The sequence below is a fragment of the Kitasatospora sp. NPDC023385 genome (genome assembly GCF_055664045.1).
This window is the reverse complement of record NZ_JBVOOL010000013.1, coordinates 167,850-223,029: the sequence shown is the minus strand read 5'-3', so window position 1 is coordinate 223,029 and position 55,180 is coordinate 167,850. Positions and strand designations below refer to the sequence as shown.

The following is a 55,180-nucleotide window of genomic DNA, read 5'->3' as shown; positions in this document are numbered from 1 at the left end:
AGGATCTCGGCCTTGCCGGCGGCGGACTCCACGAGCTCGGCGGTGCAGTGGAAGTGGACCGAGGCGTAGTAGCTGGTGGGGGTGCCCGGTGCGCCGCGCCAGTGGCCGGGGGCGAAGGCGTAGCCGTCGGTGACCGCGAGGGTGACCTGCGGGTCGGCCCGGACGGCGGCCAGCAGCGGGTTGGGCGCGGCGAGGTGGAGCAGGATCTCGCCGCGCTCGGCGTCCAGCAGGAAGTGCGTCGGGACGAGCACAGGGCCTTCGCCGGGGCCGCCGTTGGCGGCGAGCAGGCCGAAGTCGCGGCCTTCGGCCAGCCAGGCGCGCCACTCGTCCTCGCCGCCGCGGTCCCATGACCTGATCAGCATCGGTGGGCTCCTCGTCAGCGGGGGTAGCCGCGCAGGTGCGCGGGGAGCGGGACGGTGCTGCCGGGGTGCGGCAGGGGGGCGCCGTGCACGGTGGTGACCGGGATCAGGCCGGACCAGTGCGGCAGGTCGACGTCCTCCGGGTCGTCGTCGGCGCCGTCCGCGCGGGTCTTGGCCGAGACCTCGTCCAGCTCCAGCCGGATGACGGCGGTGGCCGCGAGCTCCTTGGCGTTGGCCGGGCGGACCTCGGCGGAGCGGCCGGGTATCGCGTGGTCGACCAGGGCCGCCAGCGCGACGTCCAGCTCCTCGGGGTCGGTGACCTGGTGGGCGGTGCCGTGGGCGACGACCGAGCGGAAGTTCACCGAGTGGTTGAACGCGGACTTGGTCAGCACCAGCGCGTCGACCTGGGTGACGGTGACGCAGACCGGCATGCCCTGTTCGCCGGAGGCGGCGCGCAGCGGGCGGCTGCCGGTGGAGCCGTGGACGTAGAGCCGGCTGCCGACCCGGGCGTAGATCGTCGGCAGGACCACGGGGGCGCCGTCGGCGACGAAGCCGAGGTGGCAGATGTAGGCGCTGTCGAGGATGGCGTGGATCGCCTCCTGCTCCCAGGTGGCCCGGTCCTTGTAGCGGGTGGGGGTGGTCCGGGGGGTGCGGGAGTAGCTGGGCGAGCCTTCCGGGTGGTCTGACATGACATCCTCTATGTACTAGTGCATAATTTGGTTTGTGCTAGGAGACTATCCGCTGACCGGGCGACGCGCCAGCGAAATCGCGGCGCACATCGAACAGGGCGTGAGCAGCGGAATGCTCGCCCCCGGAACCGCGCTGCCCCCGCTGCGCGACCTCGCCGCCGAACTCGGCGTCAACCCCAACACCGTCGCCGCCGCCTACCGGCTGCTGCGCGACCGCGGCGTCATCGAGACGGCCGGCCGCAAGGGCAGCCGGATCCTCCCCAGGCCCGCGCTCACCCCCCGCGACCAGATCCGCATCCCCGTCCCCCCGCACGCCCGGGACCTGTCGGCCGGCAATCCCGACCCCGCGCTGCTGCCCGACCTCGGCCCGGCCCTCGCGGCCGCCGCCGAGGCCGCCCGCACCGAGCCGGTGCTGTACGGGCACCCGGCCGTCGACCCCGGGCTGCTCGCGCTCGCCCGCGCCTCCTTCGAGGCCGACGGCCTGCCGGGCGGCCCGATCGCCGTCGCCTCCGGCTCGCTCGACACCATCGAGCGCATCCTCGACGCCCGGCTGCGCCCCGGTGACGCGGTGGCAGTCGAGGACCCCGGCTGGGGCAGCCTGCTCGACCTGCTGCCCGCGATGGGGCTGAAGCAGGTGCCCGTCCGGCTGGACGACGAGGGCCCGCTGCCGGACGCGCTCGCGACGGCGCTGGCCGAGGGCGTCCGGGCGGTGGTGGTCACCGGCCGGGCGCAGAACCCGACCGGTGCGGCGCTCACCGCCCGGCGGGCGGAGGCGCTGAAGGCCGTGCTGGCCGGGCACCCCGAGGTGCTGTTGATCGAGGACGACCACGGGCACGGCATGGTCGACCAGCCGTACCACTCGCTGGTCGGGGCCGGCTGCCGGCACTGGGCGGTGGTGCGTTCGGCGGCCAAGGCGTACGGGCCGGACCTGCGGCTCTCGGTGGCGGTCGGCGACGCGGAGACGATCGGCCGGGTGACCGGCCGGCTGCGGCTGGGCGCGGGCTGGGTCAGCCACCTGCTGCAGCGCACCGTCGCCGAGCTGTGGCGCAGCGACGCGGCGCCGGTCGCGCGGGTGGCGGCCGTCTACCGCACCCGGCGCGACGCGCTGCTGGGCGAACTGGCGGCGCGCGGCATCGAGGCGCACGGCGAGAGCGGGCTGAACGTCTGGGTGCCGGTACCGGACGAGACCTCGGCCCTGGCGGCGCTGGTGCAGCGCGGCTGGGTCGCGGCGCCCGGCGCGCGGTACCGGATCCAGTCGCCGCCCGGGCTGCGGTTCACCACGGCGCGGCTGGAGCCGGCGCAGGCGCGGGAGCTGGCGCAGGACCTGGCGGCGGTGCTGGGCGCGGGCAGGACCGGGTCGCGGCTGGTCTGAACCCGTCGGTAACAAAAGTGGAAACCTGCTGCAGATACCTAGCGGTAACAAGCGCGGCCATGTCATCTTCTTGGCGCCACCGGCCGGAGGCCCCACCCTCACTGACGTGTCTTCCCGTCCCCACACCACGGGAAGACCGAGCCGCAGGAGTTCCGCAGTGCCCGAAAACTGTTCGAGCATCACCAGCAGCACGCCTCGACTCGGCCGACGGCTGCTCACCGCAGCCGTCGCCCTCCCGCTCGCCGTCGCGGGCCTGGCCGTCACCGCACCGGCCCACGCCGCCCCGGCTGCACCGGCGGCCGTGCCCGCCGGGCCCACCGCCAGCGTCACCCTCGGCGACAGCTACATCTCCGGCGAGGCCGGCCGCTGGAAGGGCAACGCGGCCGGCACCAGCGGCAGCCGCAACGGCACCGACCGGGCCTGGACCGGCAGTTCGTACGACCCCTCGCGGGTCTACGGCGCCACCGCCGCGAGCGGCTGCGACCGCTCCGACGTCGCCGAGGTGCTCAGCGCCTCGACCGGCGCCCAGAACGAGATCAACCTGGCCTGCTCCGGCGCCGTCACCGCGAACGTCTTCCGCGCCGCCAACGGCGGCCAGGCATACAAGGGCGAGGCCCCGCAGGCCGACCAGCTCGCCACCGTGGCGCGGCAGAACGACGTCAAGCTGATCACCCTGTCGATCGGCGGCAACGACCTGGGCTTCTCGGACGTCATCTCCACCTGCGTGCAGGACTACCTGGTCTGGTACTCGTACTGCCACGACTCCGCGCAGTCCTCGATCGACTCGAAGATGCCCACGGCGATGGCCGGCGTCGGCAAGGCGATCGACGAGATCCGCGCGGTGATGGCCGACGCGGGCTACACGCAGTCGGACTACCGCCTGGTGCTGCAGTCCTACCCGTCGCCGATCCCGCGCAGCGCCGAGATGCGGTACCCGGAGAGCGGCTGGACCCGCTCCGACACCGGGGGCTGCCCGTTCTGGGACGGGGACGCCGACTGGGCCCGCGACTCGATGGTGCCGCAGATCTCCCGGGCGCTGGCGGGCGTCGCCGCGTCCAAGGGCGCGCAGTTCCTGGACCTGTCGGACATGCTGCAGGGCCGGGAGGTCTGCTCGACGGCCACCAGGCAGCCGACCGCGAGCTCCGGTCCGTCCGCGACCACCAGCGAGTGGGCGCGCTTCGTGGACGGCGGGCTCAACTCCACGCAGGGAGCGCTGCAGGAGTCGATGCACCCCGACTACTACGGCCAGCAGGCGGCCGGGCGCTGCCTGACGCTGGTGTGGGGCCGCCCGAGCGGTGACTACGCGTGCCACAACACGGCCGGGCAGGACGCGAGCGGAATGTACCTGACCGCACGGTGACCGCGTGCTTCGGCGCCCCCGCAGCCTTGGCCGCGGGGGCGCCGAAGTGTCGCAGTGGTCAGCCCTTGGCGAGTAGGGACTGGGCGTGCGCCCGGACCTGATCCTTCGTCAGATAGGCGTCGGTGTACTCGAAGTCGCGCAGCCGGGCGGGCTGGCGGGCGAGGAAGCCGGTGCGGACGAAGTCGTCCCCGGCGGTCGCGTTGAGCAGCCAGTTGGCGCCCACCCGGAACTTGGCGACGTTGGTGCGCATCGCCATCAGGTGGTAGCCGCGCGCCACCAGCTGGGCGGGCAGCCCGCGCATCTCCACGCCGACCGGCTTGGACACCGCGTCCTTGCCCCCGAGGTCGACCACCAGGCCCAAGTCCTTGTGGTAGTAGGGCTCCAGGGGCTGGTGGCGGAGCGAGGCGATCACGTTGTCCGCCACCGCGCGGCCCTGCCGGGCGGAGTGCTGGGCGGTCGGAGGGCAGACCGCGCCGTCACCCTTGGCGAGGTCGGGAACGGCGGCGGCGTCGCCGAGTGCGAACACCCCCTCGAACTGCGGCACCCGCATCTCCGCCGTCACCGCGAGCCGGCCGCGGACCGTCTCGGCGTCCAGGGTGCCGATCAGCGGGCTCGCGGCCACACCGGCGGTCCAGATCAGCGTGCGGCAGGGGAGCACCCGGCCGTCCGTGAACTTGACCGACTCGGCACCGACTTCGGCCACCGAGACGCCCAGCGACACCTCGATGCCGCGCTCCCGCAGCACCTCCAGGGCGGCCTCGCCGAGCGGGTCGCCGAGCTCCGGCATCAGCTTCGGGGCGATGTCAATCAGGTGCCACTTGATCTGCCGCGCGTCCAGGCGCGGGTAGCGGTGCGTGGCGGCGGTCGTCAGCCGCTGCAGGCAGGCGGCCGTCTCGGTGCCCGCGTAGCCGCCGCCGACCACCACGAACTGGAGCCGGGACTCGCGCTCCCGCTGGTCCAGGGTGGCCGAGGCGAGGTCGAGTTGGGCGATCACGTGGTCGCGGACGTAGGCCGCCTCGGCGAGCGTCTTCATGCCGCGGGCGTAGTCGGTGAGGCCCGGGATGTCGAAGGTGCGGGTGACGCTGCCGGGGGCGAGCACCAGGGCGTCGTACTTCAGCGCGACCACCTCGTCGGTGATCTTCCGGACGACGCACACCTTGGAGGCCGGATCCACGCCGATCGCGCCGCCGGGGACGATGTGGGTGCGGCGCAGCGAGCGGCGCAGCGAGACGGCCACGGACTGCGGGGTGAGGACGCCGGCGGCGACGTGGGGGAGGAGGGGCAGGTAGAGCTGGTAACTGAACGGCGTGACCAGCGAGATCTCGGCCTCCGAGGGCGAGAGCTTGCGTTCGAGGCGCCGGGCGCACTCCAGGCCGGCGAAGCCACCGCCCACGATCAGGATCCGAGGTCGTTCCATCGCTCATCCCTTTGCCGTGAAGGTCCCGATTACTGTCCGCCACACTCGCACGGAGCAGCGGGGGCTGCCACTGGGGCGGGGCGGATGGGGACGGTGGTGCCTGTGATGCCTGTGATGCCTGTGGTGCCTGAGGTGCCGAGGTGCCGGGGCCGTGCGGCGGTGGGGCAGTGGGGAGATGAGGGGTGACGGCACCGATAGGCTAGGGACCGTGCTACCCGAGGTGACGGCGATCCGGTACGTGACGCCACTGCGAGAAGGCGGCTCGATGCCGGGCCTGGTCGAGGCCGACGATCGGCGGCTCTACGCGCTGAAATGGGTCGGCGCGGCGCAGGGGCGCAAGGCGCTGGTGGCGGAGGTGCTGGCCGGGGAACTGGGCCGGCGGCTCGGGCTGCCGGTGCCGGAGCTGGTGACCGTCGACCTGGACCCGGTGCTCGCGCGCAGCGAGCCGGACCACCAGATCCAGGACCAGATGCGGGCCAGCGGCGGGACCAACCTCGGGATGGCCTTCGTCAGCGGGGCGCTCAACTTCGACCCGCTCTGCTTCGAGGTGGACCCCGAACTCGCGGGCCAGGTGCTCTGGTTCGACGCGCTGATCGGCAACGTCGACCGGTCCTGGCGCAACCCCAACCTGCTGGTGGCGACCGGCGGGCTGCGGCTGATCGACCACGGCGCGAGCCTGATCTTCCACCACAACTGGTCCGGCGCCACCGGCTGGATCCGCCGCCCGTACGACGCCTCCGACCATGCGCTGCTGGCCGCCCGGCCGGACCTGGCGGCGGCGGACAAGGCGCTCGCGCCGCTCGCCGAGGCGGCGATCGAGGACGCGGTGGCGCAGATCCCCGAGGTCTGGCTGCTGGACGAGTCCGGCTTCGACTCGCCCGACGAGGTGCGCGCCGCGTACTGTGCCCAGCTGACCGAGCGACTGGCCGGTCCGCGTGACTGGCTGCCGGAGGTGCCCGCATGACCGAGCCGTCGACGCCCGCGCTGCCGGCCATCGTCGAGTTGCACGACTACGAGTACGCCGTGATCCGCGCGGTGCCGAGGGTCGAGCGCGGCGAGTGCGTCAACGTCGGGGTGCTGCTGTACTGCCGGCAGAGTTCGCACCTGGCGGCGCGGACGCACCTGGACCAGGCGCGGCTGCTGGCGCTGGACCCGGTGGTGGACGTGCACGGGGTGCGGCGGGCGCTGCACGGGATCGAGGCGGTCTGCCAGGGCGGCCCGCAGGCCGGTCCGGCGGCGGGGGACAGCCCCGGGCAGCGGTTCCGCTGGCTGACCGCGCCGCGCAGCGCGGTCGTCCAGCCCGGGCCGGTGCACACCGGGCTGACCGCGGACCCGGAGGCGGAGCTGCGGCGGCTGTTCGACCAGCTGGTGCTCTAGCGCATCGGACTGTGAGGCGGCTCGCCGACGGTTGCCCCGGTCAAAGCTTGAGTTGCTGAAGCACCTGGTCGTACCCTGGCCCCATGGGTTCGACAGCGACGACGACCGTACCGACCAACGCCGAGCTGATGGAGGCGTTGGCCGCCGTCGGCGCCGCGTACTTCCAGGACTTCGCGGCGGCCGCGGCCCGACACGGGCTCTCCTCCTCGCAGGCCAAGGCGCTGGGCGCGGTGCAGGAGCCGGTGCCGATGCGCGCGCTGGCCGGCCGGCTGGGCTGCGACGCGTCGAACGTCACCGGGATCGTGGACCGGCTGGAGTCGCTGGGCCTGGCCAACCGCGCGGCGGCGGCCGGGGACCGCCGGGTGAAGATCGTGGTGATCACGGCCGAGGGCCGGGAGATCCTCAACCACATCCGCGGCGAGATGGCCCGCACCCACCAGGCCTTCGGGGCGATGACCGACGAGCAGCGGATCTCCCTGCACTCGATCTGCGGACAGGTCCTGCCGGTGCTGACCGGCCGACCGGGCGGCGCCCAGTAGCGGGCCCGCCCCATCCGCCGACGTCCGGCGTGACCTCGGCTGTTACTCTTGCGAAGCGTGAGCGCGAAGCCCCAGATCCCCAATGTCCTGGCCTCCCGGTACGCCTCGGCGACCCTGGCCCAGCTGTGGTCCCCCGAGCACAAGGTGGTCCTCGAGCGCCACCTGTGGCTCGCCGTCCTGAAGGCCCAGCAGGACCTCGGCGTCGAGGTGCCGGCGAACGCCGTCGCCGACTACGAGCGGGTGATCGACCAGGTCGACCTCGGCTCGATCGCCGCCCGCGAGCGGGTCACCCGCCATGACGTGAAGGCCCGGATCGAGGAGTTCAGCGAGCTCGCCGGCCACGAGCAGATCCACAAGGGGATGACTTCCCGGGACCTGACCGAGAACGTCGAGCAGCTGCAGATCCGCCAGTCGCTGGAGCACGTGCGGGACCGCACGGTCGCCGTGCTGGTGCGCCTGGCCACGCTGGCCGCCCAGCACTCCGAGCTGGTCATGGCCGGCCGCTCGCACAACGTCGCCGCGCAGGCCACCACCCTCGGCAAGCGCTTCGCGTCGATCGCCGACGAGCTGCTGGTCGCCTTCCGCCGCCTGGAGGAGCTGATCGCCCGCTACCCGCTGCGCGGGATCAAGGGCCCGGTCGGCACCGCCCAGGACATGCTGGACCTGCTCGGCGGCGACACCGCGAAGCTCGCCGAGCTGGAGCAGCGGGTCGCCGGGCACCTCGGCTTCGAGAACGTGCTGACCAGCGTCGGCCAGGTCTACCCGCGCTCGCTGGACTTCGAGGTGCTCACCGCCCTCGTCCAGCTGGCCGCCGCGCCGTCCAGCCTGGCCAAGACCATCCGCCTGATGGCCGGCCACGAGCTGGTCACGGAGGGCTTCAAGGAGGGCCAGGTCGGCTCCTCCGCGATGCCGCACAAGATGAACACCCGCTCCTGCGAGCGCGTCAACGGCCTGGCCGTCATCCTGCGCGGCTACGCCTCGATGACCGGCGAGCTGGCCGGCGACCAGTGGAACGAGGGCGACGTCTCCTGCTCGGTGGTGCGCCGGGTCGCGCTGCCGGACGCCTTCTTCGCCTTCGACGGCCTGCTGGAGACCTTCCTGACCGTCCTCGACGAGTTCGGCGCCTTCCCCGCCGTGGTCGAGGCCGAGCTGGACCGCTACCTGCCGTTCCTCGCCACCACCAAGGTGCTGATGGGCGCGGTGCGGGCCGGCGTCGGCCGGGAGACCGGGCACGAGGTGATCAAGGAGCACGCCGTCGCCTCCGCGCTGGCGATGCGCGCCGGCGCCCGGGAGAACGAGCTGCTGGACCGCCTGGCCGAGGACGAGCGGATCCCGCTGGACCGGGCCGCGCTCGACGCGCTGCTGGCCGACCGGCTCTCCTTCACCGGCGCGGCCGGCGCCCAGGTCGCCGAGGTGGTCCGCCGGGTGGAGGCCGTCGCGGCCGCCTACCCGGAGGCCGCCAAGTACGCGCCCGGCGACATTCTCTGACGTCGAGTCAGTTCCCGGGCGACTTCCCGGGCGAGGGCCCCGCTGCCGGACCGGTGGCGGGGCCCTCGTGCGCGTGGACGTGGCCGGGGTCGAGCGGCGGGGTGGTGCCGCAGTTCCACTCGCAGTCCGGCTCGGCGACCGGGTGGTCCGCCGGGGCGAGGACGTTGCCCCGGACGGTGGCGAAGGCGATCAGCCCGCCGCCCGCCAGCAGGCCCGCGCAGATCAGCATCGCGGTGTGGAAGGCGGAGTCGACGGCGGACGGCACCCGGTAGGCGTCGCCGCTCAGCCCGGCCAGCGCCGGGAGAGCCGCCACCGCGAGCAGGCCGGCCGCCCGGGCGGCGGCGTTGTTGACCCCGCTGGCGATGCCCGCGTGCCGGACCTCGACGGCGGCCAGCACGGTGGCTGTCAACGGCGCGACCAGCAGCGTCATGCCGAAGCCCATCACCGTGACGGCGGGCAGCACGTCCGCCCAGTACGAGGAGTGCGGGCCGGTGCGCAGCATCAGCAGTACCCCGGCGGCGCACAGCAGCGGGCCGACGGTGAGCGGGATGCGCGGGCCGATCCGCTTGCCGAGCCGACCCGCGCGGGCCGACAGCGCCAGCATCAGCACCGTGATCGGCACCAGTGCGAAACCCGAGACCAGCGGCGAGAAGCCGGCGACGATCTGCAACTGCACCACCAGCAGGAAGAAGACGCCGCTGAACGCCGCGTACACGCACAGCGTGACCAGGTTCACGGCGGTGAACAGCCGGGAGGAGAACAGGCCGAGCGGCAGCATCGGCTCGACCGCGCGCCGTTCGACGACCACGAAGGCGGCGCCGAGCAGGACACCCATCACCCCGCTGACCCACACCGTGGCGGAGACGCCCTCCCCGGCGGCGGTCAGTGCGTAGGTGATCGCGCCGAGGGCGAGCGCGGCGAGCACCGCGCCGGGCGCGTCGAAGCGGCCGGACGCGCTCTCGTCCCGGCTCTCCGGCACGGACCGGGTGGTGACCGCGATCACGGCGGCGGCGAGCGGCAGGTTCAGCAGGAAGATCCAGCGCCAGCCGGGGCCGTCGACCAGCCAGCCGCCGAGGAAGGGGCCGATCGCGGCCGACACCCCGCCGAGGCCGGACCACAGGCCCACCGCGGCCGAGCGGTCGTCAGGGTGGAAGACGGCCTGGAGCATGGCGAGCGAGCCCGGGGTGAGCAGCGCCCCGCCGATGCCCTGCACGGCGCGGGCGGCGATCAGGACCTGGATGTTCGGTGCGGCGGCGCAGGTCGCGGAGGCGACGGCGAACCAGACCACGCCGATCAGGAAGACCCGGCGCCGGCCGTACCGGTCGCCGAGCGCGCCGCCGAGCAGGATCAGGCCCGCCAGCGTGAGCAGATAGGCGTTCAGGGTCCATTGCAGGGACGCCAGGGAGGCACCGAGGTCGGTGCCGATTCGGGGCAGGGCGACGTTCACCACGGTGCCGTCGAGCATCGCCATGCTGGAGCCGAGCACGGTCGCCATTAGTACCCAGCGACCCTGCGCGGTGCCCAGGCGCAGGGTGCCGGCCTCGGAGGTGGACACGGCCCGATCCTGCGCCCCGTGGGGCGTACGTGACAAGGGTCACCGGCGGGTGTGTCGGTCGGATGCGCTGCGTGATGGGCTGGCTGCGCAGTGTTGGGGATGTGGGCGGAGGGTCGTGGATCAGTGGCGCGCGGTGAATGGATTGTGTACGCATCGTGCAGGGGGGCATCCGGAGGGTCACCGCGGGGCGGTAGGTGGTTGTCGATTCAAGAGATCGACATTGCTTCACCCGAACGGATGGGTTTTAGTTCAGCGACCGCCCGGCCAGTCCGGACGGATCCGCCGGGCGGAACGCCGAATCCTGCCGCTGCCCGGTGGTTCGAACTGAACTCTGTACGGCAGGAGCGGGGGACCCACAGGTAAGTCGCCGGACCGGAGTTCGCGCCTCAGGGCGCGGACGACCAGGGCCGGCTAGGGGTGAAGCCGCGCATGCGGCCGGGCAACTCCAGCCCGAACCCGACAGCTCACCTCGCAGGCGTCGGAGAGGAAAGTTCCATGCCTGCACAGGCCCGTCGTATCGTCCTGCCCCGCGCCGCCCGTATCGGCATCGCCACCGCCGTCACCGGCGTCTCGTTCGTCCTTCCGCTCGTGACCGCGGTGAGCGCCCAGGCGCACACCTCCCCGGTTGCCCCGGCCGCCCCGGTTGTGCAGTCCGCCGCCGGCGCCGAGGCCCAGCCGGCCGCCCAGACCGCCGCGCCTGCCGCGCCCACCGCGCCCACCGCGCACGAGAGCTACCGCGTCGTCAGCGGCGACACCCTGTCCAAGATCGCCGACGTCAAGCACGTCGACGGTGGCTGGCAGGCGCTGTTCGAGCAGAACCGCTCGGTCGTCGGCGCCAACCCGAACCTGATCTTCCCGGGCCAGCAGCTCGCGATCGCCGGCCACCCCGCCGCGCCGTCCGCGGACGCCGCCCCGGCGAAGCCGGCCGCTCCCGCCAAGCCGACTGCGCCGGTCACCCAGGCCGCCGCGGCCGCAAAGCCGCAGGCCCAGGTCCAGGTCCAGGTCAAGACCGAAGCCGCCAAGCCGGCCGCCCAGGTGCAGACCCAGGTCCAGACCGCCGCCCCGGCCCAGGCCGTGACGGCCGCTCCGGTCGCCGCCACCTCCGGCTACGTCGCCCCGCTGGCCAACCCGGTGCTGGGTGAGGCCTACGGCGTGGCCGGCTCGATGTGGGCCTCCGGCCACCACACCGGCCAGGACTTCGTCGCCTCCACCGGCACCCCGCTGCGCGCCGTCGCCAACGGTGTCGTGGTCAAGGCCGGCAACGGCGGCGCCTACGGCAACGAGGTCGAGATCAAGCTCGCCGACGGCAAGTACGCGCAGTACGCGCACCTCTCGTCGATCGGTGTGAAGATCGGTCAGACCGTCACCGTCGGCCAGCAGCTCGGCCTCTCCGGCGCCACCGGCAACGTGACCGGCCCGCACCTGCACTTCGAGATCCGCACCGGTCCGGAGTACGGCTCGGACATCGACCCGGTCGCCTACCTGCGCGCGCACGGCGTCGCGCTCTGACCCTTCCGGGGCTTCAGGAACCACCGCTGCTGCGGAGCGAATCGATCCTCCGGGATGGTCATGTCGGGTGACCGCTCGACCGGGTGATCGCCGTACGGCGGACATGGGCGCGGGACACGCCCAGGCCGGCCCGGCTCGTGGGACCAACCTCCCTCACGAGCCGGGCCGGCCACTGCCTTTTCCGGGGTCGGCCAGGGGTGGCTGGGGGTGGTCGGGGGCGGCTGGGGTCGTTCGAGAGCGCGCTCACAGCTGGGGGCGGTCTCGCCGGCGGTGCCGGCGCTCGCGGTGCGCCGGTGGCGGCCGGTGCGGTACGCGCGGATGGGGCGGATCGTGCTGGAGGGCGCCGTCGAGCGGTGAGCCCGTCTCAGCTGCGGTGGACGGGCTGGCCGGAGCGGGCGGCGGACAGCAGGTCGTGCATCCGGTGGCCGAAGTCCTCGGTGTCGCGGGCCGGTTCGGGGAAGACCAGGCGGACGTCGCGGTGGCCCTCCGGGTGGTCCAGGCGCAGCACCAGGCCGTGGCGGTCCAGGGCGAGCGGGCGGACGTCCGGGGTGCGGGCGAGGAGCGCCGGGTCGAGCAGGCGGGTGAGGACGTCGAGCGCGTCGGCGTGGTCGTCGGCGAGGTGGGTGAGCAGCGCCGCCTCGTGGCGGGCCAGCGGGTCGGGGGCGGCGAGGGCGAGGTCGTCGGCGGTGATCGCGCCGGTGCCGTACGGGGTGGCGAGGACGGCGTGGGCGACGTCCACGCGCAGGTGGACGCTGAGGCCGTCGTCGGCGAGGTGGGCCAGGTGCAGCCGCCCGGCCAGGGTGAGGCGGGCGCGGACCCGGTCGCGGACGGCGACCGGGGAGACGTCGGTGACGTCGAGGACGACGGCGAGGCCGTCGGTGGCGTGGGCGGCGGCCGCGGTGAGCGGGGCGTCCAGTGGGGCGCGCAGCCGCAGGCGGGAGCCGTGGACGGAGACCGGGGTGTCCAGGGCGTGGGGTTCGCCCAGGGCGCGGACGGTGAGCGAGGAGGTCGCGCCGAGCAGGCTGTGGATCCGTTCGGCGGTGGTGGGCTCGGGGACCTCGGTGTCGCCGGTGGGCAGGCTCATGGACGGACCTCCAGTAAGTTAGGTGAGCCTAACCTAATGTCCGTGCCGGGGTGTGGCAAGCAGGCGTCCGTGCACGGTGGGGGCCCGGACGCGGGGAGGTGTCCGGGCCCCCGGTGGGCGGGTCGGAGGGGGCGTCAGGCCACGACGGCCTGGGCGTCGATCTCGACCAGCATCGGCTCCTGCGGGAGCTCGACGAAGACGGTGGTGCGGCAGGGCTTCACCCCGCCGGGCTTGATGTTCTCGCCGATGAACTCGGCGTAGACCTCGTTCATCAACGGGAAATCGGCGCGCTTGGTGAGGTAGACGCGGAACATCACCACGTCCTCGATGGTGGCGCCGCCGGCCTCCACGATGGCCTTGACGTTCTCCAGGGTGCGCCGGGTCTGCGCCTTCACATCGCCGCGGTGCAGGTACTCGCCGGTCGCCGGGTCCTGCGGGCCCTGGCCGGACACCTGCAGGATCGGGCCCTTGCGGACGCCCTGGGAGAACGTCCAGGCCGGGGCGGGGGCGCCGTCGGTGCGGATCTCGGTCTTGTCGGAGGACATGGGGTGCGGGATTCCTTACGGTCGGTGGCAGGGCGTCAGTTGTGGTCGGGGCGGCCGCAGTCGGCCGAGACGGCGCGGGCGGCGGCGAGCAGCTGGGGGAGGAGGTCCAGCACCTGCTCGTACGGGAGGACGACGTCCGGGACGGAGATCGAGGCGGCGGCGACCACCCGGCCGCTGGCGTCCCGGATCGGCGCGGCCACGCAGTTGATGAAGGCCTCGTGCTCGGCGTGGTCCTGCGCCCAGCCCTGGGCCGCGACCTTCTCCAACTCCCCGAGCAGCGCCTCCGGCGTGGTGAGGGTGCGCTCGGTGTGCGGGGTGAAGTCGATCCCGGCCACCACCCGGCGCCGCTCCGGCAGCGGGAGGTCGGCCAGCAGCACCTTGGCGACGGCGGCGCTGTGCAGGGCGGCGCGCAGGCCGATCCGGGAGTACATCCGCACCGGGTGGCGGGAGTCGAACTTGTCGATGTACACCACCTCGCCACCCTCGTACGCGGCCAGGTGCACGGTCTGGCCGGTGGCGGCGTTCAGCTCGGCCAGGTGCGGGGCGGCGATCCGGCGGATGCCGCGCTGTTCCAGGGCCAGGCCGGACAGGGCGAAGAGGCCGGCGCCCAGGTGGTAGCGGTAGGCCGCGTCGCGGTAGACGAACCGTTCCTCTTCGAGGCTCTGGAGGAGACGGAGCACGGTCGTCTTGTGAACACCGAGCACCTCGGCGAGCTGGTCGAGGGAGCGCTCGCCCTCGCCGAGCTCGGCGAGGATGCGCAGGGCGCGGGTGACGGTCTGGCTCATCGTGCTCCGCTTCCAGGGCTGGGATTTCCGCTCATTGTGCCCGGGCCCCGGTGGGCGGTCGTCCGGGCGGTAGGGCGCTGGAGCTCGGTGGCCAGGGCCGGCCCGGCGATGCCGTCCGCGGTGACCCTGGTGGCCGCCCAGTGCGCGGGGGAGGCGTCGAGCAGCGCGGTCACCACGGCGGCGGGCGGCAGTTCGGCCTGGTCGCCGTGGGCGGTCAGCGCGCAGGCGGCGCTCAGGTGGCCGAGCCGCAGCCGACGGCGCTGGTCCAGGCCCCGGACAGTGCCGGCCAGGTAGCCGGCCGCGAAGGCGTCGCCCGCCCCGGTGGCCTCCACCACCTCGACGGCGAGGGCCGGCTCGGTGACCGCCGTACCGTCCCGCTCCAGGGCGGTGACGTGCCGGGCGGCGTCCTTGACCACCAGGGTGGCGGGCGAGGGGAAGCGCCGGCGCAGGGCGGCCGGGTCGTCGGTGCCGAAGGCGGCCTGCGCCTCGTCGGCGCCGAGCAGCAGCAGATCGGCGGCGTCCAGCAGCGGCGGCAGCACGGCCGGGTCGCGGTCGCGCCAGAGCGAGGGGCGCCAGTTGAGGTCGAAGCTGACCAGCCGGCCCGGACGGCGGTCGGCGAGCAGGGCGCGCAGCAGCGCCAGGCAGTCGTCGGAGAGCGCGGCGGTGATGCCTGACAGGTGCAGCAGCCGGGCGCCGGACAGCAACGCGGCGGCCGCCGGATCGGCGAGCACGGTGGGGGAGAGTGCGGCGGCCGCGGAGCCGCGCCGGTGGTAGTGCAGCCGGCTGCGGCCGGGGCCGAGGTCGTGGTGGTGGCCGGTGGTGCCGCCGACCTCCTTGAGGTAGAGGCCGGTCGGGCGGTGCGGGTCGACCGCGACGGCCGAGACGTCCACGCCGCGGGCGGCGACCTCGGCGAGCAGTCGGCGGCCGAAGCCGTCGTCGCCGACCCGGCTGATCCAGGCGGTGGGCACGCCGAGTGCGGCCAGGGCGCCGGCCACGTTGGACTCGGCGCCGCCGACCGAGAGCCGGAAGCTCTCGACCGACTCCAGCGGGCCGGGGCGGTCCGGTAGCAGGACGGCCATCGACTCGCCCACGCACACGGCCGTCGGGGGAAGGCCGGGGCGGGTCGGGCCCTGGGGGTCCTGTCGCGGCATGTGCTGGGCTCCTGTCTGCGGCCGTTCCGTCGAGAGCGGGCCGACGGCGCCGACCGGCACGTCGATTCCGACCGGCGCGTCGATTCCGACCGTGCGTCGACTCCGTCGTGCGCCGACTCCGCCGGGAGACGGGCGGCGCCCGTCGAGCGCGAGCCGGAGCAGGAGCCGCAGTCGTGGAGTGCGGCCGGTTTCCGTTGACCGTGATCCGGCGCCGATGCTAGAACCGTGCTGGCAACATGTGCAACCCTCGTTGCGCATGTTGCAACATATCGGATGGAGGAAGACCGTGGAGCAGACCTTCGCAACCAGCGGTACCGGCCCGGGCATCGACGCCGGCGCGGTGGCGGCCCTGGCCGACGAACCGCTGGACTGGCGGTTCAAGGCCGCGCCCTCGCCAACTCCCCGCGCCGGGCGGCCGGACGCCGCGCCCCGGGGCCGCACCGTGCGGGAATGGCTGGCCACCGGCCCGACCCTCTCCTCGCTCGGCACCCCGCTGCTCACCCTCGACGGCGCCGCGCTCGACCACAACATCCGCACCATGGCCGACTGGTGCGCCAAAGCGGGCGTGGCGCTCACCCCGCACGGCAAGACCACCATGGCACCGGCGCTCTGGCAGGCGCAGCTCGACGCCGGAAGCCACGGCATCACCCTCGCCAACCTGCCCCAGGTACGGGTCGCCCGGGCCTTCGGGGTGCAGCGGATCCTGCTCGCCAACACCCTGCTCGACCCGGCCGGACTGGCCTGGCTCGCCGACGAACTGGCCGCCGACCCGGGCTTCGCCTTCGTCTCCTGGGTCGACTCCGCCGAGAGCGCGCGACTGATGGACGAGGCACTGCGCGCCGCCGGGGCCGAGCGGCCGGTCGAGGTGCTGATCGAACTCGGCGGCCCCGGCGGCCGGACCGGCGCCCGCGGGCTCGACGCCGCCGTCGAGGTCGCCGCCGCCGTACTGCGCGCCCCCACCCTGCGCCTCGCGGGCGTCGGCGGGTACGAGGGCGCGCTCGCCCACGACGCCTCGACCGAGGGCCTTGCCACCGTGCGCCGCTACCTGCGGGACCTCGGCCGGCTCCACGGTCGGCTCGCGAACGCCTACCCGGACGACGCGCCACCGGTGGTCACGGCCGGCGGCAGTGCCTACTTCGACCTGGTGGTCGAGGAGTTGACGGAGCTGCCGGACGCCCTGGTGGTGCTGCGCTCGGGCGCGTACATCGCCCACGACGACGGCTTCTACCGGGGCATCTCGCCGCTCGCCCGCAACAGCGGCGAAGCGCCGTTCCGCGGTGCGCTGCACGGCTGGGCCCGGGTGATCTCCCGGCCCGAGCCACACCTCGCGCTGCTGGACGCCGGCAAGCGCGACCTGCCCTTCGACGAGGGCCTGCCCGAGCCGCAAGAGGTGCGCGGCGGCGCCCGGTTGACCGGCACGGCGGCCCGGATCACCGCGCTCAACGACCAGCACGCCTTCCTGCGCGACGCGGGCGACCTCGCGCCGATCGGCGCGGTGCTGCGCCTGGGGGTGTCGCACCCGTGCACGGCCTTCGACAAGTGGACGGCGATCCCGGTGCTGGATTCCGCGGACGCGGCCGAGCCGAAGATCACCGGGCTGGTCAGGACGTTCTTCTGATGGCCGGGACGGGCGCGGGCACGGGCGGGGCGAGCGCGGGTGAGACGGGCGCGGGCGGGACGGGAGGTGGCGCGGCCGGGCCGGGGGCGACGGTCTTCCGGGGCGCCACCGTCGTGGACGGCACCGGCGCGGACCGCTACCGGGCCGACGTCCGGATCGCCGACGGCCTGATCACCGACATCGGCGACCGCCTCCACGCCCCCGAGGTGGTGGATGCCGACGGCCTCGTCCTCGCCCCCGGCTTCATCGACATGCACGCCCACTCCGACCTCGCCCTGCTGCTCGAACCCGACCACCCGGCCAAGGTCACCCAGGGCGTCACCTGTGAGGCACTCGGCCAGGACGGCCTGTCCTACGCCCCGGTCGACGACACCACGCTGCCCGGGCTGCGGCGCCAACTCGCGGGCTGGAACGGCGATCCGGCGGACTTCGACTGGGACTGGCGCGACGTCGCCGGCTACCTGGACCGGATCGACCGCACCGGCGTCGCCGTCAACTCCTGCTACCTGGTGCCGCACGGCACGCTGCGGACGCTGGTCATGGGCTGGGCCCACCGTCCGCCCACCCGGGCCGAACTCGACCGAATGCGGCAGGTGTTGGCGAAGAGCCTGCTGGACGGCGCGGTCGGCATGTCCAGCGGCCTCAGCTACACGCCCGGGAGTTACGCCGACACCGCCGAGCTGGTCGAGCTGTGCACCATCGTCGCGGCCTACGGCGGCTTCCACGCTCCGCACCAACGATCGTACGGTGAGGGCGCGTTGGAGGGCTACGCGGAGATGGTGGAGATCTCCCGGCGGAGCGGCTGCGCGCTGCACCTGACCCACGCCACGATGAACTTCGGCGTCAACCGGGGCCGGGCCGGCGAGCTGCTGGAGCTGGTCGACCGGGCGCTCGCCGATGGCGTCGACCTCACCCTGGACAGCTACCCCTACCTGCCCGGTTCCACCACGCTGGCCGCCTTGCTGCCGAGTTGGGCCACCGAGGGCGGCCCGGCGGCGACGCTGGCGAGGCTCGCCGACCCGGCGCAGTGCGCCCGGATCCGCTACGACGTGGAGGAGAAGGGCAGCGACGGCTGCCACGGCGTGGTCGCCGACTGGGCCACGATCCAGATCTCCGGCGTCCGGTCGGCCGCGCTCGCCGGGACGGTCGGCCGGACGGTCGCCCAACTCGCCGACGAGGAACGGCGGACGGGCACGGAGGTGTTCCTCGACCTGCTGCGCCGGGACGAGCTGGCCACCACGATCCTCCAGCACGTCGGGCACGAGGAGAACGTCCGGGCGATCATGCGTCACCGCGTGCACACCGTGGGCAGCGACGGGCTGCTGGTCGGCGCCCGCCCCCACCCGCGAGCCTGGGGCACCTTCCCGCGCTTCCTCGGCCACTACAGCCGGGATTTGGGCGTGCTGACGCTGGAGGGGGCGGTCGCCCGGATGACCGGCAGGCCTGCCGCCCGGCTGGGGCTGGACCGGCGCGGCCGGATCGCCCCCGGGCACCACGCCGACCTGGTGCTCCTCGATCCCGAACGCGTCCGGGACGCCGCCACCTTCGAGCACCCCCGACTGCCCGCCGAGGGCATCGAGCACGTGTACGTCAACGGCATCGCCGTCGTCCGGCAGGGCCGCACCACCGGCGCCCGGCCCGGGCGCGCCCTGCGCCGCACCGACCGAGGAGCCCGAGCCGCATGAACTCCCTCTCCGCCCTGCGGGACGACCGGGTGATCGCGGTGGTCCGCGCGCCGCGGATCCCGGACGCCCCGGCACTGTGCGCGGCGCTCGCCGCAGGCGGCATCAACTGGACCGAATTCACGTACACCACACCGGATGTGACGGGCCATCTGCGCAACGCGTCGCAGGCCGGGTGGCGGGTCGGCGTCGGGACGGTGCTGACCGCCGAGCAGGCCGAGCGGGGGGTCGCGATGGGCGCGTCCTTCCTGGTCACACCCGGCTGCCGGCCCGAGGTGGCGGAGGCGGCGCGGGCCGCCGGGGTGCCGGTGGTGCTCGGGGCGCTCACCCCGACCGAGGTGGCCCGCGCGGTGGACCTCGGTGCCGCGGCCGTCAAGATCTTCCCGGCCCGGGCGTTCGGCCCCGGCTACTTCAAGGACCTGCGCGGCCCGTACCCGGACGTTCCGCTGGTGGCCTCCGGCGGGGTCACCGCGGGCAACGCCGCCGAGTTCCTGGGGCAGGGCGCGCTCGCGGTCTGCGCGGGGACGGACGTAGTGCCGCCGGCGGCGGTCGCGGCGGGGGACTGGGCGGAGATCACCCGGCGGGCCCGGGCGTTCACGGAGGCCTGCGGGGCGTCGTAGGCGTCGCGGTCGATCGGCGTCACGGTCGATCGGCGCCCGGGTCGATCCGCGCCGGGGTCGACCAGCGCCGCGGTCGACCGCCGCCGGGGCGAGGCGGGCTGTCGGGACGGCCGGGATTGGACGAGAATCGGTGGCACCCCGGCTCGGCCCCGGCCGAGTCCGGCCCGGCTCAGCCCCGCCCGGTGCACTCCGGGCCCCCGGACCCGGTAGGAGGACCCGCCCCATGACCTCGACCCGCCCCGGCCCCGACTGGCTCGCCGATGCCGTCCTCTACCAGATCTACCCGCAGACCTTCGCCGACTCCGACGGCGACGGCATCGGCGACTTCGCCGGCATCACGGAGCACCTCGACCACCTCGCCTGGCTCGGCGTCGACACGGTCTGGCTCAACCCGTGCTTCGCCTCGCCGTTCCGCGACGCCGGGTACGACGTCAGCGACTACTTCACGCCCGCCCCGCGCTACGGCCGCACCGAGGACCTGGTCGCGCTGGTCGAGGCCGCCCGCCGCCGGGGCATCCGGATCCTGCTGGACCTGGTCGCCGGGCACACCTCCGACCGCCACCCCTGGTTCCTGGCCGCCGCCCAGGACCCGTCCGACCACCGCTACGTCTGGGCCGACCGCCCGGTGGACGGCTTCGTCGCCTCGCCGGGCAGCCGCCCCGGCTGGTACCGGCCGAACTTCTTCGACTGCCAGCCGGCGCTCAACTTCGGCTACGCGCGCAGCAGTTCCGAGGAACCCTGGCGCCAGTCGGTGGATGCCGAAGGGCCGCGCGCCAACCGGGCCGCGCTGCGCGACATCATGGCGCACTGGCTCGGCCTCGGCGTCTGCGGCTTCCGGGTGGACATGGCGTACTCCCTGGTCAAGGACGACCCGGGCAAGGCCGAGACCGCCAAGCTCTGGACCGAACTGCGCGACTGGCTGGACCGCAGCCACCCCGAGGCCGCCCTGCTCGCCGAATGGGGCGACCCGGCCGCCGCCGTCGCGGCCGGTTTCCACGCGGACTTCTTCCTGCACTTCGGCGGCGCCGACCATGGGCTGCCGCTGCGGTCGCTGTGGCAGAACAACGGCGGGACGGTGGAGGAGTTCTGGCAGCAGGAATCCTGCTACTTCGAGGCCGAGGGCCGGGGCACCCCGCAGCCCTTCCTGGACGCCTGGCGCTCCGCCGCCCAACTCGCCGACGGCAGCGGACACATCGTGCTGCCCACCGCCAACCACGACTTCTCGCGGCTGGCCGCCGGTTCGCGCACCGCCGAACAACTCGCCCCCGCCTTCGCCTTCCTGCTCACCTGGCCGACCCTCCCGGCGGTCTACTACGGCGACGAGATCGGCATGCGCTACCTGCCCGGCCTGCCGGACACGGAGGGCAGCGTGCTCGGCCCCCGCTTCAACCGGGCCGGCTCGCGCACCCCGATGCAGTGGACGCCCGGCCCCTCGGCAGGCTTCTCCAGCGCGCCGCCCGAGCGGCTGTACCTGCCGGTGGACCCGGACCCGCACCGCCCGGACGTGCTCTCCCAGCGCGCCGACCCGACCTCGCTGCTGCACACGGTGCGGCGGCTGATCGCCCTGCGCCGCGCGCACCCGGGGCTGGGCTCCGGCGGCGGGGTGGAGGTCCGGCATGCCGGGTACCCGCTGGTGTACACCCGGGACGGGCGGTACCTGGTGGCGGTCAACCCGCGCCGGGAGCCGGTGGCCGTACGGCTGGACCACGGGGGCGTCCGGCCGCTGGAGGTCCAGGGCGTGCGGGTGGCGGACGGGGAGCTGCGGGCGGACGGGTTCGGGTACGGGGTGTTCGAGCTGGGGTGAGCGCGGGGCGAGACGCCACCGGGCTGGGGTGAGCGCGGGGCGCGCAGGGCCGCCGGGCCGGGGGGCGGGTGGAAGGCCGGCGGTCGGGGTCGGCTTCCGATCACGGTCGGATAGTTGTAAACTCCATCCATAGATGGTTGCATTTACCACCTGAATTGGTGGTACCTGCCACCTTCCCGATCGAACGCGCCACCACGGAGGACGGTACGAACGCCATGAGCACACCCCGGAACCCCGCCGCAGCGCCCACCCTGGGGCACTCGCTCAAGCACCTCGCCGTCCACCTGATCACCCCGCTGCTGATGTGCCTCGGCATGGCGCTCGCCTACCAGGGCGCCTTCCACCAGCCCGAACCGCACCACCTCAAGGTCGCCGTCGTCGGCGCCACACCGCAGGCGCACGGGCTGGCGCGGGCGATTCAGGACAAGGCCGGGGACGCCCTCGACGTCCGCACCGTCGACGACCGCGCCACCGCCGAGCACCAGTTGCGCGACCGCGGCCTGGTCGGCGCCTTCGTCCCGGATGTCAGGAGCCCCGAACTGATCGTGGCCAAGGGCAACTCCGACACCTCGGTGGTGGCCGCCACGGCGGTGTTCACCAACGTCACCGACAAGCAGGGCGTGCCCCTGCACGTCACCGACCTGACCACCCCCGCCAAGGGCGACCCGACCGGCCAGGGCCTGTTCTTCCTGCTGGTCGCGCTGAGCATCGGCTCGTACGCGAGCGTGGCGGTGATCGGCGCCGCCGGGGCCGCGCTGAGCATGCGGGTCCGGGCGCTGGTCGGGGTGGCGGTCTCGCTGCTGGTCAGCCTGATCGGGATCGTCACCGCCGGACCCGTCTTCCACGTCGTCGACCACGACCACGCGGCGGTCTGGGCGCTCGGCTGGCTCTACTCGGCGGGCATCGTGCTGATCGGCATCGGCCTGCACAGCTTCCTGAAGAAGTGGACCACGCTGACGATGATGGTCCTCTTCGTCATGCTCAACTTCACCTCCTCCGGCGGCATCTACCGGCCCGAACTGCAGAACGGCTTCTTCGGGAGCCTGCACGGCTTCTGGACCGGAGCCGGCTTCCAGGAGGGCGCGCGCAGCATCCTGTACTTCGACGGCGGCGCCGGCCTCGGCGGTCACGTGGTGACCCTCCTGGTCTGGCTGCTCCTCGGCGGCGCGGCCCTGGTCGCCGCGGCGAGGTACGAGGGCCGCGGGCGCCGTCCCGTGGAGACGCCGGTGGAGGCCGAGGAGGAGATGGAGGAGGCGGTCGCGGTCTGACCGCCCGCTCGGAAGGCTTCACCCGGTGCCAGGGGCATCGGCGCCGGGTGAGGATCGACGGCCCGCGCCCGGCCCTGGACAAGCCGGACGCGGGCCGAAACGCGTCCCTTGGGCAGGGGTCGACCAATGGTTCGGAGCTAGCGGTACCGCTCCTTCCGGGTGGGCGGCACGGTGAAGCAGCAGTCCCCGCAGAGCCCGGCGCCCGGGCCGACCCGGTAGTAGAGGCAGCAGCTGTGCCGCCGGAAGGCCGTACCGCGCGGCCCCACGCGCAGCGTGCCGGACCCGGCCAGCGGCGGGCGGTCCAGCAGCTCGGCGGCCAACGCCCGTGCGCCATGCGGCGCGTGGGCGTCCAGCACCCGCAGCGTACCGGCCAGTGCGGAGGCGGCGTTGCCGAGCAGCAGGCGCGGCGAGAGCGGGACGGCGGCGCGGACGGCTGCCGCCAGAGGCTCCAACTGGCCGAGCAGGACGGCCTCGTGGAGCTGGTCGACGAGAGCAGCGGGGCGGGGGCCGGCGTGCGGGTCGGGACCGGGACCGGCATCAGCATCGGCATCGGGCCGGACCGGCTGCGGTGGCGTCCACAGGTCCAGCGGGCCCTGGTCCGGGATGCGCGCCCAGGCGCGTTCCAGCGTCGGCACCGCCCCCAGCAGGACGGCCGAGCCGAGGCCCACCGACCAGAAGCGGGCGGCCAGTCCCAGGTGCAGGACCGAGGCGGCGACCCGGAGTTCGGTGGTGCCGAGCCGCTGCGCCACGACCCGCAGCCGCGCGGCCAGCGGCGCGTCCGGCCCGGTGTCGAAGAGCTCGGACAGCGGTCGGAAGCCGGCGGGCGGGGTCGCGTCCGGGGACGTGTCCAGCGCGAAGTACGGGCCGACGGCGGCGAGTCGGCCGTAGTCGGGCGGGGGCGGACCGGGAGCCGGGTCCGGAGGATCGGGCGTGGGGCCGAGCGGTTCGGGTGCGGGGTTCAACGGCCCTCCCCTGTGCGGCCGTTGAACCCCGCACCTGGATCGGATGGCCCGGGTGCGGTCGGGCGGGCGGGCGACATCGGGCCTCCAGGTTGTCCGGCTGTGCGGGTCGGCGGCGGCGCGCGTACCCGTCCGGCGACCCGGGAAGGCCCTGGTCGGGCGGGCGTCAGCCGCGCACGGTGAAGTCGCCACCGGTCGTGCGGATGAACGGTACCGCCCCCTGGCAGTCCGCCACCGGCTGCCCCAGCGCCCCCCAGACCCAGCCGATCCGGTCCCCGTGCCGACCGTCGTCCTCCACCGAGAGCGAGACCCTCTGACCGGTCATCTCCAGACCGGGGAACCACGGCGCCTCGCCCTTGGTGATCACGCCGGTGGCGATCGCCTCCCGGCCGCCGACGCCCAGGCAGGTGATGTCCCCCTCGAAGTCGGCGACCAGCCGGCCGTCGGTGTGGACGTGGCGGACGTGGAAGTGCCCGCGGGCGCCGCCCGGGTCGGTGTTGGCGGCGGCATGGGCGTCCAGCGTGATCCGGACCGCGTCGCCCGCGAAGTCGCGGAACGCGGAGGTGAGGACGGTGTCACCACTGCCGCGCACGCTCACCGCCCCGCCCTGTTCTGCGGCGGAGGCCGACGCCGCGGTGGCAGCTGTCGCGGGTGCGGGTGCGGGTGCGGGTGCGGCCGAGGCGGGTACGGCTGTGGCTGGGGCGGCCGTCGCGGCGAGCAGGAGCAGCGAGGCCACGGTGATGGCGAGCCGACGGTTCATGACGGTTCAGTCCTCCTTCGGGGGCGGTGGTTCCGACGGCAACGAGTCTGCTGCCGCCCGCGCGGGGGAACCTCCCGCTGGGGAGGGGAGTTCACGGCCGGCGGGCTCCTTCCCGAGGAGGAGGCCGCCTCCCTCGGAAGAGCTGCCCGGCAGGCTCGGCCGGCGTCGCTTCCAGGCCGCGCAGTTCGTCGTCCGAGCCGGAGTCCGGCAGGTCGAAGTAGGCCTGGTAGGCGCCGTAGCCGACCGGGCCGTTGCCCTTCTCGTTCTCGTGGTTGCCGGCCGTGGGCATCCAGGGGCGGTGGCGGGCCGAGCGGGTGTTGTTCTCGAACCAGTCGGACCAGGTGCGGACCCGGTCGGTGGCGATGTTGGCGTAGCAGAGGTCGCCGTTGAGCAGGCGGAACAGCGGGGCGATCCGTTCGACCCCGGCGGTGGTGTCGCCGGCGGCGGGGCTGCCCAGGTTGTCGTTGACGTACCCGTTGGCCGTCTTCCTGCCGAGGGTGGGGGTGCCCTGGTCGCCGAAGCTGGTGAAGGTGAAGGCGGTGCGGCCGCGCGGGGCGGTGCGCACGGTGCCCAGCTCGGGGGTGGCGCCGTCGTGGACGGCGGCGTAGACGTAGTCCGTGTCGGGGTGCAGGCCGGTCAGCCGGGCGTGGTGGGCTTGGACCTCGGCGCCGGAGGCGGCGTCCCGGTAGGTGCGGGTCGCCGCCTGGGTGGTCCGGCCGAAGCCGCCGTTCGAAGTGCCGTACACCACCCGGGGGTTGGCGACGGACCGGGTGGTGTGCCAGGAGACGACCACCTCACGCGAGGCGTCCGAGCCGAACTGGAGGTGCAGGCCGCCCACCCGCGGAGCGCCGGAGCGTCCGGGCTGCTGCCACAGCAGCGGCGAGGGCGGGGCAGCGGCGGCGGGGGTGTCGGCGAGGCCGGAGAGGGACACGGCACCGCCGAGGCCGAGACCGGTGGCGCCGGCCAGGAGCCCGCGCCGGCTGACGGAAAGACGTCCACGGGAAGCGTTCATGGCGGCAGCTCACCGAACGGAGGTGAACCGCGCCGGGGTCGTGCCAGGGCATCGACGTGAACTTTCCCGCCGGTCGGCGACGCCGTAAGGAACGCCACGGCGACGCCGTACCGAACCGCCGGCCGGCCGGTGTGGACCAGGCCGCCCCGGGGAACAGCGTGTCCACGGAGTCGAGGGGATGCTCCGTGGACACGCGGAACCTACGAGGTGGGGGTGGCCTCCGGACTTGACGTCCTCCGGCCGGTAGTTCGATCGTCGACCGAGGTAGAGAATCAGCGGCAGACCATGATCCGTCTCGATCTGTCGCCACTGCCTCCTGCGGTCGAACTTCCTTCAGCTACCTCGCAGGTCCACTTCCCATCATGCGCCTCGTACGCGGCGCGCACCAGGGGTGAGCGGTATGAATTCGGGCAATTTTCGTAATTCGGAGCCGTGGTAGATCGGTCAGGGCCGCGGCCAGCCGTCCACGAAGTCCAGCGTCCGGTGGTACGGCCCGTCGGGCCCGGTGCTCCGGTAGTCCTCGGTGCTGCTGCCGGTCCGGACGGTGCGGTCGCCGTCGTGCCGCTGGGCGGTGGGCCGCAGGGTGTGGTCGACGGTCGAGCGTTCGGTGACGTGGGCGCCGGTGGCCGTGGTGGCGTCGCGGTGGTAACCGAGGTCCATGGCGGTGGTCTGGTCGGTGTTGCCGGCCGCGTCGTGGCTCACCTTGTAGGTGACGTCCAGTGGTTCGCCCTCGTGGACGGTGGTGGTGCGGTGCGGTCCGCCGCCCCAGGTGGCGGTGGTGCGGGTGAGGTCGGCGCCGTTGTGCAGGGCCATGTCGTTGCCGCTGTCGCGCAGTTGCTGGGCGGAGCTGAAGGCGAGGTCGTCGCGGACCTCGGTGGTGATCCGGCCGTGGGAGGTCTGCACCCAGCCCCGGGCGAGGTCGTGCCGGGCGGCGGTGACCGTCCAGTCCCCGCTGCCGCCGCCGTGGTCGGCGAGTTGCGTGGTCACGGCGGCCTCGGGGGCGACCCGGTGCTCGGTGAGCTGCCCGGTGGTTCGGGCGGCGCCGTGGTCGGTCTCGGCGAAGAGGTTGACCTGGCCGGTCCAGCCGTCGTTGCTCTGCGCCTCGGTCGCGTTCACCGCGACGCCGACGGTGTGCGGGCGGCCGTCGAGCAGCAGACCGACGTACGGGGTGAGGTCGAGCCGGTAGGCGGGCAGGTCGAAGGCGAAGATGCCGGGGACGGGCCGCCAGAGCAGCGGATCCCACCCGCCGGTGTAGATCACCGGGTACGGCCAGACGGCACCGGCCACCCGGCCGTCCACGGTGAGCCGCAGCTCGCGGAACGGGCCCTTGCCGCAGGCGCCGAGGCCGGGGTTGGCCGCGACGAAGGCGTCCGGCGCGGAGGCGTAGGCGAACTCCTCGCAGGCGCCGCCGCCCCGGGTGTAGACCTCGGCCGTGAGGCGTTCGAGGTTCTGCGGGAAGGTGAGTTCGCGCCCGGCGGTGGGTGCGGCCTGGGTGAGCGAGAACGGTCCGGTGGTGAGCAGCCGGTCGGCGGTGCGGGCGGCCGGCCAGCGGTCGTTCGTGGTGTGGAAGGTCAGGCTCGCGCTGATCGTGAAGACGCCGGTGTAGGTGGCGTCGGTGACGTTGGCGAGGTCGAAGGAGAACTCCTGCGGGCCGGCCGCGAACAGCGGGGCGTAGCGGGTGACGTCGTGCTCGACGTTCCACGCGATGCCGTCCTTGGACGGCTCCGGGGTGGAGGACAGCAGTACCTGGACGCCGCCGACGCGGACGCTGAACATCCGGTCGAACTGCCGCCCGGCGACCTGCCCGTGCAGGTCCAGGGTCACCGCTGACCACGGCCCCGCGCAGTCGGCGGGCGGGGTGAGGGTGGCGCTGTACGGGGTGTCGGGCGGGCTGCCGTACCCGTTGCGGAACTCGCGCTCGTGCATCACCTCGACGGTGCAGGAGCGGGTGTCCGGCCGGGTGAGGGGCTTGGTGGCGGTGACCGGGTCGTGGTAGTCGGTGCCGAAGTCGGCGTGGGCGGGGCCGGCGGCGGTGAGGGTGCCGGCGAGGGAGAGGACGGCGGCGCCGAACAATCCGGCGGCGCGGCGGAGCAGCGGGCGCAGGGCCAAGACGGATCCCGGGGTCGGGCGGCCCGTGGGGTTGCCGCGGGCCGGAGGGATGATCCGGCATCCTTCCGGCGGTGGCATGCCAGCGTCAAGGGTGCTGGTCGAGGTCCTGCTGCGGCGCTTCGAGCGCCGCCGCCTCCTGCCGGATCAGGTCGCGCAGGGTGGCCAGCCGGGGCCGGACGTCGTCCACCCGCCACTGCATCTCCAGCGGCAGGGTGGCCCGCCCCTCCAGCCGTACGGTGGCCACGTCCTCGGTGAGGTGGCCGGTCATCGAACCGGGCACGAGGGAGAAGGCGCGGTTGCGGGCGAGCAGGTAGAGCCGCGAGCCGACGATCCGTGGCGGGCTGACCAGGATCGGCGGGTCGACGCCGCGGTCCCCGCAGAGGCCGAGCACGTGGTCGTAGTAGCGGGGGTGCTGTTCGCGCGGCCACAGCAGCAGGGGCAGGTCGCGCAGTTCGGTCAGGCGCAGGCCGGCGCGGCCGGCCAGCGGGTGGTCCCGGCCGAGCGCGACCAGGACCGGCTCGTCGGCGATCCGCTCCAGCCGGTAGCCGTCCACCTCGTCCAGGAACCGGCCGAGGCCGATGTCGGCCAGCTCGGCGGCCAGGGTGGTGGAGACCTGGCCGGTGTCCACGGCCTGCTCGACGGTGTCGAGCTCGGGCAGCTCCTGCTCGGCCCGGCTGACCACGGCGGGCAGCAGCCGGTTCACCACGCTCGGCGAGGCGACGATCCGGGCCGTGCCCAGCCGGGCCTCCTCGTGCAGCCGGACCCGGGCCAGCAGCGCCTCGGCCTGGCCGAGCAGTCGCGCGCTCTCGGCGGCCATCACCTCGCCCGCCCCGGTCAGGGCGACGGAGCGGCGGCTGCGGTCGAACAGCTCGACGCCGACGGTCCGCTCCAGCCGGGCGACCTCCTGGCTGACCGTCGGCTGCGAGATGTGCAGCCGCTCGGCGGCCCGTCCGAAGTGCAGCGTCCCGGCCACGGTCAGGAAGACCTCCAGCTGACGCAAGGTGAAACCCATGGTCGCCAGGGTAGGGGAGGGGTGAACGAACCAATAGGTGACGGCCTATCGGTAGCCCCAGGACTCATTCTGGATCCCGATGTGAACCGTCCCTACGCTGAGCACCACGTTGCCCCGCCGCAGTGGCATCTCACAGAGAGTTCGCGACATGACCGGACTTCCGACCAGCACCCCCAGCACGCCCGTCGGCGCCGCGGCCCCCGCCAGCCCCGCCGTACCCGCCGGCCGCACCGTACCCGCCGTCCGCGTCACCGAGGAGGTCGCGCGGGCCCTCGCCGCCGGCCGGCCCGTGGTCGCCCTGGAATCCACCATCTTCACCCACGGCTTGCCGCGCCCCCGCAACCTCGCCGTCGCGCTGGAGGCGGAGGAGCGGCTGCGGGAGGCGGGCGTCGTTCCGGCGACCATCGGCGTGCACGCCGGGGTGCCCACGGTCGGTCTGAGCACCGAGCAGATCACCGAACTCGCCGCCATCGACGGCCTGGACAAGGTCAGCCTGCGGGACCTGCCGGTGGTCGCCGCGCTCGGCCGCCACGGCGGCACCACCGTCGCGGCGACCGCCTTCCTCGCCCACCGCGCCGGCATCCGGGTCTTCGCCACCGGCGGCCTCGGCGGCGTCCACTTCGGGGCCTCCGAGAGCTTCGACGAGTCGGCCGACCTGACCACCCTGGCCGCCACCCCGGTCACCGTGATCAGCGCCGGCGTGAAGTCGATCCTCGACATCCGGGCCACCCTGGAGCGCTTCGAGACTCTCAACATCCCGGTCATCGGCTACCGCACCCGCAAGTACCCGGGCTTCTACGTCACCGACTCCGGCCACGAGATCAACTTCAGCGTCGACTCGCCCGAGGAGGCCGCCAAGGTCATCGATGCCCGCGACCGGCTCGACCTGCCGCAGGCCGTCCTGATCGCCAACCCGGTCGATCCGGCCAAGCAGCTGCCGCCGGAGGAACTGGACGGCATCCTGACCCGCGCCTGGGCCGAGGCCGAGCGCCAGGGCATCACCGGCAACGCCTCGACGCCGTTCCTGCTGGACCACATCCAGCGCGACACCGACGGCCGCAGCCTGGAGGTCAACGTCGAGGTCTACCGGGGCAACGTCCGCCTCGGCGGCGAGATCGCGACGGCCCTGGCCGCGTCGGGCGCGTCGGCTGCGTCGGCTGCGTCGGCTGCGTCGGCTGCGTCGACCGCCGAGACCGGGGCCTGAGCCGTGCTCGGGGTGCTCGGCGACCTCGTCGAGGACGTCGTGGTCTGGGTCGACGGCCCGCTGCGCCACGGCACCGACACCGGCGCCCGGGTCTTCCGGCGGCGCGGCGGCAGCGCGGCCAACGTCGCCCGCTTCGCCGCCGGGCAGTACCCGGCCCGCTTCCTCGGCTGCGTCGGCGAGGACGCGGCCGGAGACGGCGTGGTCGCCGAACTGGGCGGCCACGGCGTCGACGTGCGGGTGTCCCGGCGCGGCCGGACCGGCAGCATCGTCGTGCTGATCGACCAGGACGGCGAGCGGACCATGCTGCCCGACCGGGGCGCCGCCACCCTGCTGGAACGCGTCCCGGACGAATGGCTGGCCGGCCTGACCCACCTGCACGTCCCGGCCTACTCCTTCGACGGCGAGCCGGTCGGCGCCACCTCGGTGGACGCGCTCGTCCGGGCCCGCCGGGCGGCCGCCACCACCTCGGTGGACGCCTCCTCGACCGGCATGCTGCAGCAGTTCGGACGGGGCCGCTTCCTCGCCCTGCTGGCCGAGTTGGCGCCGACCTTCGTGTTCGCCAACCGCTCCGAGTCCGCCTTCCTAGGGCTGCTGGTGGACGGCCTGCCCGGGCCGGAGCGCGCCCGGCTGGCGGCCACCACGGTGGTCACCAAGGCGGGCGCCGAGGCCACCACCGTCGACGCGCCCGGCGAGGGGCTGTTCACGGTGCCGGTGCCGCCGGTGGCGCAGGTGCGCGACCTCACCGGGGCGGGGGACGCCTTCGCGGCGGGGTTCCTGGCCGGGTTCCTGGAAACCGGCGACCTGCGGCTGGCGACCGGGCGCGGGCACCGCAGCGCCTCCCGGGTGCTGGCCTCGCCGGGGGCGTCCTGCGGGGAGGAGTGACGGTCGACAGGGGTGCGGTCGCGAGGGTGCGGGTGCGCGTGCGGGTGCGTTGGCGCCAGTGTGTCAGCGCAGCGCGTCCTTGCGGAGGAACCGCTTCAGCCGTTGCCACGTCCAGGTGTTGACCACGTCCTCGGCGGTGAGCCAGCCGCGCTGCGCCGTGCCGATGCCGTAGCGCGGGTAGGCCAGGTGCGGGGTCGCGTGGGCGTCGCTGTCGATGCTGAAGCGGACGCCGTGGCGCTTGGCCCGCAGGATGTCCTCGTCGCGCAGGTCGAGCCGCTGCGGCGAGCTGTTGACCTCGATCGCGGTGCCGGTGCGCGCGGCGGCCTCGAACACCGCGTCCAGGTCGACGTCGATCGGGCCGCGGCTGCCGATCCGGCGGGTGGTGAGATGGCCGATGACGTGCACGTACGGGTTCTCGCAGGCGCGGATCAGCCGGCGGGTCTGGGCGGCGCGGTCGAGGGTGAAGTGCGAGTGCACGGAGGCCACGCAGACGTCGAAGCCGGCCAGGAACTCGGGCGGCCAGTCCACGCCGCCGTCCGGGTCGATGTTCAGCTCGGTGCCGTGCAGCAGGCGCAACTTCTTGTGGCGGTCGGCGAGTTGCCGCAGCCGCTCGCGCTGGGCGAGGATCTTCTCGTCGGTCATCCGCTGCATCACCAGGTTCGGCGCGTGGTCGGTGACGGCGAAGTAGGAGTAGCCGCGGGCGGCCGCGGTGTCGATCATCTCCTCCAGGGTGGCCAGCCCGTCGGTCAGGTCGGTGTGCGTGTGCAGATCCCCGCGCAGGTCGGACTCCTGGACCAGGTCCGGGAGTTCACCGTTCAGCGCGGCCTCGATCTCGCCCCGGTCCTCGCGCAGTGGCGGCGGGATCCACGGCAGGCCGAGCGCCGCGTACACCTCGTCCTCGGTCTGCGAGACCACCTTGGCGCCGCCGTCCACCTCGAACAGCCCGTACTCGGAGAGCTTCAGCCCGGCCCGGACCGCCCGCGTACGCAGCTTGATGTTGTGCGCCTTCGACCCGGTGAAGTAGACCAGCGCCGCGCCCCAGTCCTCCTCCGGGACGACCCGCAGGTCCACCTGGACGCCCCGGGTGGTGCGCACCGAGGTCTTGGTCGTCCCGCTCGCGATCACCTCGGCCACGTAAGGGAGTTCGGTGAGCGCGGCCATCAGCGGGGCGGAGTCCTCGGCGGTCGCGAGCACGTCGATGTCGCCCACCGTCTCGCGCATCCGGCGCAGCGAACCCGCGTACGCGCAGCGGGTGCAGCCGGGGACGGCGGACAGTGCGGCGACCAACTGGTCGGCCAACTCGGTCGCGGTGTCCAGCAGGGTGCGGCCGCCGGACTGCCGCATCAGCTCGATGCCGTGCAGGATCTTCTCGCCGCTGCGTTCGCCGAACCCCGCCACGCCGGACAGCTTCTCGGCGCGGACCGCCTCGGCGAGCTCGTCCACGGAGGCGATGCCGAGGTCGCGGTACAGGGCGAGGGCGCGCTTGGGGCCGACGCTGGGGACGGCCATGATCTCCCGGACACCCGCCGGGATCTTGGCGCGCAGGGCGTCCAGGGCGGCGATCCTGCCGGTGGACAGGTACTCGGCGATCTTCTCGGCGGTGGACTTCCCTACGCCGGGGATCTGCTGCAGGCCCTTGACGTCCAGGCCGGCCAGGTCCTCGGGGTGGCCGCCGACCGCGCGGGCGGACTTCTCGTAGGCGCGGGCCCGGAAGGCGTCCCCGCCGGTGATGTTGATCAGATCGGCGTACTCCTGGAGCAGCTCACTGACCTGGTCGTTGAGCCTGGGCATGGGGCAAGTCTAGGTTCGGCTGGGCGGGTTCGCCGGGCGGGCGGACGGCGCTGCCTCGTCCCGTGGGGGTTTGCCCGTGTCCTGTCGGGGTTTGCCGGTGTCTCGTCTGGGTTTGGTGCGCTCCGTCGGGGGTTTGCCCGCGTCGGTGCGTCGTCAGTCGTAGGCGATGGTCAGCAGCAGGACCACGGTCAGCCCGCCGCCCGGGGTGGATTCGACCGCGAGCCGGCCGCCCGCCGCCAGCACCAGACTGTGCAGGGCCGGCCCGACCGGGCCGTCGACCCGCACACCCGCGAGCAACCCCTCGCGCGCCTCCGGCAGCTCGTCGCCGCCCCGGTCGGAGATCCGGATCTCCACCCGTCCGCCGTTCCGCCCGCCGCGCCGCCTGACGTCCCGACCGCCGACCCGTGCGAAGTCCGGGCCCGGTGCCGCGACCTCCCGTCCGGAGGGCCGCCGTGCGGACGCGCCGCCCGCCACCTCGGCCCGTACCAGCACCCGGCCGCCCAGCGGGCTGCGCCGGATCGCGTGGTCGACCAACCCGGCGACGGCCGCCTCCAGCCGTCGGGCGTCCCCGGTCACCACCGGCAGACCGGGCGCCAGCCGGACCGTGACGGCCTCCGCGCGGCCGCCGCCGCGCACCACCCGGCGGACCACGTCGGCCACCTGGACGTGCCGGGCCATCGGCTCGCACCCCTCCTGCCGACCGGTCCACCGCAGCCGTTCCAGCTCCGTGCGGGTGAGCACCCTCGGCGCGGCCATGGTGCCGGACGGGAACGGGCCGACGCCCTCCTCGGCCCCGACGGCCACCAGTTCACCCGCGCGCCCGGACCCGCTTCGGCGGCCCGTGCCGCCGGCGGCACGGGCCGCGCCCAGCGCCCGGGCTCCCGACGCGACGAAGCCCCAGAGCCTGCGTGCCATCGCCCTGCCCCTCGTACCTCACCGGCGGCCGTCATCGGTTCGCGGCCGGCCGTGGCGGGCCGCTTCCCGGGCCCTCCTGACAGCCTGCGCCTCGCCCGCCCGGGTGACAATCCCGCCCCGGGACGCGAACCGGGCCCGAGCCCCCGCCGAGCGGCCGGCCGGGCACCCCCCGACTGGCGGGGATGAGCGGGCGGGGATGAGCGGGAGGGGGTGGGTGCGAGGGGGCGGGGGTTGGGCGTGGGGCGAGGCTCCCTGAACCGCAAGGAGTCCTACGCAAAAAACTCTTTGCAAAGGTTCTTTTGCGGTCCTATGCTCCTGCCATGACCGACGACGACCGCGGCTGGAAGCACAGCGACGACCCGTACATCGCCCTCACCGCCAAGGGCATGCGGGCGATGGCGCACCCTGTGCGCATGCAGGTGGTCGGGCTGCTGCGCAAGCACGGTCCGTCCACGGCGACGAGGCTGGCCGAGCAGCTGGGGCTCAACTCCGGAGCCACCAGCTACCACCTGCGTCAGCTCGCCGCCGCGGGCTTCGTCGAGGAGGACAGCGAGCGCGGCAACGCCCGCGAGCGCTGGTGGCGCTCGGCCCACCGGGTCACCGTCTGGACGGGAGACGACCTGGCCGACGAGGAGCCGGAGACGGCCGCCGGCTTCCTGAGGTCCGTGCTGGCCGCCCACACCCTCACGGCGCAGCGCGCACTGGACGCCTTCGAGACCACGCCGCGGGACTGGCGCAAGGCGACGGACCTCAGCGACACGCTGCTGCAGCTCACACCCGCCGAGGCCGAGCAGCTGGCCGGCGAACTGGCCGCCGTGGTCGGCCGCTACCGCCGGGTGGATCCGGAGCAGGCGGTCCCGGAAGGCACCGAGCAGGTGTCCGTGATCCTCCACGTGCTGCCGGACCTGCAGAACATCGACACCGAAGGGGAGCCCGCATGACCACCGCCGCGGACACGCCGATACGCAGCTTCCGGCCGCTGGCCGGGGTGCTCGCAGCCATGGTCGTCTCCGTCACCGGGACGCGGGTCTCGGCCATCGCGCTGCCCTGGTTCGTCCTGGCCACCACCGGCAGTGCCACCATGACGGGCCTGGTCGCCTTCGCCGAGATGGCGCCGTACGTGCTGGTCAAGGCGTTGACCGGGCCGGTGGTCGACCGGCTCGGGCCGCGCGTGGTGTCCTGGACGACGGACGCGGTCAGCGCCGCCGCGGCCGGGCTCGTCCCGCTGCTGCACTCCCAGGGGCTGCTGCCCTTCTGGGTCCTGCTGGTGATGGTCGCGGTGATCGGTGCGATGCGCGGCCCAGGCGACCTGGCCAAGTCGGTCATGGTCCCGGAGGCGGCCGACCGTGCCCGGGTGCCGATGGAGCGCGCCACCGGCCTGTCCGGCGTCACCGAGCGGCTGGCCTCCACGATCGGCCCGGCGGTCGGCGGCGGGCTGGTCGCGCTGATGGGCCCGCTGGCCGGTCTGGCGATCAACGCGGCGACCTTCGCGCTCGGCTCGCTGATCATCGCCCTCGCCCTGCCGCGCGGCATGGGAAGCCCGCCGACACCTGCGGTCCCGGAGGCGGCGGGAACGGCGGAAACGGGGGAGGAGGAGAGCACGGAGCAGCGGGAGCAGTCCGCCGGCTACTGGCGGATGTTCCACGAGGGCTTCGCCTTCCTGCGGTCCGAGCCGCTGCTGCTCGCCGTGATCGTGATGGTCGGCATCACCAACCTGCTCGACGCCGGCTTCACGACCGTCCTCGTACCGGTCTGGGCGCGGAACTCCGGCAACGGCCCGGCCGCCATCGGCCTGACCGCCGGTGTCATGGGCGCCACGGCGGTCGTCGGCAGCCTGATCGCGGCAGCCGTCGCCTCGCGCCTGCCCCGCCGGACGGTCTTCTTCGTCGGCTTCCTGCTGTGCGGGGCGCCCCGGTTCCTGGTGCTCGCCCTCGGAGCGCCGATGTGGGTCGTGCTCACGGTGTTCGCGATCGGCGGCTTCGGCTCCGGGTTCCTCAACCCGATCCTCGGCGCGGTGCTCTTCGAGCGCGTACCCCGCCCCCTCCTCGGCCGAGTCCACGCCCTCGGCGACTCCCTGGCCTGGGCCGGCATCCCCCTCGGCGGCCTCGTCGCGGGTACGTCGGTCGCCCTGGTCGGTCTGGTACCCAGCCTGCTCGCGGCCGGTGCCGGCTACCTCGTCACCACGACCCTGGCCGGCCTCCGGCCCGAGTGGCGCGAGATGGACCGTCGCCGTGGCAGCGCGGGCGCCCCAGGGGAAGCGGGGGAAGTGGATGCGGGAGAGGCCGAGCAGGAACCGTCACCGGCGCGCCTGTGAACGCCGCTCATGAACGCCCATGAGCAGCTCTCATGCATGAGGCGCGCTCATCGCGGACGTCCATAGACGTCCATGAGTCCGGCTCATGCGGAACCCGCCCATGAGTTCCTCTCATGGGGGCTGGCGGGGGCGATTCATTCGGACTCGGACTCGGCCTCGGCCTTGGTCTTGTCGTCGGCTTCGGAGGAGCTGCCCGCCCACTGGAGGAGCAGGAGGCTGGCGACGGCGGCGAGCGCGCACCAGGTGGACACGAAGGCGAGGCGCCAGAGCAGCGCGCAGGCGATGGCGCCCGTGGCGGTGACGAGGCCGAGCCGGCGGAGCAGGCGGTCGCCGCTCGAGATGAGAGACCCCACGGTGACCAGGAGGTAGCCGGTCAGGAGAACGGCCGGGTGCGGGAGGCCGACGGCGTAGCCGAGGGTGTGGCCGTGCGCGGTGGCAGTCACCGGACGGGAGGCCACGGCTGCGGCGAGCGGCACGGCGACGGCCGCACCGGCCAGGCTGAAACCCGCGAGCAGACGTCGGCGCGGCCCGGTGGTGGTCGCGGACCACACTGCGGCCGGGACCAGGACGGGCAGCAGCGGGAGCGCGATCACCGCCCAGGCGGTACGGGCCGCCCCGGCCAGGGCGGCAGGCAGCGCGCCGTCCGTACCGAGCCAGACCAGTGCCTCGACCAGCTGGTGCAGGCCCAGCACCACGGGGAGCGCCGCGAGCGGTAACCGCTCGGGCCGCCCGGCCCGGTGGACGCGGACCAGGCACCCCACACCCACGCAGGCGACCACCCCACCCGCCACGGCATCCACCTGCGCGCTCCAGCACATCGGATCCCCTAGCCGGCGTTCCCAGGGCCAGCGCCGCCACCGGTGCCGCCACCCGGGTGGCCACCAGGTCCCGGCTCCCGCCCGGCCCTGCCCCCGCCGCCATCCTCTCCACCATCCTCGGCTCCGCCCTCGCCGCCCTTCCCACCCTCCCCGGACTCCTCCTCCGGGGAGGCCCCGATGTCCTCCAGTACGTCGCGAACGGTTCCGGGCAGCGCCGGGTGGCGGCCGATCACGACCACCCCGGTCACGATGGCCAGCAGCCCGGCGGACTGCCACGCCAGCGCCCCCGGGGTCACCCGCAGCCGGTCGCCGAGGAAGCCGACCGCGCAGGCGATACCGGCGAGCGGCTGGGCGGCGGTCAGCGCGGGCAGGGACATCCGCAGCGGCGCGGCCTCGAAGGCGCTCTGCACCAGCAGCAGTCCGACCACGCCCGCCACGACCACCGCGTACGGCTGCCAGCTCCGCAGGACGGCCGACAGCCCCTCGTGGTCGAGGCGCTGGGTGGTGGTCCGGGTGAGCGCGTCCTGCAGGCCGTAGAGCAGCCCGGCGGCGAGCGCCAGCAGCGTCGCCTCCTCGAACAGCGGCAGCCGTCGGGCCATCGAGACCAGCAGCAGGACGAGGCCGACCACGATGCCGACCACCAGCCAGTGCCGCAGTTCCCCGGCGGGCGCCCCGCCGCCCGTCGGCTTCCCGGCCACGATGAAGGCCGTCACCCCGAGGCCGAGCAGCAGGACTCCGACCCAACCGGAGCGGCCCAGGGTCTGACGGGTCAGCATCCGGGCCAGGGCCATGGCGAACAGCAGGTTGGTGGCCAGCAGCGGCTCGACGAGGGACACCTCGCCCTGGTTGAGCGCGAGCGCCGAGAGGATCAGGCCGCTGACCATGAACCCGGTGCCGAGCAGCCACTGGGGCATCCGTATCAGGTCCAGCAGCAGGCGCCAGCGCAGGAGGTCGGCACGGGGGGCCCGCTGCGCCGCGTGCTGCTGGAGGACGAAGCCGAGACCCAGACAGCAAGCCGCGCTGAGGGCGAGAAGGAAGACCGCCACGGAGGGACCACCAGGTTGTCGCTGCCTGCGCCGCGCCGACGGGCCGGGGTGGGTCGGGCGGTCGCGGCCGCTTCCGCCAGCGTACCGCCGGGGCGGCGGCCGGGCCGGTCGGAAGCGGCGCCCGGCGTCCGAGACGGCCCGTCCTCGGCCGCGCTTGCCGCCACCGGCGGGGCAGGCGCACGCTGGTGTGAGCGGCCGCCACGGGTCACCGTCCGTGCCGGTCCGGACAGGCGTGACGGGGGCCGCCGCCAGGAGGTGTGGCATGCACAACCAGTGGGACGTGGAGCTGAGCTTCGAGGAGGACGGCGTGCACACGGCATGCGACGCCAGGTTGACGGGCGCGCGGGCGCCGGGCCTGAGCGCGCGCGGCGAGTCCGTGAAGAGCGCCGACGACCGCCCGCTCGCCAGAATCGGCGAGGAGGTCGCGGCCTCCCGCGCCCTGGAGGAGCTGTCCCGCAAGCTGCGGGCCCAGGCCACCGGGGAGATCGACGACGAAGGGCACCGTCCGGGTTACCTGATCTACTGACCGACCGCGTCGCCGACCAGCCGACCGTCGACCGCTGGCAGCCGAGGGGCGGCACTGCCGCACGGCCGCGCCGCCCCAGTCGACCGGTGTCTACGCACGTACCTGATGAACAGCCAAGTGGGGATGACGCCCGACGTTGCTGCAGTGGCCGTGGAGCTCACCGCCGTGGTTGCGGCGGATCACCAGGCTGCGCGCCAGGCGAACAGTGAGGACCCGGTGGAGCAGTTGGCGTGGCGCCGCTTGACCGCGCGGCACGCGGATCGTCTCAGCGAGGTCACGGACGCGCACGGGTGGCCGACCGTGGCACTGGTCGGTGAGGACGCGGCGCGGGCCGCGTGGCTGATCGCGCAGCACGCCGACCGGCAGCTCGATGTCCAGCGGCGAGCGCCCGTACCGGGGGCGGGCGTTGGCAGGTCCGGCGGCCGGATCCCGCCGTGAGCGGCATCCTGGACACCGCCGCCGGCGCCCAGGGCATCCGGTGGCGGCGAGGGCGGCGAGGGAAGCGGAAGAAAAGTGCCCTGCTCGCGCGACATCCTGACGACCCGCGTAGTCATGAGGGGTATGCACGGGGATCACAGGACAAGAGAACGGGCGGGGACCGAGTGAAATCAGCACAGGAGGCCGAGTACCTGGAGTTCGTGGCCGCGAGGGCGAAGGCGCTGTACCGCTCGGCGTACGTCCTCGCGGCCGGCGACACGCATCTTGCCGAGGACCTGGTCCAGGAGGCCCTGAGCCGGGTGTACGTGCACTGGAACCGGGTGGCCCGCGCGGACAGCCCGGAGGCGTACGCCCAGACGGTCCTGGTCCGCAGCTTCCTCAGTCTGCGACGTCGGCGGAGCACCGGTGAGCGCCCGGTCGGGAGCCTGCCCGACAGTGCGGCGTCCGGTCCGGACACCGCGTTGCGGCTCACCTTGCTGGACGCGCTCGCCCAACTGCCGCCCCGCGACCGGGCCGTGCTGCTGCTGCGCTACTGGGAGGACCGCAGCATCGAGGAGACCGCCCGGATGCTCAGGCTGAGCAGCAGCGCGGTCCGCTCCCAGGGCACCCGTGCGCTCGGGAGGGTGCGCGCGCTGCTCGGCGACAGCTTGTCCGACCTGGTTCCGCACTGAGTGCCGGCGCGCAGATCGAAGCCGCCGCGAAACACCCCATCGACGACCGCCCCATCGACGACAGCCCCATAGACGACAGCCACGTCGACGACAGACAAGGTGACGCCAGCATGCCGTTCGAAGCAGACCTCGCACATGCCCTGGACCGCACGACCGATTCCCTCGAACCCGATCTCACCGCGCTCCTGGGCGGAGCCGTCGAGCGCGGGCGGAGCCGTCGGCGTCGGCGCGGCGTCGCCGTCGTCGCCGGGGTGGGAGCCTGCGTCGCGATCGCGGCCGCCGGCCTGGTGGCCCCCAACATGCTCGCCGGGATGCGCTCCACGGGGTCCGAGAGTGTGTCGGCGATGGCGGGGCCCCGCTCCGCAGTCACCGACGCGCAGATGATCCAGGCTCTGGAAGCGACGTTCCCCGGGGGCCGGTTCAGCCAGGTGACCGGGCAGAGCAACAACCCCTCGGATCCGTCGAGCGGGTACGTCGCCAACGCCGGACTGGTCCTCGACGACGGCCAGGGCGCCGCCTCGGTCGGCGTATCGGCCCTGCGGCTCCAGCTGCCGCTCAGGGACGGCGACGGGCTGAGCTGCGACCGGACGCCCGCGCGTGCCGCGGGCGACACCTGCAAGGTGAGCGAACTGCCGAGCAGCGCCGAGATTCCGGGCGGGGCCCTGGTGATGTCGGAGCAGATCGCGGACAAGCAACCGGCGCACGCCGACACCGCCCGCCGCTGGACGGTGACGGTGACCATGAAGTCGACCGGTGCGCAGCTTCAGATGGTGCAGTGGAACACCGCCGTCGGCAGCGGCGCCGACACGCCGAAGCCGACCCGCGCCGCTCCGCCGCTCTCCGAGCAGCAGGCGGTGGCCGCACTCACCGGCGCCACCTGGGCTCCGATCCTCGGTGCCGTCGGCTGACCCGGTCGGCTGACCCCGCCAGCTGACACCACCGGCAGACACCGCCAGCTGACACCGCCGGCCGACCCGTCGCATGGCCGAAGTGCCCTGGCACAACCGCGTCGCGCCCGTGTTCCTCCGACGGGCGCGATCGGTGCGTTCCCGGTGCGACGCCCACGACCAGCAGGAGGGGTTTGTACTCAGCTCCGGGGCGCTGCCAGGAAGTCGATCAGGAGCTGGTTGACCTCTGCTGCGCCCGTCATCGGCAGGTTGTGGTGGGACACGTCCGGGAGGACGGTCACCTCTGCCGCTGGGAGGAGCAGGCGGGCCGTTTCGGCGACGTCGTGGGCGTCGTGGGTGCGGCTGCGGGCGGCGAACACGGCGAGGACGGGCGTGGTGAGGGCGCGGAGGCGGTCGGGTGTGGGGCGGGGGCCGGTGACGACGCGCGAGGCGGGGAAGTCGGCGTAGCCGAGGGCGTAGAGCTCGCGCCAGTCGGGGTCGAGGCCGGGGGTGCCGGCGGTTTCCCAGTCGAGGTAGGCGCGGGCGCGCGCCGGGGTGCGGCGGGGGAGGAAGAGGGGCAGGACGCGCAGCAGGTAGCCGGGCCGGAAGCCGGCGAAGCACTGGGTGGGGTCGAGCAGGGCGAGGCGGCCGACCCGGGCGGGGGCGTGCAGGGCGTACTCCAGCGCGATCCAGCCGCCGTACGAGTGGCCGCAGAAGTCGGCTTGGGGGACGCCGAGTTCGTCGAGGACGGCGTCCAGCCAGCCGAGCAGTCCGGGGACGCCGTCGAGTGGGGCGCCGTCGTGGACGCTGCGCCCGGGGTCGCCGATGAGGTCGACGGCGAGGACGCGGTGCCCGGCGTCGGCCCAGGCGGCGGCGTTGGCGAACCAGAGGGCTGAGGTGGCGCCGCCGCCGTGGAGGAGGACGAGGGGGCGTCCGTCGCGGGGGCCGCAGGCGTTGATGCGGGTGGTGCCGTGGGCGGTGCGGACGGTGAGGGCCTCGACCGGGACGGGCCAGCGGGCCAGCTGGGCGTCGTAGGCGGCGAGGAAGGGCGCGGCGACGGAAGGGGTGGTGCGGGCGGACATGGCGGGCCTCGCAGGTGTGGTGTGATGGCGCGTCGAACCATTCGTTGAGAAAGTACTTGCCTGGCAAGTATCTCGATCGACAAGTATCTCGCTCAGCGAAATAATAATGGCACGGATGTGCCTGAGGAAGGACGGCAGGGTGCCCGAGATCGAGGAGCCGATGCGGCTGGTCCATCTGCTGCGCGGCCTGACGGTCGAACTCGACCTGTTCGGGGCCGAGTTCGCGGCCCGCCACGGTCTGCATCCGACCGATCTGCGGGCGCTCATCCATCTGCTGGACGCCGCCCGCGCCGGCGAGGTGGTCACCCCGGGGCGGCTCGGCGAGGCGCTGCGGCTGAACTCGGCCGGGACCACCGGCCTGGTGGACCGGCTGGAACGGCTCGGGCTGATCCGTCGCGAGCGCGACCCGCAGGACCGGCGCCGGGTGCGGTTGCTGGTGGAGGACCGGGCGATGGAGCTGGGGCAGGGCTTCTTCGGCGGGCTGATCGGCGATCTGCTCGGTGCGATGCGGCGGTTCGAGCCGGGGGAGTTGGACACGGCCCGGCGCTTCCTGGAGGCCATGGCCGAGGTGGTGGCCACGGCCAGGCGGGCCGGGTAGGCGGTCCTGCCAGGCGGTCCGGGTAGGGCGGCAGGAGTCGGCGGGCGTGGGGCTACTTCGGCCCGAGGGTCCAGCTGATCACTGACAGTGTTGCCATCGACGCGAGCGTCGACCAGAGCACCGCGTCCCGGGCGAGGACGGTGCCCTGCCCGTACTCGCGGGCGTAGGTGTACACGTTCTGCGCGGTGGGCAGTGCGGAGAACAGCACCACGGTGAGCAGTTGGTGCGCGGGCAGGTGGAGCAGCGGGCCGGCCACGGCGAGGGCGGCGAGCGGCTGGACGAGGGTTTTGATCGCGACGGTCAGTCCGAGCTCTGCGTGGCGGGAACGGCCCTGCGCCGGCGGGCGGTTGTGCAGGGAGATGCCGAGGGTGATCAGCGCGGTCGGCACGCCGGCGCCGCCGAGCAGTTCGCAGGAACGATTCAGCTCGGCGGGCAGGTGCATCCCCGTGGCGGAGAAGACGGCGCCGAGCGCGGTGGCGAGCAGGATCGGGTTGCGCGCGGGAAGGGTGCGCAGGGCCCGGCGGCCGGCCGCGCCGCCGTCCAGGACGGCGAGCACGGCGGGGGTGACCAGCATGATCTGGAACAGCACCACCGGGGCCACGAAGGAGGCGTCGCCGAGGACCTGCATGGCGACCGGGATGCCGAGGTTCGCCGAGTTGACGTATCCCGAGGCCATCGCGCCGATCGCCAACTCGCCGGGCTTGCGCCGGAAGAGCAGGTGGCCGGCGAGCAGCCCGAGGCCGGTCGCGACGGCGGTGCCGGCGGCGAAGGCGAGCATGGACGGGTTGGCGAAACGGTCCAGCGGCGTGCGGGCGATCATCAGGAAGAGCGCGGCCGGCATCGCCACGTGGAAGACGAACCGGTTGAGCACCGCCTCGGCGTGCGGCCCGAGCAGTTTGCTGCGGCCGACGACGTAACCGACTCCGGTGAGCGCCCAGATCGGGGCGAAGCCGGACAGCAGCGGGTGCAGGGATGGCATGGTTCCTCGGATCGCTCGGACGTGCCTGCCGGGTCTGGCGGGTCTGGCGGTCTGGCGGGGATCGCCCGCCGGAGGCGTCGACGCGTGGACCGGTGGACCCCCGAGCCTTGAACCCCCGAGGCAGTAAACCAGTGGCCGTCATCGGGTCGATCACGGGCCTACGATGAGGCGATGGAGGAGCCGATGGAGGACGACTACCTGAGCCTGGCCGAGGTGGAGGCGGTCGCGCGCCGTGCCCACCAGGGGCAGGTCGACAAGAACGGCCACCCGTACGCCGAGCACATCGCGGCGGTCGCGCGCGGGGCTGCCGCACGCGGCGGCAGCGCGGCGCAGATCGCGGCGGGCTGGCTGCACGACACCGTCGAGGACGACCGGCTGAGCCGGGAATGGCTGGCGGCGGCCGCACTGCCGCAGGAGACCAAGGCGATCGTGGACGCGCTCACCCGGCGCCCGGACGAGCCGGCCGAGGAGTACGCCGCACGCATCCTGGCGACGCCCGGTGCGCTGCTGGTCAAGCGGGCCGACCTGGCCCACAACTCCGACCCGGACCGGCTGGCCGCGCTGGACCGGGCGACCGCCGAGCGGTTGGCCGCCAAGTACGCGCGGATGCGCGAGCTGCTGGGGATCACGGGCGAGCTGTAGCGGCCCGTGGCCGTCGGTGGAACCAGCGGTCGGCGGAACCGAACCAGTCGTCGGTGGAACAGCCGTCGGTGGAACCAGGAGAGGGCCCGGACCGCGCGGGTTTCGCGGGTCCGGGCCCTCTCGGGCACCCCGGTGGTCCCTGTCCGACCCCCGGGGTGAGGGGAGTGGTCAGGAGACGGGTGGAAGTCGGTCGGCCGATGGGGTCGGCTTAGTACCAGTGGTGCCCCTGCCAGAAGTTCCAGGCGGCGTTCGGGCTGCCGTAGCGCGAGTTCATGTAGTCCAGCGCCCACTTGATCTGCGTGGTGGGGTTGGTCTTCCAGTCGGCACCGGCCGAGGCCATCTTGGAGCCCGGCAGCGCCTGGCCCAGGCCGTAGGCGCCCGAGCTCGGGTTGGTCGCGGCCACGTTCCAGCCGGACTCGTGGGAGATGATCTGCTTGAACGAAGCCAGCTGGTTCGCCGGGACGATCTGGGCGGCGATGGTCTGCGGGGAGGCGGTGGCGGCGTTCGCGGTGGCGGGCAGGACGCCCGCACCCAGGGCGGTGAGACCGGCGGCACCGGCAAGAATCGCGGCCGAAGTACGCATACGGAGCTTGAAAGCGGGCATGAAGAACAAGACCTCAATCAGGTTGGGCCGGGTCACTCCCCGCCCGAGACCGTGGCCGGACAGGGGCCGAAGCGGTCGCGGGGGGTGACTCGGCAGTAAGCCGTTCACCGGCGGGACAGGAGCCGGTGTGGCTGGCGACGAGAGCCATTGTTGCCAGACCGGATCGGTCGCCGCCAAGACCCCTTCGATACGACGGGCGGTCGTACGCGAGCCGTCACCGTGGATTCAAAGGGGCAGTGGTGTGGACTGCGCCGACCGGCTCTGACGTGCATGAACGTGGGGGTCGGAAGGGCAGTGCCGGGGCGTCGGCGGTGACTACTACGATCCGTCGTGGCCTCTGATTCCGTGTGAGCGCACTCACCGTTTGGCATGCTGCGGCCGTCACGCGGGGGCTCGGAAGATGCACTTTGTGTGCAGACGATCAGGTGCCTGTTGAGACCGGCGCCACACCCTCGCGGCACCGGCGAATGGTCAACGGTCCATAGTCAGCGCGGATCGCCCAGCCGTCGGTGGCGTACGGCGCGGGCCGTGAGCCGGTCCGCTGCGGGGGCCGCCGCCAAGGCGCCGAGCGCCGCGCCGACCGCCCGCCCGAGGCGTGCGCAGAAGGCCTCCGGTTCGTCGGCGGCGTCCGGCAGCTCCGGGACGACCTCGTCGACCAGTCCGACCTCCGCCAGGTGATGCGCCCCGATGCCCTGGGACCGGGCCAGCTCGGCGGCGTGCGCGCCATCCCGGTGGACGATCGCCGAGGCGCCCTCCGGTGGCAGCGGCGCCAGCCAGCCGTGGCCGGCGGCGATCACCCGGTCGGCCGGGAGCAGGGCGAGCGCGCCGCCGCCCGAGCCCTGGCCGAGCAGGACGGCGAGGACGGGGGTGCGCAGGGCGAGCAGGGTGGTCAGGCAGTGCGCGATCTCCACCGCGATGCCCTCCCGCTCGGCCCGGGCGGACAGCTCGGCCCCGGCGGTGTCCACCACCGTGACCAGTGGCAGTCCGAGCTGTTCGGCCAGCCGCGCGGTGCGCCGGACGGCCCGCAGGTCGGCGGCGGTGAAGGGGCGCTCATGCTCCGGGGTCTGCCGCTGCTGGCCGACGACCACGACGGGTCGGCCGCCGAGGACGGCGAGCGCGCGGACCAGCGCACCGCCGCGACCGCCGGGCGAGTCCAGCAGCACCAGCTCCTCGGCGGTGTGCCGCAGCAGCTCGCGGGTGCCCGGCCGGTCGGGGCGGCGGGTGCGGCGGACGGAGTCCCAGGCGTCGGGGCGTTCGGCCTCGGCGGTGGGCGTCGGGGAGTCCGTATGAGAGGAGACCGTCGTAGCGGTGTCCGCAGCGGGTGGCAGGGGTGTCGTGCCGAGGACGGCGAGCGTGCGGCGGACCACCTCGCGCAGGTCCTGCGGCGCGACGACGGCGTCCACCAGGCCGTTTTCGGCGAGCGTCTCGGCCCGCTGGACGTCCGGCGGCAACTCCACCCCCCGCAGTTCCTCGTACACACGCGGGCCGAGGAAGCCGAGCCGGGCGCCCGGCTCGGCGAGGACCAGGTGGCCGAGGGTGCCCCAGGAGGCGAAGACCCCGCCCATGGTGGGGTTGCGCAGATACGTGAGGTAGGGGAGGCCGGAAGCGGTGTGGGCCTGGACAGCGGCGGTGATGCGCAGCATGCAGAGGAAGGCCGCCGAGCCCTCCTGCATGCGGGTGCCGCCGGAGACCGGCAGCGCGAGCAGCGGCAGCCGCTCCACGGTGGCGCGCTCGACGGCCCGGGTGATCCGTTCGGCGGTCGCGACGCCGATCGAGCCGCCGAGGAAGCCGAACTCGGAGGCGATCAGCGCGACCGGGCGGCCGCCGATCCGGCCGATGCCGGTGAGGACGGCCTCGTCCAGGCCGGTGCGCTCGCGGGCCCGGTCGAGTGAGGCCCGGTAGGCGGGGTCGGCGGGCGGACCGGGCGGCGGGCCGTCCCAGCTGTGGAAGCTGCCGGGGTCGACCAGCAGGCCGATCAGCTGGTGTGCCGTCGGCGCTGTGACTGCTGTGGCTGTGGCTGTGGCTGTGGTCGGTGCGGTGGGTGTGGTCCGTGCGGTCGGCGTGTTCGCCGTCGTGCGCGCGGCGTTCGGGTCCGCAGCCATGTCCACCCCGTCAGTGATCGTTCCGGCCCGCCATGATCCGCCACTCTATGCGGCGCGGTCCGGGCGCGGCGAGGGCCCGCAGGGCGGGGTGGGGCAGTCCCGGCGGTGGTTCGAAGACGGTCGACCCTTGGACGGCCGGGGCGGTTCGTGGGCGGCGCCGAGGGTGGCGTCGGGGTGTTGCGACGGGGTGGCGTCCGAGGCCGGGGTACGGAGCAAGTCGTCCCAGGTAAAGGGCAGTTACTCGCCGGTTAATACTTTGGCGGAGGGGTTCCGGAGTTGACGGTGTCTCGCCACACTGGGGGCATGACTCGCACTCTACGCGCGTGGAAGTCCCGCGCTGCCGCCGTCACCGCCGTCGCCCTGATGACCCTCGCGCCCCTCGGCATCGCCACCGAGGCGCACGCCGCCGTGAGCGGCACGGTGTGCCTCTCCGCGCTCCCGCCGCAGGCCACCGACACCCTCAACCTGATCGCCTCCGACGGGCCGTTCCCCTACTCCCAGGACGGCGTGGTCTTCCAGAACAGAGAGGGTGTCCTGCCCGGAGAGCCCTCCGGTTACTACCACGAGTACACCGTCGTCACCCCGGGCTCCCGGACCCGTGGCGCCCGTCGGATCGTGACCGGCGAGGGCGACCAGGAGGACTACTACACCGGCGACCACTACGCCACGTTCTCCCTGGTCGACCAGACCTGCTGACCCTCGACCCCACCGACACGACGACGGCCCCGGCGCGCTGCACCGCCGGGGTCGTCGCCGTACTCCGGTTCGGCTCCGCCAGGCCGTCGACACCCCGGCACACCCCTTCACCGGGTGGTGCGCAGGTCCGTCCCCGTGACCGCGGGTTGCCCACCTCACGGACTCGACTGCGCCGCACGGTAGTTGGGTGCGAAGGCAGTGCGGGCTGGTGAGCTCTGGCCGACGGCGGAACGGGACCGGCCGGGCGGCACGGCGGGTGGTTGAGTCGCGCGCCGCCGCCCGTCCGCCTGCTTGCTAGGGTCGGAGGCATGGCACCGAGCAGCGCGAACCCCCCGGGACGGCTCCGCCGAGACGCGCAGCGCAACCGCGAACTGCTGCTCGCCGCCGCCCGGGACATGTTCTCCCGGCACGGCCTGGACGTGCCGTTGGACCAGATCGCCAAGGAGGCCGGCGTCGGAAACGCCACCCTCTACCGGCACTTCCCGACCCGCGAGGCGCTGATCGGCGAGGTGTTCGCCGACGCGGGAGCCGGCCTCGCCTCGGCCGGCCTGGACGCGCTCGCCGCCGAGGACGCCTGGACCGGCCTCGAAGAGTACTTCGGGCGGATCTTCGAACTCGTCGCCGCCGACCGGGGCATCAACGACCTGGTCACCCAGGCCATCCCGACCATCCCCGGGATGATCGAGATCAGTCGGCAGCACGCCGCCACCGTCGGCGCCCTCATCACCCGCGCCCAGGAACAGGGCACCATGCGCCGCGACGTGGTGACCATGGACCTGTTGTTCATGCTCGGCCCGCTCTGCCGCGCCCTGCCCGCCACCACCGAACTGCGCCCCGACCTCTGGCGCCGCTACCTCGCCCTGCTCCTGGACGGCTTCCGTGAGCAGGCCACCCACCCGCTGCCGGTTCCGCCGATCGGCGAGGAACACCTCGACCGGATGTTCGCGGACCTCTGGGAGGCCCAGGCACCCGAGGCGCCGGAGGCCACCGAGGCAGCCGAGGCAACCGAGGCCTGAGCCTCGCTCTCCCGCCATCAGGGACGCGTACGGAATACCGGGCGCCGCATCAGGGCCCCGTCAACGGGCGGTGGCCGCACGGCCGCAGGCGCTTTTCTGGGCGCAGAGGGCGGACCGGCGCCGGGTGGGTCCGCCCGGGCGTGGAGCCTACGGGAGAGGCAGGGGTGGGTCATGGCCGACAGGGACGCGGAGAGAGCTGCCGAGAGAACTGCGGACAGGGATGCGGGTGAGGGCGGCCGGATCGTGGTGGGTGTCAGCGGCTCGCTCGGCAGCCTCGCCGCCCTCCACCGCGCCGTCGCCGAGGCCCGCCGGACGGACGCCGACGTGCTCGCGGTGCTCTGCTGGACCCCGCCGGGCGACGAGCTCGGCTACCGTCGCACGCCCTGCCCGCCGGTGATCACCGCCGGCCGCGAGAGTGCCGCGGCCCGGCTGCGGCAGGCCCTCGACGAGGCCTTCGCCGGCCGCCACGCGGGTGTCCGGCTGCGCTGTCAGACCGTTCGTGGCGACACCGGCCACGCCCTGGTGCGGTGCGCCGACCGCCCCGGCGACCTGCTCGTCCTCGGCGCCGGGCGCGAGCGCGGCTGCCTCGCCCGGCTGGTCCACCCGTCCGTCAGCGCCTACTGCGTCCGGCACGCGACGTGCCCGGTGCTGGCCGTGCCGCGCCCCCCGCTGCAGCGCGACCTCGAAGCGCTGGACCGGGGGCCGGGGCTGCGCGTGCCGCTCGCCCGGAACTGACGTACGGCATCATCCGGGTCCTCCGGTAAGGCTTCCGGTACTTCTTCCTGGTGCCCACTGTCGCCTCGACGTTCTGCTGTACGCGGTCAAACCGCCACAGAGAGGCTTCACTCATGGGAAACGTCGCGGCCCGCACCCCGCAGGAGATCTCGACGCTGCGGTCGCTCCCGACGTCCCCGCTCCAGATCCCTGATCGACCGGGCGGCCAGGCCGGTCGCCTCGGCCAGCTCCTCCTGCGTCAGCCCCGCCGTGCGGCGGAACTCCAGCAGGATCTCGCCGAACGTCCTCACCGGGCCACCCCCGCAACCGAGTTGCGAGGCCCACTTGCCGACCACGACCAGCGCAACCATCGCCACTCAACCACCACGGCAGCCCCCACAGCGCCAAGAACCAATGATGACCGGTCACCTTCCGGAACGGTCCGCCACCGTGGGCCGACCGGGGAGCCGAAGCCGCCGAAGCCACCAAGGGCCTGGAACGGGTACGCGAAGAGCCGGCGGGTCCGAGCCCCGCCATCCCCTACCCGCTGGTAACAACCAGGACCTTACCGGAGACCGGGTCCACGAAGGTGGGCGCAGCGTCGCAGCCCGGCATGGGCCAGGCGGAGTCGGAGGCGGGGCGGTGGACGTCCAGCAGTCGGCCGTCCGCGTACGGAACGGTCTCGGGTGGAGCGCTCGTCATGCGGGAGCCGCCTCCGATTCGGTGACTGATCACCGAACTGGTAGTGTTCTTCTTGTTGCGAGGGAGACGAGCCCTCGTCAGGCGTCAGCGGTGCTACCAGAGCACGTCCTACTTTCAGTAGGAAGAGTCCGTGCAACCCGGGCCTGGCGCTCTACTGTCGGACGGGGTCCGGTGCCTTCAAGGTGCCGGGCCCCGTCCGCGTTCGCGAGGCGGGCCAGTTCCTCCCCGCTGAGCACCAACTCCACTGCGGCGGCGGAGTCCTGGATCGTCTCGGGGCGGCTGGAGCCGGGGATCGGAATGGTCACCGGGGACGCGGCCAGCAGCCAGGCGAGGGCGACGCGCTGCGGGCTGACTCCGCGTTCGGCGGCGATCGCGGTGAACTCCGCACCGGCCCCGCCGAGTCCGGCCGAGCGGCCGATGCCGCCGAGGGGGCTCCAGGGCAGGAAGGCCAGGCCGAGTTCGGTGCACAGGTCCAGCACGGGCTGGTGCGTGCGGACGGCGGGGGAGTACTCGTTCTGCACCGAGACCAGGGCCTCGCCGAGGACGTCCCGGGCGAGCCGGACCTGCGCCACGTCGACGTTGGAGATGCCGGCGGCGCGGATCTTGCCCTCCTCGTACAGTTCCCGGATCGCACCGAGCGAGTCGGCGTACGGGACGTGCCGGTCCGGGTGGTGCTGCTGGTAGAGGTCGATCGCCTCGACGCCGAGGCGGCGCAGCGAGCCCTCGCAGGCGCGCTTGAGGTGGGCCGGGTCGCCGTTGACGGTCCAGGAGCCGTCGCCGGGGCGGCCGCGGCCGCCCTTGGTGGCGACCAGGACGCGGTCGGCGTCCCGGCCGTAGGAGGCGAGGGCCCGGGCGATCAGCTCCTCGTTGTGGCCGTACTCGTCGGCGTGCCAGTGGTAGGAGTCGGCGGTGTCGATCAGGGTGATGCCCGCGTCCAGGGCGGCGTGGACGGTGGCGACGGCGCGGGCCTCGTCCGGGCGGCCCTCGACGGAGAGCGGCATCGCGCCGAGGCCGATCGGGCTGGTCCGGACGGCTCCGAGGAGGCGGGTGGTGGGGCCGGTGGTGCCAGTGGGGGCGGTGGCGCCGGTCGTGTCGGTGGGTGTGGTGGCGCCGGGGGCGCCGGTGGGTGCGGTGGTCATGCGGGGAGCTCCTGTCCACGGGAAGCGGCGATCAGGCCGGGCAGCCAGTCGCGGGTGTGCGTGAGTGGGTGGCCGAGCTGCTGCGCCCGGGAGTTGTCCATGCCGTAGTAGCGGTCGAAGGAGAACGGTGAGGCCTGCTGCCCGGGCGCCGGGGCTGCGATGCGGTACGGGCGGCCGGCCGCGATCAGCTCGCAGAGGTCGGTGGCGGTCAGTTCGCCGTGCGAGGCGAGGTTGACCGGGCCGGTGAACCCCTCGCCCGCCGCCCAGGCCAGGAAGGCGGCGGCCTCGGCCTCGTGGGTGTAGGAGGAGGGCCGGTTCTCCGGGTGGACCAGGACGGGCTGCCCCGCCTCGATCCGTTCGGCGTAGTGGGCCAGCCGCCCGCTGAAGTCGGCGGCGCCCAGGACGTGTCCGAGCCGGACGGAGGCGAACGGGAAGGACGCGTCGCGGGTGAACACCGCCTCCGCCTGGCGCTTGCCCTCGCCGTACGACACCTCGACGAACTCCTCATCATCCCAGGGGAGTTCGAGTCGCACCGGCCACCGCGACGGGTCGATGGCGGACTCGGCCAGCGGGCGGCCCGCCGGGCGCGGCTCGCCGGTCTCGGGGACATCTTGGGTGCCGTGGACATCTTCGGTGCCGTGGACCTCCTCGGTGTCGTAGACCTCGATGGTGGAGGTCATCAGATAGCGGCCGGTCCGCCCGGCGAAGGCGCGGACGGCGAGTTCGGCCTGCCGCGGGGTGTAGCAGACCTGGTCGATCACCGCGCCGAAGTCCCGTCCGGCCAGGGCGGCGGTCAGCGCCGTCTCGTCCGCACGGTCGGCGACGAGCCGGGTGACGCCCGGCGGCGGTGGCACCGAGCCCCGGTTGAGCACGCTGACCCGTACCCCCGAGTCGCGCAGCCGGGTGACCAACTGGCGTCCGAAGTACCGGTTTCCCCCGATGACGAGCACGTTTTCCATGGGCACAAGTGTTATGGTGCGGCGCGGTTCGATGAAGGGGTGATCATGGGAGTTCGGGCGCTGCGACCGAAAGGCCAACGGCAGTCCGGCGGTTCGGCCGACGATTCCTCGGCGGGCTCCCGGAGCGGCTCCGGCAGCCTGGACACGGTCGATCTGCGGCTGCTGGAACTGCTCCAGTGCGAGGGCCGGATCACGCTCAGCGAACTCGGCCGGCGGGTGAACCTCAGCCCGGCCGCGGTCGGCGAGCGGGTGCGTCGGCTGGAGACGAGCGGCACGATCACCGGCTACGCGGCGCAGGTCGCGCCCGAGCGGCTGGGGTACGGCATCCGGGCGTTCGTCCGGGTCTCGCCGCACGCCCGGATGACGGTGAAGTACCTGCGCGGCCAGGAGTTGCTGCACCGGCCGGAGGTGCTGGAGGTGCACCACGTGATCGGCGAGGACTGCTGGGTGTTCAAGGTCGCGGCCCGGGACACCACGCACCTGGAGGAGCTGATCGAGGCGATCGCGGTGCTCGGCCGGACGACGACCTCGGTGATCCTCTCCTCGCCGGTGGAGCAGCGGGTGCTGCTGCCGTCGGACTGATCGGACTGATCGGACGGACCGGGCCCTGGACGGCTGCCCGTTCGGTGCTCAGGACGGCTGCCGGTCGGAGCCGAGTTCGCGTGAGATCCGCAGCCCGACCTGGGCCACGACCGGCCCGAGGGAGCGCACCCGGGCGGCCGTCATCCGCGAGGTGAGCCCGGACACGGACAGTGCCGCCGTGACCTCGCCGGTGTGGTCGAAGATCGGCGCGGCGACGCAGCGGACCTCGGGCTCGTTCTCCCGGTCGTCGATGGAGTAGCCGCGGGCGCGGATCCGGGCGAGGTCGGCGCGCAGCCGGGTCTCGTCCGCGATGGTCCAGGCGGTGACCGGGCGCAGCCCGGCCGCGACGACCTCGGCGACGGCCTCCTCGGGCAGCCAGGCGAGGATCGCCTTTCCGGTGGCGGTGCAGTAGGCGGGGGCCCGGCTGCCGACCCGGGAGGCCATCCGGACGTTGGTCTCGTCCTCGACCTTGTCCAGGTAGACGATCCCGGGGGCCTGCCAGACGGTCAGGTGGACGGTCTCGCCGGCCTCGCGCTGGAGCCGGCGCAGGTGTTCGGCGGCGACGCTGCGCAGGTCGAGGGTGGTCAGGTAGGACTGGCCGAGGCGCAACGCGCCGTGGCCGAGCCGGAACCAGCCGGTCTCGCGGTCCCGGTCGAGCAGGTGCTCGTCCAGCAGCGGTCCGGTCAGCCGCAGCACGGTGCTCTTGTTGAGGTCGAGGGCTTCGGCGAGTTGGGCGAGCGGGACGCCGCGTCCGTCGGCGTGGTCGCGGACGTAGCCGAGGACGGCGAGCGCGCGGCGCAGCGAGGAGGACTGGTTGCGTTCGGTCGCGGGCTTCCTGGGTGCCGTCTCCGTCATGGGTCCAGAAGGTACCCGTTCGCGGGTCGAGTGCCGCATCTTCGATACAACGTTGTGCAGTGCAAAACTTTCGCCAACTCCCTCTTGTTGGCGCCGATGGCCCCCGCCTAACGTCCCTGCCATCGAGCAGGCGACGTCGCCCCACCCGAGCGCTGCGTCCTGCCCGCACCCCACCCACTTCACCCACCACCGGCCCCGGTCAGGGCCTGCTTCGACGTGCCCCGCCCCCGACGGCGCACGTCTCGGCGGCAGCTGTCGGGAGGGGAGGTCTCCACCCATGCGACTCATCGGACGAACCGCCGCGGCCGCCCTGCTCGCCACCGGCTGCCTGGCAGCGACCGCCTGTGCCCCGGGCACCGCCACGCCGGCGGGCGGCAGGGCCGGCGACGCCCGGACCGGGACGCTGCGGGTCTGGCTGTACAACGAGGCGGGCAACACGGCCAAGGAGGCCGTGATCGCCAAGGCCGTGAGCGAGTTCCAGTCCTCCCACCAGGGCGTCACGGTCGACGTCACGTACATCGACACCGACGCCTCCGCCCGCGCGGCCAAGATGAAGGGCGCGTTCAACGACCCCAACAGCGCCCCCGACCTGGTCGAGTTCGGCAACACCGACCTGCCCGGCTACGTCGCCGCCGGCGGCCTCGCCGACATCGGCGCCGAGCTGGACACGTGGCAGTCCAAGGGCGACCTCGACCCGGCGATCGCCAGGACCGCGGTGCTGAACGGCAAGACCTACGGACTGCCGTGGTGGGTCGGCGTGCGCGCGCTGTACTACCGCACCGACCTGTTCACCGAGGCCGGGCTCACCCCGCCGACCTCGTACGCCGAACTGGTCGCCGCCAACCGGAAGATCCACGCCGCGCACCCGGACACCTTCGGCATCGCGGTCGGCGGCAAGTACACCTTCGCCGCGCTGCCGTTCGTCCGGGACGGCGGCGGAGACATCGCCGCCAAGGACGGTGCCGCGTTCAAGGCGGCCATCGACTCGCCCGCCTCACAGGCCGGGATCAAGCGCTACACCGACCTGTTCGGCCCGGACGGCTGCCCGGCACAGCAGTGCGCGGACCTCACCGGCGGCAAGACCGTCGACCTGTTCGCGGCCGGCAAGTCGGCGATGGCGATCCTGCTCAACTCCAACCGCGGCAAGGTGGACGCGGGCGCGGCCAAGGGCAGGTACGGCGTGGTGCCGCTGCCCGGCGAGAAGGCCGGCTCGATCGCCCCCGCCTTCGCGGGCGGCAACAACCTGGGCGTGCTGAAGGCGGCCGAACACCGCACGCTCGCCGTAGAGTTCGCCGAACTGCTGGCGAGCCCGGCGTACCAGGAGCGGATGTACGACGCGATGGGGAACCTGCCGACCCTCAAGTCCGTCAGCGCCGACGTCGGGGCGAAGGACGCCTTCCTGAAGCCGTTCACCGACACCATCGCGGCCGGCACCAGGTTCGTCCCACTCGACCAGGCGTGGGCGCAGATCGACGCCCAGGCGGTGATCCCGACGATGCTGCAGCAGGTCGTCACCGGCAAGACCGACGTGGCCAAGGCCTCCGGCGACGCCGCGGCGCAGATCAACTCGGCCTTCGCCGCGCACTGACGGCTGCGCACTGACGGTCGTGCATTGCCGGTCGTGCACTGACGGCCGTCGCACTCCCGACCCGCGACAGAGAGCAGGTCCCGCACGTGTCCGCATCCACGACGACCGCCCCGGCGGCGCCGCCCTCCCCCCCGGGGCGTCGTCGGGGCAGCGGGCCGGCCGCACCCCCGGGCGGCCGGCGCCGCCTGCCCCCGCTGCTGCTGCTCCTGCCGGCCGCGGTCATCCTGATCCCGCTGGTCGCCTACCCGATCTACCAGCTCGGACTGCTGTCCGTGCTGGACTTCGGGCAGGCCCAGGCGTCCGGCGGCGCCCCGACCTCCTTCGTCGGCTTCGGCAACTACGCGAAGATCCTGGCGGACGCCCAGTTCTGGACGGTGCTGCTGCAGACGATCGGCTTCGCCGCGTTCTGCGTGCTCGCCACCCTGGTCGTCGGCGCCTCCCTCGCGGTGCTGCTCACCAGGGTCGGCCGCCGGCCGCGGCTGGTGCTGACCACCGCGGCGATGGCCGCCTGGGCGGCGCCGGCGATGACCGGCTCGACGGTGTGGAGCTTCCTGTTCGACACCAACCTCGGCCTGGTCAACCACACCCTGGAGCGGCTGGGGCTCTCCGGTTTCCACGAGTTCAACTGGTTCTACGACAAGTGGACGGCGTTCCTGATCGTCGGTGCCGTCGTGGTGTGGCACTCCTTCCCGTTCGTGATGGTCACCCTGTACGCGGGCATCCGGGCCATCCCGGAGGAGGTCCTGGAGGCGGCCGCCCTGGACGGCGCCGGCACCTGGAACACCTTCCGCCGGATCACCGCCCCGATGCTGCGGCCGATCCTGACCATCGTGGTCATCCAGTCGGTGATCTGGGACTTCAAGGTGTTCACGCAGATCTACGTGATGACCGAGGGCGGCGGCATCGCCGGCCAGAACCTGGTGCTCAACGTGTACGCGTACCAGAAGGCGTTCGCCTCCTCGCAGTACGGGCTGGGCGCCGCGCTCAGCGTGATCATGCTGCTGGTCCTGGTGATCCCGACGGCCTTGTACATCCGCACCCTGCGACGGACGGGGAACGAGCTGTGAACTCCCTTCGGAACACCCGCGGCCGGTGGCGGCTCGCCGCCAACACCGGTGCGGTCGCGGTGGCCGTGGTCACCGCCTTCCCGATCTTCTGGATGGTGCTCTCGGCCTTCAAGCCCAAGGGCGAGGTGCAGTCCCTGGACCCGCAGCCGTGGACGGCCCACCCCACGGTGGAGAGCTTCCGCCGGGTGCTCAGCGTGGACGGCTTCGGGCGGTACTTCGTGAACAGCCTGGTGGTCGCGCTGTCGGTGGTGGTGCTCTCGGCGGTGGTGGTCTTCCTGGCGGCGGTGGC

General features: G+C 73.6%; 53 protein-coding genes, 2 pseudogenes and 1 riboswitch (2 of these 56 only partly in view). Of the genes and pseudogenes, 29 read left to right on the top strand and 26 right to left on the bottom strand.

Annotated elements, in window-relative coordinates; all coding sequences use genetic code 11:
* Positions 1-362 carry the beginning of an FMN-binding negative transcriptional regulator gene (locus AC0B61_RS21895; protein WP_471742387.1) on the bottom strand. 478 nt of this gene lie to the left of the window's left edge, so only the first 362 of its 840 coding nucleotides appear in the window; it begins with the start codon at positions 360-362; the stop codon falls past the left edge of the window.
* A 14-nt stretch (positions 363-376) separates the two neighbouring features.
* Complete coding sequence (locus AC0B61_RS21890) at positions 377-1,048, bottom strand: pyridoxamine 5'-phosphate oxidase family protein (protein ID WP_471742386.1); 672 nt, start codon at positions 1,046-1,048, stop codon at positions 377-379.
* 34 nt (positions 1,049-1,082) lie between these two features.
* Here AC0B61_RS21890 and AC0B61_RS21885 point away from each other — a divergent pair, with 34 nt between their 5' ends.
* Positions 1,083-2,420: an aminotransferase class I/II-fold pyridoxal phosphate-dependent enzyme gene (locus AC0B61_RS21885; protein ID WP_471742385.1), complete on the top strand. Its 1,338-nt coding sequence runs from the start codon at positions 1,083-1,085 to the stop codon at positions 2,418-2,420.
* Between the two features lie 157 nt (positions 2,421-2,577).
* Complete coding sequence (locus AC0B61_RS21880; protein WP_471742384.1) at positions 2,578-3,780, top strand: GDSL-type esterase/lipase family protein; 1,203 nt, start codon at positions 2,578-2,580, stop codon at positions 3,778-3,780.
* A gap of 58 nt (positions 3,781-3,838) precedes the next feature.
* Here the strand turns inward: AC0B61_RS21880 and AC0B61_RS21875 are convergent, their stop codons facing one another.
* Positions 3,839-5,197: an NAD(P)/FAD-dependent oxidoreductase gene (locus AC0B61_RS21875; RefSeq protein ID WP_471742383.1), complete on the bottom strand. Its 1,359-nt coding sequence runs from the start codon at positions 5,195-5,197 to the stop codon at positions 3,839-3,841.
* Positions 5,198-5,405: 208 nt separating this feature from the next.
* On the opposite strand from AC0B61_RS21875, the gene AC0B61_RS21870 reads away from it, so the two are divergent.
* The 4 genes from AC0B61_RS21870 (at position 5,406) to purB (ending at position 8,601) form a co-directional block, all read left to right on the top strand.
* Positions 5,406-6,161 carry a HipA family kinase gene (locus tag AC0B61_RS21870; RefSeq protein WP_471742382.1) on the top strand — a complete coding sequence of 252 codons (756 nt, stop codon included), beginning with the start codon at positions 5,406-5,408 and terminating at the stop codon, positions 6,159-6,161.
* On the top strand, positions 6,158-6,574 hold the full coding sequence (locus tag AC0B61_RS21865) for a DUF3037 domain-containing protein (protein WP_471742381.1): 417 nt from the start codon (positions 6,158-6,160) through the stop codon (positions 6,572-6,574). The genes AC0B61_RS21870 and AC0B61_RS21865 overlap by 4 nt, the downstream gene beginning before the upstream one ends.
* An 83-nt stretch (positions 6,575-6,657) precedes the next feature.
* Entirely contained in the window at positions 6,658-7,113 is a 456-nt protein-coding gene (locus AC0B61_RS21860; protein ID WP_471742380.1) for a MarR family winged helix-turn-helix transcriptional regulator, read from the top strand.
* 57 nt (positions 7,114-7,170) lie between these two features.
* Positions 7,171-8,601, top strand: a complete 1,431-nt coding sequence (gene purB, locus AC0B61_RS21855; protein WP_471742379.1) for an adenylosuccinate lyase — start codon at positions 7,171-7,173, stop codon at positions 8,599-8,601.
* 7 nt (positions 8,602-8,608) lie between these two features.
* Here the strand turns inward: purB and AC0B61_RS21850 are convergent, their stop codons facing one another.
* A complete protein-coding gene (locus AC0B61_RS21850) occupies positions 8,609-10,096 on the bottom strand; it encodes an MFS transporter (RefSeq protein ID WP_471742414.1) in 1,488 nt (495 codons plus the stop codon).
* Positions 10,097-10,468: 372 nt separating this feature from the next.
* A riboswitch (cyclic di-AMP (ydaO/yuaA leader) is annotated at positions 10,469-10,649 on the top strand.
* Between the two features lie 2 nt (positions 10,650-10,651).
* Here AC0B61_RS21850 and AC0B61_RS21845 point away from each other — a divergent pair.
* Positions 10,652-11,665, top strand: a complete 1,014-nt coding sequence (locus AC0B61_RS21845) for a M23 family metallopeptidase (RefSeq protein ID WP_471742378.1) — start codon at positions 10,652-10,654, stop codon at positions 11,663-11,665.
* A gap of 364 nt (positions 11,666-12,029) precedes the next feature.
* On the opposite strand, the gene AC0B61_RS21840 is transcribed toward AC0B61_RS21845, so the two are convergent.
* The 4 genes from AC0B61_RS21840 to AC0B61_RS21825 all read right to left on the bottom strand — a co-directional run bounded on the left by AC0B61_RS21840 (position 12,030) and on the right by AC0B61_RS21825 (position 15,230).
* Positions 12,030-12,749 (bottom strand): DUF2470 domain-containing protein, encoded by a 720-nt coding sequence (locus AC0B61_RS21840; RefSeq protein ID WP_471742377.1) that lies wholly within the window; start codon positions 12,747-12,749, stop codon positions 12,030-12,032.
* A 134-nt stretch (positions 12,750-12,883) separates the two neighbouring features.
* Positions 12,884-13,294: a RidA family protein gene (locus AC0B61_RS21835; protein ID WP_471742376.1), complete on the bottom strand. Its 411-nt coding sequence runs from the start codon at positions 13,292-13,294 to the stop codon at positions 12,884-12,886.
* Positions 13,295-13,329: 35 nt separating this feature from the next.
* A complete protein-coding gene (locus AC0B61_RS21830) occupies positions 13,330-14,079 on the bottom strand; it encodes an IclR family transcriptional regulator (protein WP_471742375.1) in 750 nt (249 codons plus the stop codon).
* A complete protein-coding gene (locus AC0B61_RS21825) occupies positions 14,076-15,230 on the bottom strand; it encodes a sugar kinase (RefSeq protein ID WP_471742374.1) in 1,155 nt (384 codons plus the stop codon). The genes AC0B61_RS21830 and AC0B61_RS21825 overlap by 4 nt, the downstream gene beginning before the upstream one ends.
* A gap of 286 nt (positions 15,231-15,516) precedes the next feature.
* Here AC0B61_RS21825 and AC0B61_RS21820 point away from each other — a divergent pair, with 286 nt between their 5' ends.
* The 5 genes from AC0B61_RS21820 to AC0B61_RS21800 all read left to right on the top strand — a co-directional run bounded on the left by AC0B61_RS21820 (position 15,517) and on the right by AC0B61_RS21800 (position 22,222).
* Positions 15,517-16,848, top strand: coding sequence for an alanine racemase (locus tag AC0B61_RS21820; protein ID WP_471742373.1), 1,332 nt, complete (start codon positions 15,517-15,519; stop codon positions 16,846-16,848).
* Positions 16,848-18,533 carry an N-acyl-D-amino-acid deacylase family protein gene (locus tag AC0B61_RS21815; protein WP_471742371.1) on the top strand — a complete coding sequence of 562 codons (1,686 nt, stop codon included), beginning with the start codon at positions 16,848-16,850 and terminating at the stop codon, positions 18,531-18,533. The genes AC0B61_RS21820 and AC0B61_RS21815 overlap by 1 nt, the downstream gene beginning before the upstream one ends.
* Positions 18,530-19,150 (top strand): bifunctional 4-hydroxy-2-oxoglutarate aldolase/2-dehydro-3-deoxy-phosphogluconate aldolase, encoded by a 621-nt coding sequence (locus tag AC0B61_RS21810; protein ID WP_471742370.1) that lies wholly within the window; start codon positions 18,530-18,532, stop codon positions 19,148-19,150. The genes AC0B61_RS21815 and AC0B61_RS21810 overlap by 4 nt, the downstream gene beginning before the upstream one ends.
* A gap of 223 nt (positions 19,151-19,373) precedes the next feature.
* Positions 19,374-20,954 carry an alpha-amylase family glycosyl hydrolase gene (locus AC0B61_RS21805; protein ID WP_471742369.1) on the top strand — a complete coding sequence of 527 codons (1,581 nt, stop codon included), beginning with the start codon at positions 19,374-19,376 and terminating at the stop codon, positions 20,952-20,954.
* A gap of 215 nt (positions 20,955-21,169) precedes the next feature.
* Positions 21,170-22,222 carry an ABC transporter permease gene (locus tag AC0B61_RS21800; RefSeq protein ID WP_471742368.1) on the top strand — a complete coding sequence of 351 codons (1,053 nt, stop codon included), beginning with the start codon at positions 21,170-21,172 and terminating at the stop codon, positions 22,220-22,222.
* Positions 22,223-22,359: 137 nt separating this feature from the next.
* Here AC0B61_RS21800 and AC0B61_RS21795 read toward each other — a convergent pair whose 3' ends face one another.
* The 5 genes from AC0B61_RS21795 to AC0B61_RS21775 all read right to left on the bottom strand — a co-directional run bounded on the left by AC0B61_RS21795 (position 22,360) and on the right by AC0B61_RS21775 (position 28,074).
* Complete coding sequence (locus AC0B61_RS21795) at positions 22,360-23,184, bottom strand: (2Fe-2S)-binding protein (protein ID WP_471742367.1); 825 nt, start codon at positions 23,182-23,184, stop codon at positions 22,360-22,362.
* 163 nt (positions 23,185-23,347) lie between these two features.
* The gene (locus AC0B61_RS21790) at positions 23,348-23,941 is read right to left on the bottom strand and encodes a hypothetical protein (protein ID WP_471742366.1); all 594 of its coding nucleotides are present in this window, start codon (positions 23,939-23,941) and stop codon (positions 23,348-23,350) included.
* A gap of 91 nt (positions 23,942-24,032) precedes the next feature.
* Positions 24,033-24,953 (bottom strand): fibronectin type III domain-containing protein, encoded by a 921-nt coding sequence (locus tag AC0B61_RS21785; protein ID WP_471742365.1) that lies wholly within the window; start codon positions 24,951-24,953, stop codon positions 24,033-24,035.
* Positions 24,954-25,397: 444 nt separating this feature from the next.
* Positions 25,398-27,062 (bottom strand): peptide-N4-asparagine amidase, encoded by a 1,665-nt coding sequence (locus AC0B61_RS21780; RefSeq protein WP_471742364.1) that lies wholly within the window; start codon positions 27,060-27,062, stop codon positions 25,398-25,400.
* 85 nt (positions 27,063-27,147) lie between these two features.
* A complete protein-coding gene (locus AC0B61_RS21775) occupies positions 27,148-28,074 on the bottom strand; it encodes a LysR family transcriptional regulator (RefSeq protein ID WP_471742363.1) in 927 nt (308 codons plus the stop codon).
* 148 nt (positions 28,075-28,222) lie between these two features.
* On the opposite strand from AC0B61_RS21775, the gene AC0B61_RS21770 reads away from it, so the two are divergent.
* Complete coding sequence (locus AC0B61_RS21770; protein WP_471742362.1) at positions 28,223-29,278, top strand: pseudouridine-5'-phosphate glycosidase; 1,056 nt, start codon at positions 28,223-28,225, stop codon at positions 29,276-29,278.
* A gap of 3 nt (positions 29,279-29,281) precedes the next feature.
* Complete coding sequence (locus AC0B61_RS21765) at positions 29,282-30,160, top strand: carbohydrate kinase family protein (RefSeq protein WP_471742361.1); 879 nt, start codon at positions 29,282-29,284, stop codon at positions 30,158-30,160.
* Between the two features lie 63 nt (positions 30,161-30,223).
* Here AC0B61_RS21765 and polX read toward each other — a convergent pair whose 3' ends face one another.
* Positions 30,224-31,951: a DNA polymerase/3'-5' exonuclease PolX gene (gene polX / locus AC0B61_RS21760; protein WP_471742360.1), complete on the bottom strand. Its 1,728-nt coding sequence runs from the start codon at positions 31,949-31,951 to the stop codon at positions 30,224-30,226.
* Positions 31,952-32,104: 153 nt separating this feature from the next.
* A complete protein-coding gene (locus AC0B61_RS21755; protein WP_471742359.1) occupies positions 32,105-32,866 on the bottom strand; it encodes a histidine kinase in 762 nt (253 codons plus the stop codon).
* A 320-nt stretch (positions 32,867-33,186) separates the two neighbouring features.
* On the opposite strand from AC0B61_RS21755, the gene AC0B61_RS21750 reads away from it, so the two are divergent.
* Positions 33,187-33,807: an ArsR/SmtB family transcription factor gene (locus AC0B61_RS21750; RefSeq protein WP_471742358.1), complete on the top strand. Its 621-nt coding sequence runs from the start codon at positions 33,187-33,189 to the stop codon at positions 33,805-33,807.
* Positions 33,804-35,180 (top strand): MFS transporter, encoded by a 1,377-nt coding sequence (locus AC0B61_RS21745; RefSeq protein ID WP_471742357.1) that lies wholly within the window; start codon positions 33,804-33,806, stop codon positions 35,178-35,180. The genes AC0B61_RS21750 and AC0B61_RS21745 overlap by 4 nt, the downstream gene beginning before the upstream one ends.
* A 134-nt stretch (positions 35,181-35,314) precedes the next feature.
* Here AC0B61_RS21745 and AC0B61_RS21740 read toward each other — a convergent pair whose 3' ends face one another.
* Positions 35,315-35,980 (bottom strand): DUF6629 family protein, encoded by a 666-nt coding sequence (locus AC0B61_RS21740; RefSeq protein ID WP_471742356.1) that lies wholly within the window; start codon positions 35,978-35,980, stop codon positions 35,315-35,317.
* A gap of 221 nt (positions 35,981-36,201) precedes the next feature.
* Positions 36,202-37,044: pseudogene (locus AC0B61_RS21735) on the bottom strand (DMT family transporter); the annotation flags it as partial.
* Positions 37,045-37,306: 262 nt separating this feature from the next.
* On the opposite strand from AC0B61_RS21735, the gene AC0B61_RS21730 reads away from it, so the two are divergent.
* The 4 genes and pseudogenes from AC0B61_RS21730 (at position 37,307) to AC0B61_RS21715 (ending at position 39,587) form a co-directional block, all read left to right on the top strand.
* A complete protein-coding gene (locus tag AC0B61_RS21730) occupies positions 37,307-37,570 on the top strand; it encodes a dsRBD fold-containing protein (RefSeq protein ID WP_030247662.1) in 264 nt (87 codons plus the stop codon).
* A 123-nt stretch (positions 37,571-37,693) separates the two neighbouring features.
* Positions 37,694-37,957: pseudogene (locus AC0B61_RS21725) on the top strand (DUF6624 domain-containing protein); the annotation flags it as partial.
* Between the two features lie 215 nt (positions 37,958-38,172).
* Positions 38,173-38,679, top strand: a complete 507-nt coding sequence (locus tag AC0B61_RS21720) for a SigE family RNA polymerase sigma factor (protein ID WP_471742355.1) — start codon at positions 38,173-38,175, stop codon at positions 38,677-38,679.
* Between the two features lie 110 nt (positions 38,680-38,789).
* Positions 38,790-39,587 (top strand): hypothetical protein, encoded by a 798-nt coding sequence (locus tag AC0B61_RS21715; RefSeq protein WP_471742354.1) that lies wholly within the window; start codon positions 38,790-38,792, stop codon positions 39,585-39,587.
* Positions 39,588-39,766: 179 nt separating this feature from the next.
* Here the strand turns inward: AC0B61_RS21715 and AC0B61_RS21710 are convergent, their stop codons facing one another.
* Entirely contained in the window at positions 39,767-40,648 is an 882-nt protein-coding gene (locus AC0B61_RS21710; protein ID WP_471742353.1) for an alpha/beta fold hydrolase, read from the bottom strand.
* A 115-nt stretch (positions 40,649-40,763) separates the two neighbouring features.
* On the opposite strand from AC0B61_RS21710, the gene AC0B61_RS21705 reads away from it, so the two are divergent.
* Positions 40,764-41,246 (top strand): MarR family winged helix-turn-helix transcriptional regulator, encoded by a 483-nt coding sequence (locus AC0B61_RS21705; RefSeq protein WP_471742352.1) that lies wholly within the window; start codon positions 40,764-40,766, stop codon positions 41,244-41,246.
* 52 nt (positions 41,247-41,298) lie between these two features.
* Here AC0B61_RS21705 and AC0B61_RS21700 read toward each other — a convergent pair whose 3' ends face one another.
* Positions 41,299-42,225 (bottom strand): AEC family transporter, encoded by a 927-nt coding sequence (locus tag AC0B61_RS21700; protein ID WP_471742351.1) that lies wholly within the window; start codon positions 42,223-42,225, stop codon positions 41,299-41,301.
* A gap of 171 nt (positions 42,226-42,396) precedes the next feature.
* On the opposite strand from AC0B61_RS21700, the gene AC0B61_RS21695 reads away from it, so the two are divergent.
* Positions 42,397-42,867, top strand: a complete 471-nt coding sequence (locus AC0B61_RS21695; protein WP_471742350.1) for an HD domain-containing protein — start codon at positions 42,397-42,399, stop codon at positions 42,865-42,867.
* A gap of 208 nt (positions 42,868-43,075) precedes the next feature.
* Here AC0B61_RS21695 and AC0B61_RS21690 read toward each other — a convergent pair whose 3' ends face one another.
* On the bottom strand, positions 43,076-43,450 hold the full coding sequence (locus tag AC0B61_RS21690; protein ID WP_471742349.1) for an aggregation-promoting factor C-terminal-like domain-containing protein: 375 nt from the start codon (positions 43,448-43,450) through the stop codon (positions 43,076-43,078).
* Positions 43,451-43,956: 506 nt separating this feature from the next.
* Positions 43,957-45,573, bottom strand: coding sequence for a carboxyl transferase domain-containing protein (locus AC0B61_RS21685; RefSeq protein ID WP_471742348.1), 1,617 nt, complete (start codon positions 45,571-45,573; stop codon positions 43,957-43,959).
* Positions 45,574-45,936: 363 nt separating this feature from the next.
* Between AC0B61_RS21685 and AC0B61_RS21680 the strand changes: the two genes are divergently transcribed.
* The 3 genes from AC0B61_RS21680 (at position 45,937) to AC0B61_RS21670 (ending at position 48,020) form a co-directional block, all read left to right on the top strand.
* A complete protein-coding gene (locus AC0B61_RS21680; RefSeq protein ID WP_471742413.1) occupies positions 45,937-46,269 on the top strand; it encodes a ribonuclease in 333 nt (110 codons plus the stop codon).
* A gap of 308 nt (positions 46,270-46,577) precedes the next feature.
* A complete protein-coding gene (locus AC0B61_RS21675) occupies positions 46,578-47,285 on the top strand; it encodes a TetR/AcrR family transcriptional regulator (protein WP_471742347.1) in 708 nt (235 codons plus the stop codon).
* 171 nt (positions 47,286-47,456) lie between these two features.
* Complete coding sequence (locus AC0B61_RS21670; protein WP_471742346.1) at positions 47,457-48,020, top strand: universal stress protein; 564 nt, start codon at positions 47,457-47,459, stop codon at positions 48,018-48,020.
* 107 nt (positions 48,021-48,127) lie between these two features.
* Here the strand turns inward: AC0B61_RS21670 and AC0B61_RS21665 are convergent, their stop codons facing one another.
* The 4 genes from AC0B61_RS21665 to AC0B61_RS21650 all read right to left on the bottom strand — a co-directional run bounded on the left by AC0B61_RS21665 (position 48,128) and on the right by AC0B61_RS21650 (position 50,799).
* On the bottom strand, positions 48,128-48,370 hold the full coding sequence (locus AC0B61_RS21665; protein ID WP_471742345.1) for a helix-turn-helix domain-containing protein: 243 nt from the start codon (positions 48,368-48,370) through the stop codon (positions 48,128-48,130).
* A gap of 169 nt (positions 48,371-48,539) precedes the next feature.
* Positions 48,540-48,701 carry a hypothetical protein gene (locus AC0B61_RS21660; RefSeq protein WP_471742344.1) on the bottom strand — a complete coding sequence of 54 codons (162 nt, stop codon included), beginning with the start codon at positions 48,699-48,701 and terminating at the stop codon, positions 48,540-48,542.
* 77 nt (positions 48,702-48,778) lie between these two features.
* Positions 48,779-49,840, bottom strand: a complete 1,062-nt coding sequence (locus AC0B61_RS21655; protein WP_471742343.1) for an aldo/keto reductase — start codon at positions 49,838-49,840, stop codon at positions 48,779-48,781.
* Positions 49,837-50,799 (bottom strand): NAD-dependent epimerase/dehydratase family protein, encoded by a 963-nt coding sequence (locus tag AC0B61_RS21650; RefSeq protein ID WP_471742342.1) that lies wholly within the window; start codon positions 50,797-50,799, stop codon positions 49,837-49,839. The genes AC0B61_RS21655 and AC0B61_RS21650 overlap by 4 nt, the downstream gene beginning before the upstream one ends.
* Before the next feature lie 45 nt (positions 50,800-50,844).
* Here AC0B61_RS21650 and AC0B61_RS21645 point away from each other — a divergent pair, with 45 nt between their 5' ends.
* Positions 50,845-51,381 carry an Lrp/AsnC family transcriptional regulator gene (locus tag AC0B61_RS21645; protein ID WP_471742341.1) on the top strand — a complete coding sequence of 179 codons (537 nt, stop codon included), beginning with the start codon at positions 50,845-50,847 and terminating at the stop codon, positions 51,379-51,381.
* A gap of 48 nt (positions 51,382-51,429) precedes the next feature.
* On the opposite strand, the gene AC0B61_RS21640 is transcribed toward AC0B61_RS21645, so the two are convergent.
* Positions 51,430-52,236: an IclR family transcriptional regulator gene (locus tag AC0B61_RS21640; RefSeq protein ID WP_471742340.1), complete on the bottom strand. Its 807-nt coding sequence runs from the start codon at positions 52,234-52,236 to the stop codon at positions 51,430-51,432.
* A 277-nt stretch (positions 52,237-52,513) separates the two neighbouring features.
* On the opposite strand from AC0B61_RS21640, the gene AC0B61_RS21635 reads away from it, so the two are divergent.
* The 3 genes from AC0B61_RS21635 to AC0B61_RS21625 all read left to right on the top strand — a co-directional run.
* Positions 52,514-53,824, top strand: a complete 1,311-nt coding sequence (locus tag AC0B61_RS21635; protein WP_471742339.1) for an extracellular solute-binding protein — start codon at positions 52,514-52,516, stop codon at positions 53,822-53,824.
* Positions 53,825-53,910: 86 nt separating this feature from the next.
* Positions 53,911-54,891 carry a carbohydrate ABC transporter permease gene (locus AC0B61_RS21630; protein ID WP_471742338.1) on the top strand — a complete coding sequence of 327 codons (981 nt, stop codon included), beginning with the start codon at positions 53,911-53,913 and terminating at the stop codon, positions 54,889-54,891.
* Positions 54,888-55,180 carry the start of a carbohydrate ABC transporter permease gene (locus tag AC0B61_RS21625; RefSeq protein ID WP_471742337.1) on the top strand. The gene runs 568 nt beyond the window's last position, so 293 of the gene's 861 nt are visible here — the first part of the coding sequence; the start codon lies at positions 54,888-54,890; the stop codon falls past the right edge of the window. Before AC0B61_RS21630 ends, AC0B61_RS21625 begins: the two co-directional genes overlap by 4 nt.

Coding starts and splice junctions, on each gene's coding strand:
- AC0B61_RS21715 (WP_471742354.1), top strand. CDS start 38,790: ATGCCGTTCGAAGCAGACCTCGCACATGCCCTGGACCGCACGACCGAT.
- AC0B61_RS21775 (WP_471742363.1), bottom strand. CDS start 28,074: ATGGGTTTCACCTTGCGTCAGCTGGAGGTCTTCCTGACCGTGGCCGGG.
- AC0B61_RS21805 (WP_471742369.1), top strand. CDS start 19,374: ATGACCTCGACCCGCCCCGGCCCCGACTGGCTCGCCGATGCCGTCCTC.
- AC0B61_RS21825 (WP_471742374.1), bottom strand. CDS start 15,230: ATGCCGCGACAGGACCCCCAGGGCCCGACCCGCCCCGGCCTTCCCCCG.
- AC0B61_RS21730 (WP_030247662.1), top strand. CDS start 37,307: ATGCACAACCAGTGGGACGTGGAGCTGAGCTTCGAGGAGGACGGCGTG.
- AC0B61_RS21890 (WP_471742386.1), bottom strand. CDS start 1,048: ATGTCAGACCACCCGGAAGGCTCGCCCAGCTACTCCCGCACCCCCCGG.
- AC0B61_RS21700 (WP_471742351.1), bottom strand. CDS start 42,225: ATGCCATCCCTGCACCCGCTGCTGTCCGGCTTCGCCCCGATCTGGGCG.
- AC0B61_RS21815 (WP_471742371.1), top strand. CDS start 16,848: ATGGCCGGGACGGGCGCGGGCACGGGCGGGGCGAGCGCGGGTGAGACG.
- AC0B61_RS21875 (WP_471742383.1), bottom strand. CDS start 5,197: ATGGAACGACCTCGGATCCTGATCGTGGGCGGTGGCTTCGCCGGCCTG.
- AC0B61_RS21660 (WP_471742344.1), bottom strand. CDS start 48,701: ATGACGAGCGCTCCACCCGAGACCGTTCCGTACGCGGACGGCCGACTG.
- AC0B61_RS21850 (WP_471742414.1), bottom strand. CDS start 10,096: ATGGCGACCGTGCTCGGCTCCAGCATGGCGATGCTCGACGGCACCGTG.
- AC0B61_RS21840 (WP_471742377.1), bottom strand. CDS start 12,749: ATGAGCCTGCCCACCGGCGACACCGAGGTCCCCGAGCCCACCACCGCC.
- AC0B61_RS21865 (WP_471742381.1), top strand. CDS start 6,158: ATGACCGAGCCGTCGACGCCCGCGCTGCCGGCCATCGTCGAGTTGCAC.
- AC0B61_RS21835 (WP_471742376.1), bottom strand. CDS start 13,294: ATGTCCTCCGACAAGACCGAGATCCGCACCGACGGCGCCCCCGCCCCG.
- AC0B61_RS21640 (WP_471742340.1), bottom strand. CDS start 52,236: ATGACGGAGACGGCACCCAGGAAGCCCGCGACCGAACGCAACCAGTCC.
- AC0B61_RS21785 (WP_471742365.1), bottom strand. CDS start 24,953: ATGAACGCTTCCCGTGGACGTCTTTCCGTCAGCCGGCGCGGGCTCCTG.
- AC0B61_RS21755 (WP_471742359.1), bottom strand. CDS start 32,866: ATGGCACGCAGGCTCTGGGGCTTCGTCGCGTCGGGAGCCCGGGCGCTG.
- AC0B61_RS21665 (WP_471742345.1), bottom strand. CDS start 48,370: ATGGTTGCGCTGGTCGTGGTCGGCAAGTGGGCCTCGCAACTCGGTTGC.
- AC0B61_RS21790 (WP_471742366.1), bottom strand. CDS start 23,941: ATGAACCGTCGGCTCGCCATCACCGTGGCCTCGCTGCTCCTGCTCGCC.
- AC0B61_RS21705 (WP_471742352.1), top strand. CDS start 40,764: ATGTGCCTGAGGAAGGACGGCAGGGTGCCCGAGATCGAGGAGCCGATG.
- AC0B61_RS21645 (WP_471742341.1), top strand. CDS start 50,845: ATGGGAGTTCGGGCGCTGCGACCGAAAGGCCAACGGCAGTCCGGCGGT.
- AC0B61_RS21860 (WP_471742380.1), top strand. CDS start 6,658: ATGGGTTCGACAGCGACGACGACCGTACCGACCAACGCCGAGCTGATG.
- AC0B61_RS21680 (WP_471742413.1), top strand. CDS start 45,937: ATGACCCTCGCGCCCCTCGGCATCGCCACCGAGGCGCACGCCGCCGTG.
- AC0B61_RS21670 (WP_471742346.1), top strand. CDS start 47,457: ATGGCCGACAGGGACGCGGAGAGAGCTGCCGAGAGAACTGCGGACAGG.
- AC0B61_RS21685 (WP_471742348.1), bottom strand. CDS start 45,573: ATGGCTGCGGACCCGAACGCCGCGCGCACGACGGCGAACACGCCGACC.
- AC0B61_RS21830 (WP_471742375.1), bottom strand. CDS start 14,079: ATGAGCCAGACCGTCACCCGCGCCCTGCGCATCCTCGCCGAGCTCGGC.
- AC0B61_RS21810 (WP_471742370.1), top strand. CDS start 18,530: ATGAACTCCCTCTCCGCCCTGCGGGACGACCGGGTGATCGCGGTGGTC.
- AC0B61_RS21770 (WP_471742362.1), top strand. CDS start 28,223: ATGACCGGACTTCCGACCAGCACCCCCAGCACGCCCGTCGGCGCCGCG.
- AC0B61_RS21695 (WP_471742350.1), top strand. CDS start 42,397: ATGGAGGAGCCGATGGAGGACGACTACCTGAGCCTGGCCGAGGTGGAG.
- AC0B61_RS21690 (WP_471742349.1), bottom strand. CDS start 43,450: ATGCGTACTTCGGCCGCGATTCTTGCCGGTGCCGCCGGTCTCACCGCC.
- AC0B61_RS21650 (WP_471742342.1), bottom strand. CDS start 50,799: ATGGAAAACGTGCTCGTCATCGGGGGAAACCGGTACTTCGGACGCCAG.
- AC0B61_RS21750 (WP_471742358.1), top strand. CDS start 33,187: ATGACCGACGACGACCGCGGCTGGAAGCACAGCGACGACCCGTACATC.
- polX (WP_471742360.1), bottom strand. CDS start 31,951: ATGCCCAGGCTCAACGACCAGGTCAGTGAGCTGCTCCAGGAGTACGCC.
- AC0B61_RS21710 (WP_471742353.1), bottom strand. CDS start 40,648: ATGTCCGCCCGCACCACCCCTTCCGTCGCCGCGCCCTTCCTCGCCGCC.
- AC0B61_RS21745 (WP_471742357.1), top strand. CDS start 33,804: ATGACCACCGCCGCGGACACGCCGATACGCAGCTTCCGGCCGCTGGCC.
- AC0B61_RS21800 (WP_471742368.1), top strand. CDS start 21,170: ATGAGCACACCCCGGAACCCCGCCGCAGCGCCCACCCTGGGGCACTCG.
- AC0B61_RS21635 (WP_471742339.1), top strand. CDS start 52,514: ATGCGACTCATCGGACGAACCGCCGCGGCCGCCCTGCTCGCCACCGGC.
- AC0B61_RS21675 (WP_471742347.1), top strand. CDS start 46,578: ATGGCACCGAGCAGCGCGAACCCCCCGGGACGGCTCCGCCGAGACGCG.
- AC0B61_RS21655 (WP_471742343.1), bottom strand. CDS start 49,840: ATGACCACCGCACCCACCGGCGCCCCCGGCGCCACCACACCCACCGAC.
- AC0B61_RS21845 (WP_471742378.1), top strand. CDS start 10,652: ATGCCTGCACAGGCCCGTCGTATCGTCCTGCCCCGCGCCGCCCGTATC.